Annotated in this window: 52 protein-coding genes (2 of these 52 only partly in view); 4 read left to right on the plus strand and 48 right to left on the minus strand. The window is 47.7% G+C overall.

All coding sequences use genetic code 11. The annotated features are described in order from the left end of the window. The 28 genes from HYT76_03825 to HYT76_03960 form a co-directional block, all read right to left on the minus strand. Positions 1-648, minus strand: partial view of a class I SAM-dependent methyltransferase gene (locus HYT76_03825; GenBank protein ID MBI2082677.1) — the 5' portion only. The gene continues 102 nt to the left of window position 1, outside the view; only the first 648 of its 750 coding nucleotides appear in the window; it begins with the start codon at positions 646-648; its stop codon lies off the left edge, out of view. A gap of 197 nt (positions 649-845) precedes the next feature. Continuing rightward, positions 846-1,592, minus strand: coding sequence for a polyprenol monophosphomannose synthase (locus tag HYT76_03830; protein ID MBI2082678.1), 747 nt, complete (start codon positions 1,590-1,592; stop codon positions 846-848). A 4-nt stretch (positions 1,593-1,596) separates the two neighbouring features. Further along, complete coding sequence (locus HYT76_03835; GenBank protein MBI2082679.1) at positions 1,597-2,874, minus strand: aminotransferase class I/II-fold pyridoxal phosphate-dependent enzyme; 1,278 nt, start codon at positions 2,872-2,874, stop codon at positions 1,597-1,599. Continuing rightward, positions 2,871-3,755, minus strand: coding sequence for an NAD(P)-dependent oxidoreductase (locus tag HYT76_03840; protein MBI2082680.1), 885 nt, complete (start codon positions 3,753-3,755; stop codon positions 2,871-2,873). Before HYT76_03840 ends, HYT76_03835 begins: the two co-directional genes overlap by 4 nt. Continuing rightward, the gene (locus HYT76_03845; GenBank protein ID MBI2082681.1) at positions 3,752-4,732 is read right to left on the minus strand and encodes an NAD-dependent epimerase/dehydratase family protein; all 981 of its coding nucleotides are present in this window, start codon (positions 4,730-4,732) and stop codon (positions 3,752-3,754) included. The genes HYT76_03840 and HYT76_03845 overlap by 4 nt, the downstream gene beginning before the upstream one ends. After that, positions 4,729-6,051: a nucleotide sugar dehydrogenase gene (locus HYT76_03850; protein MBI2082682.1), complete on the minus strand. Its 1,323-nt coding sequence runs from the start codon at positions 6,049-6,051 to the stop codon at positions 4,729-4,731. The genes HYT76_03845 and HYT76_03850 overlap by 4 nt, the downstream gene beginning before the upstream one ends. After that, positions 6,044-6,913: a dTDP-4-dehydrorhamnose reductase gene (gene rfbD / locus HYT76_03855; protein ID MBI2082683.1), complete on the minus strand. Its 870-nt coding sequence runs from the start codon at positions 6,911-6,913 to the stop codon at positions 6,044-6,046. The genes HYT76_03850 and rfbD overlap by 8 nt, the downstream gene beginning before the upstream one ends. Next, the gene (locus HYT76_03860; GenBank protein MBI2082684.1) at positions 6,910-8,472 is read right to left on the minus strand and encodes a glycosyltransferase family 39 protein; all 1,563 of its coding nucleotides are present in this window, start codon (positions 8,470-8,472) and stop codon (positions 6,910-6,912) included. Before HYT76_03860 ends, rfbD begins: the two co-directional genes overlap by 4 nt. A 21-nt stretch (positions 8,473-8,493) precedes the next feature. Continuing rightward, positions 8,494-9,270: a glycosyltransferase family 2 protein gene (locus HYT76_03865; protein MBI2082685.1), complete on the minus strand. Its 777-nt coding sequence runs from the start codon at positions 9,268-9,270 to the stop codon at positions 8,494-8,496. Continuing rightward, positions 9,263-10,804 (minus strand): N-acetylneuraminate synthase family protein, encoded by a 1,542-nt coding sequence (locus HYT76_03870; protein MBI2082686.1) that lies wholly within the window; start codon positions 10,802-10,804, stop codon positions 9,263-9,265. Before HYT76_03870 ends, HYT76_03865 begins: the two co-directional genes overlap by 8 nt. 43 nt (positions 10,805-10,847) lie before the next feature. Beyond that, the gene (locus HYT76_03875; protein MBI2082687.1) at positions 10,848-11,726 is read right to left on the minus strand and encodes a class I SAM-dependent methyltransferase; all 879 of its coding nucleotides are present in this window, start codon (positions 11,724-11,726) and stop codon (positions 10,848-10,850) included. Between the two features lie 41 nt (positions 11,727-11,767). Beyond that, the gene (gene rfaE1 / locus HYT76_03880) at positions 11,768-13,264 is read right to left on the minus strand and encodes a D-glycero-beta-D-manno-heptose-7-phosphate kinase (protein ID MBI2082688.1); all 1,497 of its coding nucleotides are present in this window, start codon (positions 13,262-13,264) and stop codon (positions 11,768-11,770) included. Positions 13,265-13,273: 9 nt separating this feature from the next. After that, positions 13,274-15,118 (minus strand): hypothetical protein, encoded by a 1,845-nt coding sequence (locus tag HYT76_03885; protein ID MBI2082689.1) that lies wholly within the window; start codon positions 15,116-15,118, stop codon positions 13,274-13,276. A 23-nt stretch (positions 15,119-15,141) separates the two neighbouring features. Continuing rightward, complete coding sequence (locus tag HYT76_03890) at positions 15,142-15,999, minus strand: NAD(P)-dependent oxidoreductase (GenBank protein ID MBI2082690.1); 858 nt, start codon at positions 15,997-15,999, stop codon at positions 15,142-15,144. Between the two features lie 36 nt (positions 16,000-16,035). Beyond that, positions 16,036-17,478 carry a B12-binding domain-containing radical SAM protein gene (locus tag HYT76_03895; GenBank protein ID MBI2082691.1) on the minus strand — a complete coding sequence of 481 codons (1,443 nt, stop codon included), beginning with the start codon at positions 17,476-17,478 and terminating at the stop codon, positions 16,036-16,038. A gap of 53 nt (positions 17,479-17,531) precedes the next feature. Continuing rightward, positions 17,532-17,939: a hypothetical protein gene (locus HYT76_03900; GenBank protein MBI2082692.1), complete on the minus strand. Its 408-nt coding sequence runs from the start codon at positions 17,937-17,939 to the stop codon at positions 17,532-17,534. A 27-nt stretch (positions 17,940-17,966) separates the two neighbouring features. Next, positions 17,967-19,496 carry a hypothetical protein gene (locus HYT76_03905; GenBank protein MBI2082693.1) on the minus strand — a complete coding sequence of 510 codons (1,530 nt, stop codon included), beginning with the start codon at positions 19,494-19,496 and terminating at the stop codon, positions 17,967-17,969. A 72-nt stretch (positions 19,497-19,568) separates the two neighbouring features. Next, positions 19,569-21,227 carry a B12-binding domain-containing radical SAM protein gene (locus HYT76_03910; GenBank protein ID MBI2082694.1) on the minus strand — a complete coding sequence of 553 codons (1,659 nt, stop codon included), beginning with the start codon at positions 21,225-21,227 and terminating at the stop codon, positions 19,569-19,571. 12 nt (positions 21,228-21,239) lie between these two features. Beyond that, positions 21,240-23,579, minus strand: a complete 2,340-nt coding sequence (locus HYT76_03915; GenBank protein ID MBI2082695.1) for an alkaline phosphatase family protein — start codon at positions 23,577-23,579, stop codon at positions 21,240-21,242. After that, positions 23,576-24,772, minus strand: a complete 1,197-nt coding sequence (locus HYT76_03920; protein MBI2082696.1) for a glycosyltransferase family 9 protein — start codon at positions 24,770-24,772, stop codon at positions 23,576-23,578. Before HYT76_03920 ends, HYT76_03915 begins: the two co-directional genes overlap by 4 nt. A 9-nt stretch (positions 24,773-24,781) precedes the next feature. Beyond that, the gene (locus HYT76_03925; GenBank protein MBI2082697.1) at positions 24,782-26,623 is read right to left on the minus strand and encodes a Gfo/Idh/MocA family oxidoreductase; all 1,842 of its coding nucleotides are present in this window, start codon (positions 26,621-26,623) and stop codon (positions 24,782-24,784) included. Next, positions 26,620-27,204, minus strand: coding sequence for an SIS domain-containing protein (locus HYT76_03930; GenBank protein ID MBI2082698.1), 585 nt, complete (start codon positions 27,202-27,204; stop codon positions 26,620-26,622). The genes HYT76_03925 and HYT76_03930 overlap by 4 nt, the downstream gene beginning before the upstream one ends. Further along, a complete protein-coding gene (gene wecB / locus HYT76_03935; protein ID MBI2082699.1) occupies positions 27,201-28,322 on the minus strand; it encodes a UDP-N-acetylglucosamine 2-epimerase (non-hydrolyzing) in 1,122 nt (373 codons plus the stop codon). Before wecB ends, HYT76_03930 begins: the two co-directional genes overlap by 4 nt. A gap of 6 nt (positions 28,323-28,328) precedes the next feature. After that, complete coding sequence (gene rfaD / locus HYT76_03940; protein ID MBI2082700.1) at positions 28,329-29,267, minus strand: ADP-glyceromanno-heptose 6-epimerase; 939 nt, start codon at positions 29,265-29,267, stop codon at positions 28,329-28,331. 17 nt (positions 29,268-29,284) lie between these two features. After that, the gene (locus tag HYT76_03945) at positions 29,285-30,154 is read right to left on the minus strand and encodes an SDR family oxidoreductase (protein ID MBI2082701.1); all 870 of its coding nucleotides are present in this window, start codon (positions 30,152-30,154) and stop codon (positions 29,285-29,287) included. Between the two features lie 10 nt (positions 30,155-30,164). Further along, complete coding sequence (locus tag HYT76_03950; GenBank protein MBI2082702.1) at positions 30,165-30,548, minus strand: phosphoheptose isomerase; 384 nt, start codon at positions 30,546-30,548, stop codon at positions 30,165-30,167. Positions 30,549-30,621: 73 nt separating this feature from the next. Further along, on the minus strand, positions 30,622-31,101 hold the full coding sequence (locus tag HYT76_03955; protein ID MBI2082703.1) for a hypothetical protein: 480 nt from the start codon (positions 31,099-31,101) through the stop codon (positions 30,622-30,624). Then, positions 31,098-31,625: a winged helix-turn-helix transcriptional regulator gene (locus HYT76_03960; protein ID MBI2082704.1), complete on the minus strand. Its 528-nt coding sequence runs from the start codon at positions 31,623-31,625 to the stop codon at positions 31,098-31,100. Before HYT76_03960 ends, HYT76_03955 begins: the two co-directional genes overlap by 4 nt. Positions 31,626-31,900: 275 nt before the next feature. Here HYT76_03960 and HYT76_03965 point away from each other — a divergent pair, with 275 nt between their 5' ends. Together HYT76_03965 and HYT76_03970 are read left to right on the plus strand one after the other, a co-directional pair. Then, complete coding sequence (locus tag HYT76_03965; protein MBI2082705.1) at positions 31,901-32,935, plus strand: SLBB domain-containing protein; 1,035 nt, start codon at positions 31,901-31,903, stop codon at positions 32,933-32,935. Between the two features lie 28 nt (positions 32,936-32,963). Continuing rightward, positions 32,964-34,151 (plus strand): hypothetical protein, encoded by a 1,188-nt coding sequence (locus tag HYT76_03970; GenBank protein MBI2082706.1) that lies wholly within the window; start codon positions 32,964-32,966, stop codon positions 34,149-34,151. On the opposite strand, the gene HYT76_03975 is transcribed toward HYT76_03970, so the two are convergent. Genes HYT76_03975 through HYT76_04050 form a run of 16 tightly spaced genes read right to left on the minus strand, consistent with a single transcriptional unit; the run spans position 34,087 to position 51,617 of the window. Then, positions 34,087-35,763 carry a hypothetical protein gene (locus HYT76_03975; GenBank protein ID MBI2082707.1) on the minus strand — a complete coding sequence of 559 codons (1,677 nt, stop codon included), beginning with the start codon at positions 35,761-35,763 and terminating at the stop codon, positions 34,087-34,089. The two genes, HYT76_03970 and HYT76_03975, sit on opposite strands and share 65 nt — an antisense overlap. A gap of 4 nt (positions 35,764-35,767) precedes the next feature. Then, a complete protein-coding gene (locus HYT76_03980; protein MBI2082708.1) occupies positions 35,768-38,230 on the minus strand; it encodes an MMPL family transporter in 2,463 nt (820 codons plus the stop codon). Between the two features lie 46 nt (positions 38,231-38,276). Then, positions 38,277-39,191 carry a diacylglycerol kinase family lipid kinase gene (locus tag HYT76_03985; protein ID MBI2082709.1) on the minus strand — a complete coding sequence of 305 codons (915 nt, stop codon included), beginning with the start codon at positions 39,189-39,191 and terminating at the stop codon, positions 38,277-38,279. Positions 39,192-39,193: 2 nt separating this feature from the next. Then, complete coding sequence (locus HYT76_03990) at positions 39,194-40,363, minus strand: (Fe-S)-binding protein (protein MBI2082710.1); 1,170 nt, start codon at positions 40,361-40,363, stop codon at positions 39,194-39,196. Continuing rightward, on the minus strand, positions 40,353-40,931 hold the full coding sequence (locus HYT76_03995; protein MBI2082711.1) for an FAD-binding oxidoreductase: 579 nt from the start codon (positions 40,929-40,931) through the stop codon (positions 40,353-40,355). The genes HYT76_03990 and HYT76_03995 overlap by 11 nt, the downstream gene beginning before the upstream one ends. Further along, the gene (locus HYT76_04000; GenBank protein ID MBI2082712.1) at positions 40,928-42,451 is read right to left on the minus strand and encodes an FAD-binding oxidoreductase; all 1,524 of its coding nucleotides are present in this window, start codon (positions 42,449-42,451) and stop codon (positions 40,928-40,930) included. The genes HYT76_03995 and HYT76_04000 overlap by 4 nt, the downstream gene beginning before the upstream one ends. Beyond that, positions 42,448-42,867 (minus strand): hypothetical protein, encoded by a 420-nt coding sequence (locus HYT76_04005; GenBank protein ID MBI2082713.1) that lies wholly within the window; start codon positions 42,865-42,867, stop codon positions 42,448-42,450. The genes HYT76_04000 and HYT76_04005 overlap by 4 nt, the downstream gene beginning before the upstream one ends. Further along, positions 42,860-44,143: an anaerobic glycerol-3-phosphate dehydrogenase subunit B gene (locus HYT76_04010; GenBank protein MBI2082714.1), complete on the minus strand. Its 1,284-nt coding sequence runs from the start codon at positions 44,141-44,143 to the stop codon at positions 42,860-42,862. Before HYT76_04010 ends, HYT76_04005 begins: the two co-directional genes overlap by 8 nt. Further along, a complete protein-coding gene (locus HYT76_04015; protein ID MBI2082715.1) occupies positions 44,140-45,786 on the minus strand; it encodes a glycerol-3-phosphate dehydrogenase/oxidase in 1,647 nt (548 codons plus the stop codon). Before HYT76_04015 ends, HYT76_04010 begins: the two co-directional genes overlap by 4 nt. Beyond that, positions 45,770-46,741, minus strand: coding sequence for a Ppx/GppA family phosphatase (locus tag HYT76_04020; GenBank protein MBI2082716.1), 972 nt, complete (start codon positions 46,739-46,741; stop codon positions 45,770-45,772). The genes HYT76_04015 and HYT76_04020 overlap by 17 nt, the downstream gene beginning before the upstream one ends. Further along, positions 46,741-48,033: a Tol-Pal system beta propeller repeat protein TolB gene (gene tolB, locus HYT76_04025; GenBank protein ID MBI2082717.1), complete on the minus strand. Its 1,293-nt coding sequence runs from the start codon at positions 48,031-48,033 to the stop codon at positions 46,741-46,743. The genes HYT76_04020 and tolB overlap by 1 nt, the downstream gene beginning before the upstream one ends. Continuing rightward, positions 47,981-48,730 (minus strand): TonB C-terminal domain-containing protein, encoded by a 750-nt coding sequence (locus HYT76_04030; GenBank protein MBI2082718.1) that lies wholly within the window; start codon positions 48,728-48,730, stop codon positions 47,981-47,983. The genes tolB and HYT76_04030 overlap by 53 nt, the downstream gene beginning before the upstream one ends. Before the next feature lie 43 nt (positions 48,731-48,773). Beyond that, a complete protein-coding gene (locus HYT76_04035) occupies positions 48,774-49,196 on the minus strand; it encodes an ExbD/TolR family protein (GenBank protein ID MBI2082719.1) in 423 nt (140 codons plus the stop codon). Continuing rightward, a complete protein-coding gene (locus HYT76_04040; protein ID MBI2082720.1) occupies positions 49,196-49,855 on the minus strand; it encodes a MotA/TolQ/ExbB proton channel family protein in 660 nt (219 codons plus the stop codon). The genes HYT76_04035 and HYT76_04040 overlap by 1 nt, the downstream gene beginning before the upstream one ends. Positions 49,856-49,868: 13 nt before the next feature. Further along, positions 49,869-51,035, minus strand: a complete 1,167-nt coding sequence (sat, locus tag HYT76_04045; GenBank protein ID MBI2082721.1) for a sulfate adenylyltransferase — start codon at positions 51,033-51,035, stop codon at positions 49,869-49,871. Next, the gene (locus tag HYT76_04050; GenBank protein ID MBI2082722.1) at positions 51,036-51,617 is read right to left on the minus strand and encodes a pyridoxamine 5'-phosphate oxidase family protein; all 582 of its coding nucleotides are present in this window, start codon (positions 51,615-51,617) and stop codon (positions 51,036-51,038) included. Between the two features lie 96 nt (positions 51,618-51,713). On the opposite strand from HYT76_04050, the gene HYT76_04055 reads away from it, so the two are divergent. Both HYT76_04055 and HYT76_04060 read left to right on the plus strand, forming a co-directional pair. Beyond that, on the plus strand, positions 51,714-52,052 hold the full coding sequence (locus HYT76_04055; protein MBI2082723.1) for a 4a-hydroxytetrahydrobiopterin dehydratase: 339 nt from the start codon (positions 51,714-51,716) through the stop codon (positions 52,050-52,052). Continuing rightward, entirely contained in the window at positions 52,003-53,685 is a 1,683-nt protein-coding gene (locus HYT76_04060) for an O-antigen ligase family protein (GenBank protein ID MBI2082724.1), read from the plus strand. The genes HYT76_04055 and HYT76_04060 overlap by 50 nt, the downstream gene beginning before the upstream one ends. A gap of 31 nt (positions 53,686-53,716) precedes the next feature. Here HYT76_04060 and HYT76_04065 read toward each other — a convergent pair whose 3' ends face one another. The 4 genes from HYT76_04065 to HYT76_04080 form a co-directional block, all read right to left on the minus strand. Then, entirely contained in the window at positions 53,717-54,481 is a 765-nt protein-coding gene (locus HYT76_04065; protein ID MBI2082725.1) for a hypothetical protein, read from the minus strand. A 165-nt stretch (positions 54,482-54,646) separates the two neighbouring features. Beyond that, positions 54,647-55,120, minus strand: a complete 474-nt coding sequence (locus HYT76_04070; GenBank protein MBI2082726.1) for a universal stress protein — start codon at positions 55,118-55,120, stop codon at positions 54,647-54,649. Between the two features lie 10 nt (positions 55,121-55,130). Then, positions 55,131-56,573, minus strand: coding sequence for a DASS family sodium-coupled anion symporter (locus HYT76_04075; protein ID MBI2082727.1), 1,443 nt, complete (start codon positions 56,571-56,573; stop codon positions 55,131-55,133). After that, positions 56,574-57,671 carry the 3' portion of a hypothetical protein gene (locus tag HYT76_04080; GenBank protein MBI2082728.1) on the minus strand. The gene runs 33 nt beyond the window's last position, so the window shows 1,098 of its 1,131 coding nt (coding positions 34-1,131); the start codon falls outside the window, past its right edge; the stop codon is at positions 56,574-56,576.

The following is a 57,671-nucleotide window of genomic DNA, read 5'->3' on the forward strand; positions in this document are numbered from 1 at the left end:
CAAGAGAATTGGAAGGAGAGCGAAAGTTGGAATCAATTTCCAGGAAAATTTGGCCCGCAGTCTTTTTGTCTTGAGCGTGTCATAGAGCGCATTGTGTCCCATATGCGACCAGTTCAGAAGGCTCTGGAGAAATCCGAACGGATTCTGCTCCAGAGAAAAATGTTCAACCTCACCAACCCTAAATGAATTTTCCTCAAGGAAGTTTTGGAGTGTTTTAGCCGAAAAGTGATGCAGATGATGCGGAACATCCAGATGGAACCAGTGCTTTCTCGTCCATCGTGATTGCCAGCTGTTAAAATTCGGAACCGCAATGACTAGAAGCCCTCCTGGTTTCAGAATCCGATAGCACTCACGCAGTGTCACTATCGGGTCCTGAATATGCTCAAGAACATGAAAGAGAGTAATCACATCGAATGTGTTCTCGCTAAAGCCAGCTTCCTGAAGGTCACCTGTTTTAATATTCAGATTTAGAGATTCCCGGCCATAAGTTGCCATCTCTTCATTGACTTCAATTCCCGCCACTTGCCATCCATTCTCCCGGAGAAAGACGAGGAATTGACCACCGCCACAACCGATGTCCAGAAGGGTCCCTTGCGTCGCATAGCGTCTTATTTTTTCGAGCCGTTTTTGGCGGAAGTAACGGATCATCCACTCCATTGGCTTGATAAATCTTTTGCCATTCGCCCGATAGGTATCCGTCGAGTATAGTTTTTGAAAGTTTTCGGAAGAAGGAAATGGAACGGTCCTCCCCTGGCCGCAGACATCGCAAATAAGAAGAGAATAAGAGTCAAGCGGGGTTAGCTGCCTTTGAAAGGAAGAACCCCGGCAGACAAAACAAGGATTAGTTATCGGAGGCATTGTTGACGGCGTTCGTTACGGTACTTGCAATAGATTTTTGGAACGGCAAAAAACGCCTCGGAAATCTCTGCGAGGTCCAGGTTCGATCCCCCCCGAGTTCGGTTCACAAAGATCGACGGGATTGTCCCGATTTTCGCTCCTCGGAGGTAAAATTGATAGGCCAACTCGCTCATCACGATATATCCCTTGGCGTGAACCTTTGAAAAATCGAGTTTGCGAAGAAGGCCAAGTTTGTAGCATCGGTAACCATTGGTGTAATCACTCAAAGGGATCCGGAGGACTGAGCGTGCATAAAAATTGGCCATGGCGCTGAAAAGTTTTCTTTTGATTCCCCAGCCGAGAATCTTGCTCCCCGGCTGATAGCGGGACGCAACGGTCAAGTCGTTTGAACTTCCCGCTTTGACCAGAGAGATTAGCTCCTTGGGATCATGCGAAAAGTCAGAATCCATTTCGATCACGAAATCATAGCCTTCCTTGTTAAGGGCATAACGAAACCCCTCGAGGACAGCCCCGCCTCGGCCGTCTTTTACCTTTCTGACAGCGAGCCAGACCTTTTGACCCAGTTGTGGATGCTTGGTGACGAGGTCCGCAGTGCCGTCAGGGGAGGAATCATCCACCACCAGGACGTCAAATTTAAAGTCACCCGTTTCCTCTGCCAGAATGGAGTCGATCAGGCGGGTGATATTCAGTGATTCGTTATAGGTTGGGATAATAACAAGGGTTTTTTTTGGCATGGTTTTACCTTGAGTGTTTTTCTAAAAATTGGCTTAACGTTTTTGTAATATGACTGACCCCTTCTTCCTGAATACCGGAGTGACATCCGATGAAGAAGGCATGATCCCGCAGTCGACGGGACCTTTCGAGTTTCCCCACAATTCGATGAGAGAGATTCCGGAAGCCTGGTTGGTCTGGGAGACAGCCGCCCATCATGGCACGGGTTTCAATTCCATGAGCTTCCAGGTGCTCACAAAGCTCTCGTCGAGTGAAGGAAGAATTTTCCTTAACGATCAAAGGGAATCCATAATAGGCAGCAAGGGTTCCAGGGGTAGGTGTGAGAGAACGTATTGATTCACCAAAGGGCTCGATTTCTCTCAAGAGCCTTCCAGCGATCTCACGCCGCCGTTTATTAAGAGATTCTAGTTTATTGAGTTGCACCAAACCGAGGGCTGCTACCATTTCCGTCATCCGAACGTTAAACCCAAGTCGGGTAAAGACATAACGGTGATCGTAGTCTTTCAGGATCTCATCAGAATAAAAGCGGGTTGGGTGTCCTCGAAGACGACCAAACTCTCGCAGGGAACGGAGTGCGGCCTCCAGTTGTGGATCTCGAGTAAAGATCATTCCTCCCTCGCCCGTGGTGATGTTGTGTGCCACAAAAAAACTCAAGGTGCTCACGAGTCCGAAAGAACCAACTTTTTTCCCTTGCCATTCGGCGCCGTGGGATTCACAGCAGTCTTCGAGAACAAGAAGACTGTGTCGATTCGCAATTTTCATGATCCTTTCCATATTTGCCGGGAAACCGAGATTGTGAACCGGCATGATCAGTTTTGTTTTCTTCGTGAGAGCCGCTTCAATTTCCAGAGGATCGAGACACCAAGAGCTTTCGTCAACATCCAGATAAACCGGAACGAGTCCCAGCTGATAAATGGGGGAAGAAACCGTGGCGAAGGTGGCCGCTGGAACAATGACCTCATCGCCTCGTTTCAGATAGCCGCAATCGATCAGGGCATTCAGAGCGAGAAGGTTGGCCGATGAACCGGAATTCACGGCAATCGAGGATGGCATTCCCACATAAGCGGCGAATTGTCTTTCAAACGCCTCGGTTTTTTCCCCTTGTGAGAGTCTCAAGTCTAACAGCGTTTCCAAGGCAGCCATAACTTCCTCGACACCGTAGACAGGATAACCGACGCTAATCCGGGTCTTCCCTTCCATCTGATTGGACTTGTTATCCCTTCTCTTGGAAAACTCTTCCTGGAGAAGCGGTTGAATCTCTTCCTGAAACTTTATCATCGTCATGGGAGCTCCCTTTCTATCTCCAAAGTTCTTTCTATACCCTCTCGTAAGCCAACTTGAGGGTGCCAATCCAATATTTTTTTTGCTTTGTCATAGGAAATGTTTCCCCCCACCTGATCTTTTTCTGGTCTAAAGAGGGAGGGATGACTCTCAATTTCAATTGAATGCCCCCATATTTTTTTTGACAATTCTTGAATCAGCCGGACGATTTCGGTCATTTCGCACTCCTCCCCCGAGAGATTCCAAACCTGGAAAGTTTCCCCTTGAGGAGAACCGTGCTGAATAATTCGCAAGACCCCTTCCATAAGATCATCGATATAGAGAAAATTTCTCCTGACAGAGAGATTCCCTACCTTCGTCTTTTTTGTTCCTTTTTTAAGTTCATTGATCAGAGAAGGAATCAGCTGGATAGGCCTTTGACGAGGTCCGTAAAGATTTGAGGCCCGGATAACAACCACCGGAATTCCATAGCATTGGGAATAAGCCCTGAGAATCTCCTCGGAAATCAATTTGCTGGCTCCATAGGGATCGATCGGGGAGGGGAGGGTTTCCTCGGTGACTCTTTCCCGAGAGGAGCCGTAAATACGGTCAGAGGAGAGATAACAAACAGGCAGTTTTCTTTCATTCTTTCTCAGGCACCGGACAATCTTGAGAGTCACTTCCGTATTTTCTCGTATAAAAGATTCAGGATCTTCCAGTGATTTCTGGACAGCAATGTTAGCGGCAAGATGAAAGACAAGATTGGCCTCGTGAAGAACTGTTTCAAGTTCCTTTTCATCTGAAGACCGGCCTAATGAAACGACTCTCCATCCGAGTTTCTCCAGCCGCCCTCCTAGATGGCGACCCACAAAGCCGGTCCCGCCGCAAAGAACTGCTGTGTTCATGCAGCTTGACCTTCGATAAATCGTTTTTGATACCAGAGTCTCATTTCTTCGAGCCCCTCTTTCAGAGTCACGATGGATTGATGGCCCAGCTTTTTCAGCTTTTCCGTATTAGGGCAACGACGCTTGACCGACCCTTCAGGAGCTTTTTCAATGATGATATCAGTTGGTTTGTTACATATCTCCAACACGAGTTTGGCCAGATCTCGTATCTTTAATTCATCTGAATTGCCGATATGAACTATCTGACCATTAGCCGATTCGCTCATCATAACACGCTCTGTCGCAGCAACGGCATCTGAAACATAACAAAAAGAACGTGTTTCTTGCCCTCCAAAAACCTTGAGCGGCAATTCTCCCTTGAAGATCCTTTCGAAAAATTGTGGCAGGACATGATCAAATCCCATTCTTGGTCCATAAATGTTGTGATAACGAACAATTGAGAAACGGAGTGGTTGAACTCTGGCAAAGGAGAAAAGGGCGGATTCGGCCAGAAGCTTGCTGGCCCCATAAGACCAACGAACATTCGTAATATCTTCAATGCAGAGTGGAATATCCTCTCGTGAAGGGATCAGCCCCTCGACGAGCTCAGTGGTGCCGGCATAAGTTTCGGAGGACGAAGAGTAGAGGATTTTTGCTTTACTGTTTTTACGCATCCAATCGAGGAGATAGAGTGTGGAGAGGACGTTGACCTTTATCACCTGATCCGGAATCGTATAAAAGTTTTTGGTTCCGTTGATTGCGGCCAGGTGATAAATAAAATCATATTCCCCTTCTAACTTTTTAAAAGATTCCTTTTCCGTGAGGTCGAGTGCCAGAAACTTGATTTTCGGTTGGTTCAGAAGCGATTCAAAATCCTGATCCCTTTGTCCCCGTTTCAGGTTATCGACGAGTGTCAGTGAATGTCCCTGCCTTACAAGCGAGGAGGCGAGATGGTATCCAATGAATCCCGCCGCTCCCGTAATCAAGATTTTGCTCATATTCCGGTTCCCAAGTAGGTAATTCCCTCTAAACGACTCACCACCTGTTTGTTCAACATCCGCCAGCTATCATAAACGATGGCAGGCTTCCGCAACCGCTTCGCAATTTCATGCATATCCCAATTGCGATAGGAGCGGTGATTATTGGCAATGAGGAGCAGATCGACTTGATCAGCGCCTTCCGGCATATTGACCGGTGTTATACCTAATTTTTGAATCTCTTTGTGCGAGACGACGGGATCATACCCTTTGATATGAGGTGTGTGTTTTCCCACTTCCTCCAGGAGCCACAGGGATGTTGAATCTCTCAGGTCAGCGGTTTCCGGGTCCCCTTTGAAAGCAAATCCTGCCAACAGGACGGTTGCATTATTCAAGTTTTTACCGATTTTTCTCATCTCTTGATCAAGTCGAGTGATGATCCGTCGGGGCATCTCTTCATTGATCTTTCTTGCGGATGAAATCAGTTCGGGAGAATATCCGGCTTCCTTGGAAAAATGGATCAGGATGTGAGGATCTTTCGACAGGCAGGCGCCCCCCACACCGGGTGATGGAACAGGGATATTGTTTCGTGGATAATGAACGTTGGCAGAGCGGATGACCTCAGTGGCATCTAAATTAAGTTTTTCTGCGATGGAGGCTATTTCGTTTGCGTAGGCAAACCGCACATCCCGATAGCTGTTATCAATGATCTTTACAAACTCCGAGGCCTCTAGGGAAGAACTGGTAATAAGAGTTGGTGTCAAGCGATGAAAAAAGGCACTCGCCATATCCACGCACTTGGGGGACAGACCGCCAACGATTTGAGGATTTTCTCTCAGCTCAACGAGTGCCTTGCCCTCAATGGTGCGTTCAGGTGTAAAGGCCACATGGAAATCAATGCCTGCTTTGAGTGAGGAATGGTATTCAAGAGCTGGTATGACTTTTGCGCGGGTTGTTCCAACCGGAATTGTGGATCGGAGACAGACAAGGCTCCCTTTTTTCAGATGTCGACCCACATCCGCCACAACATGATCAATATACTGGAGATTAGGAATCTTTTGACCCTTAAGGAGTGGTGTCCCTACCGAAATAATATAAATAGTAAAAGAGGTCGCTGGCATTTGGTTAACAATTTTGAGTCTCTTTTCCTTGAGTTGTTCTTTCAGGCGTGACTGGAGGTTTTCTTCATGAAAGTGGGGAATTCCATCGTTAAGAGAACGCACAACATCCTCATTTGTTTCCACGCCGGTCACATCATAACCGACATCTGCAAGAGCTACGGCGAGGGTCAAACCGACGTAACCCATTCCCATGACACAAACTTTGGTTTCGTCATTCATTGGGGCTCTCCTTTAGGTAGGCTTGTAGGGCCTCTTTCCACGGTCTCAGGTTCGGGAGACCTAAGGAATTGAGGCGTTTGCTTTCCAGAACAGAATAGGGAGGTCGGACAGCCGGGCGACGATAGTCCTGATAGCTGATAGGCTGGACCTGCACCTCCATTTTTCTTTGGCGAAAGATCTCCTCGGCAAAATCCATCCAGGAGCATAAGCCACTATTGGTCAAATGGTAGAGGCCAAAGGCCTCTGTTTGAAGGAGAGGAAAGATACCTGTCGCAAGATCTTTCGTATACGTTGGATTGACAATTTGGTCTGTGACGACAGAAACTTTTCCTTCCCGTCCTTTTTTAAGGAAAAGTTCTACAATGTTTGTGCCTTTCACACTGCTTTTTGAGAGACCATAGAGACCGGAAGAGCGGACAATAAAATGACGTGGGGCTATCATCTGGACAAAGTATTCACCCAACAGTTTTGACAAGCCGTAATTGTTCAAGGGGTTTGGTAAATCCTCTTCTGTATAGGGAAGTCCTTTCTTGCCATCAAAGACATAGTCCGTGCTGATGGATACCAATACGGCATTCTGATCTCGACAGGTCTCTGCCAGATTTTTGACTGCAAAGGCATTTACTTCAAACGCCTCGCGCCATTCTTCTTCACACTTATCGACATTCAAGAACGCAGCTGTGTTGATCACGAAATCCGGTTTGAGTTCACGGACAGCTTTCTGGACGGCGCTGTAATCCTTCAGCTCAAGATCGGCATGGGTCATTGGAATCATTTTAAAAGAGGCAGGTGCTACTTTTAAGAGATCTTGTCCCAGTTGACCGTTGGCACCGAGCAGGAGAATTTTCTTCTGGGCATTCATGATTTGTTGAGGGATTGAGATAACCGATAAAGCGAGACTGAGAGAGGTTTTTTGTCAAAGTTGCCCAATGGCAACTCCATCATCAGTGAACAGTGAAATTGGGTCTGGCAGATCTTTTCGAAGACTTGTGATTCTAAACGGGGATTGCCCCATTTTTCCAAGAGAAGAAAATCAGGGTTCCACTGAGCAACAATGGTGGGGAGAGTATCCGTATGAAAGCTTCTTATGTAGGTCGATTTGATTTCAGGTTGTCGCAACAAGAGGAAAGCCGAATCAACAGTGAGTATGACAGGCCCGTTTGGGCTCTTTTCAGATTTTACCGCTTCTGCAATGCGCGATGATGTCTCATGAAGACGACCTATTTCTTCCGCAAAGAGCCACCGTTGGTGTTTGAAGAGATCCGCGCTGATCATCAGGAGGAGAAGCAGTAACGCAAGGGTCCTAGGTGCCTTTTTTTGTTGTTGAGCAAGAAGAAGAGACAGAGACAGGGTAGCAAAATAAATGACAGGAAGGAGGAATAATATAACTGATTGGACACCCACGCCCCCAACACAGTTAACCGTTCCCAAAAGAAATGGCATCAGGATGAACCAACTCCCCATCACAATGGAAAAGGGTAAAATCTGTTTCGAGGGGAAGGACGACCTACGCAAGAGGCGAACAAAATAGCCCCAGCCACAAAAAGCGGTTGCCCAGATGAGCAGTAGACCTCCGCCCTTAATGGCATAACGGGCATACGATTTGGGAAGTTCAATAGCCCATTTTAAAGAAGGATGGAAATAACCTTGAATGGCCGACTGGGCATCATAGGCAGAAATATTCCACCAGACCCCTTTCGCGGGTGCCAGATATACAGCGTTGTAAATCTCATAAGGGATAATAAATCCTGCAGTAAAACTAATCAGGAGAGGGTTCCAGAGCACCCTGGGCCAGTTCAATTTGTAATGCCACCGGTGAGTTGCCAGACAGGCTAAAATGCCGATCGGGAAGAAAAAAAGAGAAGTTTCTTTCACGGTTCCAATGACGGCAACAAACAGGCCTGCCAACAAGCTCCAGAAGATGCTTTGTCGTTCCAGGGCATAAGATAAGGAGAGACAAAAAAGGGCTGCTGGCAGAAGGACGACCGGATAAGGTGAAGCGAATTTTGACCACATGACAAACGGGTAATTGATGGCAGCCAAGAGGCCGAACAAAAGAATAAAAGTTGCAGAGGTCCTTTTCCAGAGAAAGGCGAGGAGAAGAAAGAAAGAAATCATGACCGCTGTGACCGAGGCAAGACGTGCCGAAAAAAGGTTGGGATCAAAAAGATTAAAAAATGCAGCAACCCACTGTTGGTACCCTCTAATGGTCCAGCCGAGATAATAGGTTCCGGGAAGCTGCCATTCTCCAAGGCGAACCTTGTGAAAGGCGCTTAACTGATACCCACCCTCATCGAGGAGAAAGGCGCCTGTTGGGCCCAAATCATTATAAGGGAGATCGTCTGAGAGTCGGTAAATTCTGAGGCCGAAAGCCAACAAGACGATGCCGGCCAAAACAATGATCTGTAGTTTTTTAGACACGATATTCTTTAAAAATAGAAATTATTCGAAAAGAGAAAAGTGAAGCCAACCACGTTTATGGAGGAAATATTTCAGTGTGACCATCAATATGTTCAAACCATAGACAACGCTTCTCTTGAAGCTAACGGAAGAGGAATCCTTTGCATAGCGGGTGATGACCGGGATCTCATGGATCTTGAATCCCTTCATCATCAGTTGGGCAATGATCTCGTTATCAAAAATAAAGTCATCTGAATTGGCCTGAAAATTGATCGCCTCAAGGGCCTTCCGATGAAACGCACGGTACCCCGTGTGAAATTCCGAGTAATGGGTTCCGAAGACAAAATTCTGTATAGCGGTCAGGGATTTATTAAAAATAAATTTATAGAGAGGCATTCCTCCCTTGAGAGGGTCACCCAACATACGGGAGGCGAACACGACCTTCGCCTTCCCTTCGGCAATAGGACGGACTAATTCCGGAACAATAGCCGGATCATACTGGTAATCCGGATGAAGCATCACAATAATGTCCATCCCCTGTCTTAGGGCGTCGGTGTAACAAGTTTTCTGGTTTCCCCCGTAACCTTTATTTTTTTCATGAACAATTGTTCTGATCCCGAGAAGTTTGGCTATTTCAACGGTGTCATCGTAACTCGCATCGTCGACAAGAAGCATTTCATCAACAGATCCTGGTGGGATCGCACGATAGGTGCGAACGAGTGTGCTCGCGGCATTGTAAGCGGGCATGACGACGCAGACCTTTGACTTCTTTTGGGGAATCGGTTCAGGAAAAATTTGTTTTTTCAATGCCTCACTCATGGAGGGTTCCGTTCTCCTGATAGAAGTAATATCTCCCCCAGTTTTCAAGCTGTGTCTTCCTCTCCTCCCGTTTCATGGAGGCGATGGTTTTGTCCTCGTAAAAGGAGTCGTCGTTAAAGGCTGTCGTTGAGATTTCCTCAAAAATCACGCCTGTTCTTGTACTGAAACTATGCCAAACACCGGCTTGAACAAGGTAGAGATCCCCTGGATATAGAGTTTTCTTAACCCCCTCCGCTTCGATCTCTAGCTCTCCCCAGAGGACCTGAAAGGTTTCCTCTTTCCTTTTATGGAAATGATTCGGATGTGCCTGATGAGGAAGTTGAATAACCAATTTCTTGCAATAACTTCTATTGATCACAGTGATCAGAATGGCTCCAAATTCTCGAAATCGCTCGACACCATAATGATGTGACATCTCAATGTAGAACTCACGCCCAATCGGTATCTTCGCCTCATTGAGCATCCCCTTGATCTCATGAATCATTGAATAAATGATTTCCTTCCGTGTGGGCGTTTCACTAACAAGATGGGTTGCAAGGGGCTGGTTTTTTTCATAGTCGGCATCTGCAATAATTCCCTCACGCCACACCTCACTCTTGAGCTGCTTTTCCTGCAAGGGCATGGCAAAGAAGACATCCTCTGCTTTGACCGATTGTCCTTTTCTTATCGGGGTCCGAGCATAGACCCCTCTCTTTAAGGTATTCAGGTCAGCTTCCTCTTCACGCGTGATCGGTCTTCGGGTACGTGCGCCACAGATTTCAACAGCCTTGCGATAGGCCTCAAGCCATTTCCTTATCTGTTCGGGAGTTGCTGAGTAGGAATTGATCTTATGTTTATCCGTGGGAATCGCGACATGTTTTTCAAAAAGTCTAGCCCCTTTTGCATAAGCAACAACGACTGGAGTGGGATCATCTGGGGCTTCATGTGTCGAGAAACCGATAGGGACCCCAGAATATCTATTTTTCATTGTCTCGATCTGGTTCAGATAGAGGTCTTTATGGGGTGTTGGATAACTGCTGACACAGTGCATGAGAGCGAAGTTGACACCTCGATGGTTAAAAAAACTAACAAGCTTATCAATATCAGCGATTTCCAGACCGCCTGTGGAGCAGATTACTGGCTTTCCTGTTTGCGAAACTTTTTCAAGAAGTGGCCAGTCTTTTGCTGAACAACTTCCAATTTTGATGATCTCTATACCTTGTCTGACAATATGATCGACTGAGGTCTCGTCAAAGGGGGTACAGATCGTGACGAGTCCTCGTTTACGGACTTCATCGAAGAGGGTCTTGAATTGATCTTGAGAGAGCCGGGTCGAGAGGAAACGAGGAATATGCTTATTCGTGGAACCTGACTGGTGATCTGGATGAATGAAGGTATCCAGGTCACGAAACTGAAACTTAAAGGCCCCCCGAACATCGGCATGATAGGCCTCCTTTGCCACTTCATTGATGATCCTCAATCCATGCTCAAGATCACCTTGGTGATTATTAGCCATTTCGAAGATGAAAAGGCCGTCGAAATTGTATTTGCTCATCGTCTACCTCCTCTTTGGTTCTCCAACGGGCTAGCAGCTTAGCTCACTGAGAGTCAATATAAGTCTGCATTTCCTTGGATGATTTTTTCTCAAGTTTTTTAGCAATGGCGAGAATCGAATAACCAATTAAAACCTTGCCGGTTGTCAGGTAATTAATCGTATTGGAGAGCGGAACAAGCAATCTCTTGAGTAAATCCTTTACAACAAAGCCTAATTTCCCTGAGAAAACGGCCGGGGCATGTCTCATAAGAGTTGTTTGATAACCTGCCTTAGCAAGCATTTTTTTCAAAGTTCCTGGAGAAAAGGCGGTTAAGTGCAGTGGGGCATCAAAGGCAACAAGGGGCGGGGGTTTTTTCTCAATAAGAAACGGATCACTTTTCCCAAGCCACTGGCGAAGGCGTCCCACAAGAAGATGTAAAAAGAGATTTGGGACGATGATCACGAGCAAGCCGTCGTCTTTTAATTGACGATGAATCTCCTCGAGAACCACAAAAGGGTTTTTTAAATGTTCCAGAACGTTCGACAAGATACAAATGTCGAAATTTTGTTGAGAACCATACTGTTTTCTGAATTCATCTTGTGTCCCAACAAATATTTCCAAACCGTAAACTTTTTCGGCATGTTCAACTCCCTTCCCACGGCTGATTTCCCACCCCACTGTGCGGTGACCCTTTTGCTTGAAGAAAGATAAAAGCTGTCCATTTCCACAACCAATATCAAGAACAGAACCGTTCGACTTAAGAGAAGAAACAATTTTGAGAATTTTCCGGTTAAAATCTGCTTCGCCATTTTGCCATTGATGATCCAAATAATACTCAGCATAACGATGTTCCAATTCTTCAGTAGACGGTTGTGGGTTGACATAGTAAAGGTTACATTCAAGGCAACGGACAAAGGTGTAGCCAGAGACTTCAACAGCCACTTTGGACCGCTCTGAACGGCAAATTTGGCAAGGAATTGATTCTATTTGGTTGACACCCATTTGTTTTTCTCTTCTTGTATCGACTGAATTCTTCCTAATATTTCTGATGTTGAGTGGTTATCAATAAAAGGGACTGTTTCAACGCTCCCACCAATCGAGCGGACAAAATCGCTACCGACGATCTTCTTTGGATCGTAATCCCCCCCTTTCACTAAAAGATCCGGACGGAGGTTCCGAATAAGAAGATCCGGCGTGAGTTCATCAAAAATAGTTACGTAATCGACATAGGCCAATGCCGAAAGAACTTGAGCCCGGTCCTGTTGCTTTTGGATAGGCCGTCCATTTCCTTTGAGTTTTTTTACAGATTGGTCGCTATTGAGCCCGACGATCAAAACATCCCCTTTCCCCTTTGCCTTTTCGAGGACGGAGAGATGACCCGGATGAATAAGATCAAAGCAGCCATTGGTAAAGACGACCCTTTTCCCTTTCTTTTGCAACTCTTGGACAAGAGTTGACAATTCTTCTTTCAGTTTAATCTTCTGATGGAAGAGGTTTGGCCCAGTTGTTGATTCAATAAGCTCATTGGGGGTCGCTGTAGCGGCCCCAAGTTTCCCGACGACAATCCCGGCTGCGGTGTTTGCAAGTTCTGCCGTCTTGCGGAGAGGGAATCCCATTCCGATTCCGAGTCCCAAGAAGGCCAGGACAGTATCTCCCGCTCCAGTGACATCAAAGACCTCCTTTGCCATGGCGGGAACATAACAGGATTTAGTATTTCTCTCAAAGAGGGTCATGCCCTCTTTACCTCGGGTTATCAGAATAGCATTGGCTCCCGTTTCTCTGAGGAGTTTGCGACCCGCCTTTTCTACATCAGATTCATTTCGGATAGGAAAACCAACTGCCTGTTCTGCTTCCCTGGTATTAGGGGTTATGAGAAAGCAGCCTCTATAGATCTTGTAATCATATCCTTTAGGATCAATGAGAAGTGGGACTTCATGTTTTGCAGCGGATTTAATGAGATGAGAGAGAACCTTCGGGGTTAAAATTCCTTTTCCATAATCAGAGGCAAGGACAACATCGCACTGATCAATCATCTGATCCACTTTCTTCAAGATTTGGTTTTCCCACTGAGGTGAGATGGCTTCAGCTTTTTCTCGGTCAATTCGGAGGAGATGCTGTGAACCGGCAAGAACTCTGGTTTTGATTCCAACAGGGCGGTCCGGATCCGTTAAGATTCCATCAAGGGGGACCCCTAACCTCGTGAGCTCCTTGCGGGCAAAATCATCGTAAGCACCCTTGCCAAATATCGTGACAACAACAATTTTCGGTTCATAGGGGATTAGATTTTTTAGGACGTTTCCAGCACCGCCAAATGTTCGTTCTTCCTTTGAGACAGAGACGACGGGGACAGGTGCCTCCGGAGAAATCCGATTTGTTTCCCCCCAAAGGTAACAATCGACCATAAAGTCGCCAATGAGCAGCAGCTTCAGTTTTCGTGCTCGTTCGATAAATCGAATAAGTTCATCTGATGTAAAGCTCATATTAAATCTTCACCTGTTAATTTTATAAAGGCTCACTGACTTATTTTTAAAAAGCTTCTCCCACCCTTTTTTAAATACACTCTCTTCGGTAACATATTCCCTCTCAAGATGAGTGAACATCACATAATCCGCGCGGAAGGTTCCCGGACTCGGTACTTGCGTTGTTTCTAAAAGCTGGCGCATGGCATCAGCTCCAATAAGAACATTGGGAGTGGTGTCATACACATGTGCTTTTTCCCAAAGGGACCGTGTTAATAGGTCCCGGCGGAATTTTTCTGCAACAAAGAATCTTTTATGAACTTCATTGTAAAGATCAAGGTTCATAAAGTGTTTCTCCAGAAAATACTCTCGATTGATTCCATAGAGAGAGAGCGCGTACATTAATCTTCGGGTATTTTCTTGAATAGAAATATCAGAGAGAATGGCACTGGCATGAGCGATAAGAGTTTTGTTGTGGGTGAAAAGAGGGATATCGATGATCATTTCAGAGCTCAGAGTGACCACAACCGAATCCTCTTCTGTATGATCGTTCAGAAAATCAAAGGCCTCTTCGTAATCCCTTGGCAATGCCGAGAAGGTGTAGCGATCCTTTGCCAGCATGATGCCACGGCTTAACATCAGAACAGCTAAAATAACGATGGAGTAACGAAAAGCGGCATAGCATGACTGCATTGATATTCGTTTGAGAAGCCAACGATACACGACAATCAATAGGAGCATAACAAGAAAGACATTTCCGAAGATTTGCCAATGTGAGAGAGAAAATTCGTAACCGGTAATTAATTGTATGTTGCTAAAGGGAAAGGCAGAGCCAATGATGGCGGCTATCCATAGAACTGTGGGATCGTCGATCTTTCTGTTTCGGAAGACCACAATAAGATAAACAGCGAGAAATAGAAAGGAGGGCAAGAAAAAATATCTCCCCGGTTCGTGCTCTGCGATTCGAGCAATTCTGATGATGTCAGGATCGGAATCTGAATGAAAGAAGAAGGAACCGCGCATGAGAATGACTGGAATGGCAAGGAGGAGAGTGATCGCATAAGAGAGGATAACTGAACGTTGAATTTTTCTTGTTCTTATCCATTGCCCGAAAGAGTAAAGGGGTACGGCAGCAAGATAATGTCCTAATTCGATCCAGTGAGTGATGGCAAGTAATCCGCCAAGGAATCCCGATGCTAGTGCGAGTCGGTTCCCGCATTTTTGCTTGCTGATGACTTTCAAGAAGAGATAAATCGCCAAAAAGAACATGGCCCTTGTAAACACATAGAGGGTTTTGTCTGGACCCACACTGTCTGAGATATTGGGGAAAACAGGAAAAAGATAGTTCAGGGTTCGGAGAGCCATCTTCAGGGGTGACTGGAAAAAGAGATCGTAGTCAAAATAATACCAAATGATAAAAAGATTCACCCAGAAGCTGGAGAAAAGACTAAAAAGTTCATCTGAGGTCGCCTGCATCATAATTTTGTAGATCAAGATGGTTGAGATAAACATAAGGAGAAAAGTGTAAACGATGACCGTCAGATCGAGGTTGTTGAGGCATTTGTTTAAAAACCCAAGAACTGTAAATGGCAGGGCATCGGAAAGGGTGTTACCAAAATTTTTCATGTTTTCAAAAATGAAAGGATCATAGGGGAGACCATGCTCGGAGACCTCTTTGATTTTTGCCAAATAAGGCAAGGCGCCAGTAAAATGATCAAAAGGTGCAATGTTGGTTGGACGACCATTATTTGACCAGACGTCTACGGCGCTGGGATCGTGGCTTAAATGATAGGAGCGAAGACAGGGGGCAAGGATATTGGGGAGGATCACCAGCGCTCCCACAAGAGCGGCCATATAGAAGATTTTTCTTTTCAAGAAGTATGGGAATCGATTGCTCATTAAGTGAAAGCTCTAAATTGAGTCCCAGCAGGATGAAGGGAAGTAAAGTCAGGGTTTGAAAGTGTAGAGGTCAAACTCACAACATTATCGCTCTTTAAACGAAGTCGAAGACCTATTTTTTCGAGGGTCTTGAGCAGTAGCCAAGGGATCCAGGCGGGGCAAGGGATCGTTGCCACCTTTTTCTGGCGCCTATTCGCAAGGATCTCAAACATTTGCTGAAACGTCTTCCCGCTAGGATGGGCTGCAATAATTGGTTTCACAGGTCTTGGAATACGCCCTTCGGCAATTTCTAAAACCAGGTGTGCCAGGTCTTCTACATGGCAAAAGAAAAGAGGTTGATCCCCCTTTCCAATAAGGGGGATCAATGGCAATGAATGGACAATTTTATCCATAATCCCGACAATCCCCTTGGGGCTTTCATCATAAATCATGCCGGGGCGTATGCTGATCACTCCTAAAGGGGCCGATTTTTTCTCCACTTCAAGCTTTCCCTGTCCATAAAGTGATAGGCAACCGGGGAAGGCACTCATGGAGGATATGAAAACAATTTTGGGAACACCGGCCTGTGAAGCCTCGTTGAAGAGCTTGATAGAGCCCCCTACATTAGACTTAAAAATTTCTTCCTTTGTTACTGCCGAAAAGTCGTAGGCGCAATGTATCAGGGTATCGATCTCTCTCAGGAAATCAGGGGAGACCGTCTCTCCGAGGTGATAAGGGTACACCTCTTTCTCATTGGGCGACAGGTTTCGGCCAAGTTTTATGACTCGGTGTCCCTTGTCTCTTAAAAATTTAACGAGAAAGGTCCCTAGATAACCGTTGGCCCCAGTGATAGCAAAAGATTGCCTGGTGGTGGTCATTTGATTTAAGTTGTTTAGAGAGTCTAGTTTAGATTGTTACACATGCCGCAAGGATGTGATCGATATTTGCTGCCGATGATATTTCATTGTCAAGAAGTCCCACGCCACCCTGATATTGTTGGGCAGTTTTTTGTAAAAATCCCACTCCTTCATCTGGCGTAGCACGTATTTTGGTGAAAAATAAAAGCTTCTGTAAGCCTTTGCTGCCCAATCCCCAGCGTTTGGGTAGACAAAAGGAAGTGGCTCCAGAGTTTTCCCGAGCACGAAGTTTCTCCAATAATCCTTTGGCACTAAGCCACGGGCCTCGCTTTCGTATAAGAGCGCCGTATTCGGCATAGGTGTTGCCGGGAAAAAGGCCGCATAACTCAGCTTCAATGCCTTTGCAAATCGGATGGTCTCCTGTATCGTTTCAGGTGTTTCATCTAAATACCCGACAATGAAATAGCCAACCGTCTTGATCCCATATTGCCTGCAAAGCTTTACCGCCCTTCTTGTCGCCTCCAGATTAATATGCTTGTCAATTTTCTCCAAAATCCTTGGGGAGCCTGATTCAAGACCAAATCGGAACGTATGACAACCCGCCTTTTTTGCCGCCTTCACAATTTCTTCATCAATGCTTGTGACCCGGGTTGGCGATTGCCACTTTAAATCCCAATTTTTTGCGGCAAGTTTCTCGCAGAACTCGAGGAACCATTTTTTCTTGATCGAGATTGTCTCATCCACAAAATTAATTGATTTGATTCCATATTTTTCAACAAGCAGACCGATCTCTTCCAGGGCTCGATCGACACTCTTGAACCGGACCTGGAGCAGTTGTGGATTTCTGTAGCAAAACCCACATTTATAGGGGCAGCCACGTGACAGATACAACGAGATGAGGCGTTTGTCTGAATTAGGCATTTGATAAAAATCCAAATCCAAAAGGTCATAAGCTGGCAGAGGGAGAACATCCAAATTTTCGTTCATTGCCTCGTCAGAATTTGCAATAATCTCATCTCCTTTTCTCCAGACGAAGCCGGGTATTTCAGCCTCATTTAAAGAATCGAGATTGTCTAGAAATTGAACTAATGGCCCTTCTCCTTCGCCGGAGAAGGCGTAATCGAATTCAGAATATTCCAATGTCTCTTTTGGGAAAATGGTTAAATGGGTTCCACCACAAATAATTTTTGCATTGGGGACCGCCTTCCGGGCTAATTTTGCTGAATGATGCGCACCATGAAAATTAGGGGTCATAATGCTGATCCCAATGACATCCGGATTATGTTCCTTTAAGAATTTTTGATATCCTGCCTCAGTTGAATCTGATCGTTCACAATCGTAGATGAGGACCTCATGACCCGCTTCTCGTACCGCTCCAGACAAGCAAACGATGTTCAGCGGAGGAACTAAGCCAATGTTTGACTCAAAACTCTCTGACGATTGGCTATTGACATACTCACGAATGAAGGGTCGAACCAGAACTATCTTACGTTTTGTCATAAAAATTTATTCCTCAATCTATCATCAGGCCGAAAAGAATCAAGCAGAATGTCTCATGACCTCCAAAACTGCCACCATGCCTTTTTATCTGACATCAGGCCTCCCCAGTCCGTAGTGCCGTCTTTGCCATAAATTTCACATTCATTGCCTTGAACTTTAGCCTTGAGGGCCTCGGCGATTCGAAACATCTTTTTTAATATCTCCTGGTCCGGCTTGAAGACCGTGATGTTTCCGCTGAGATATTTAAAGATCACCGGCTCATCGCTATTTGAAGAGTTTGGATGTGCGATCCAGGTGGCACGCCCATCACCCTTAAAAAGGGCCGCGGGCAGTTTTTTATCCTGATCGATCAATTGCATTTCCGGATCCTTTTCCAGATATTCCACCCATTCCTGTAAGGAAATGTTATTGGTCTTGTCGAACCAATCATCTTTTCTTGTAATATGAACATCAAATCCCACAGCTTACCTCCCTTGGTTTCCTCATGTTTAATTCGGAGACTCCATGCCGATACGATAAGCATTTGCCATTGTGGTGAGTGTCATTGTCGTACCAGGAATCGATGGAAAGATGGATGAGTCGACGGCATGTACCCTCGAGTATCCCTTCAAGCGTCCCAAGCGATCTGTTTCAAATGTCCTTTGCGGCTTCTCCCTCATGGGGAAGGTTCCCCCAATATGGTTGCTTGCCCCCGGGGCAAAAATTTGAGTCTTTGGAATCACGGGGACCCCTCCAAGCAGTTTCCATTGTCGGAGGAGAAATTTTGAGATCCGCCGAATTGTTATTTTTACCTCTTCGTTTACATTTTTTTTAAGGGACAATTGATCGAGACCTTCATCCCCCTTTTCAAGACTCACATCGATGGTAGAAGAAAAGTCTGAATGAAGATAGCCCTGTACGAGATAAACGCGCCCCATGAACCGTCGTATTGGTTTTTCAAAGAGTGAATAGAAACGACCTAACATCGACTGAAATGCCTTGGGATAGGCGTTATTATAGGAATAAAACTGCAAATGCACAGTTCGGGAGCAGATCTCCTTGTTAACAACCTCCATAAAAATCTGCGAAAGGGTGTGGAGCCTTTCTTGTTCAACATCCTTTTGCCCCTTTAAAGAGATAAATGGGAAAAGAAAGTACTGACTATCCAGCATCTTGAAGGTTCTGCCGTAGGCATTCATCGACTTGAGCAGGATCTTCGTTGTTGAAATCGGACCAGCAGCCAAAAAAAGGCGCTCACCCTTGAATTCAAGCTTTTCTCCTTGTGTTGAATGAGCTTCAATCAGCACTGAGTTCTCACTTTCCGAGACGCGTTCGACGATGACTCCTGGGGTGTAAGTCAGCCGCTTGTCCTGCAATAAATCCTGGAGACTGTGACGGCTCGTATAGATCAGTTCATTGGGACAACCATAAAGGCACATGCCGCAAAATTCGCAGGGGAGGCCTCTTTTTTTATTGAGATCGACGGCTAATCGGGAGGAGCCGAAGATGAACCCTTTTTTCAGGAGTTCATCACGTTTTGAGGACAGTTGTCGGTGAAGATGCTCACCCTGTCGGCTTCGACGAAAGGCTTGGGCCTGTGTGGTATGTAATGGGAACTGGGACTCCAGATGATCATGCTCACCTGTTGTCGGGACAAACTGAAGAACAGATTCATAGTGAGGGGCCATTTCCTTTGATTTAATAGGCCATTTGTCGTCAATATCATTGGAGCAGTAAGGGAGCATGTTGGCGCCCCAGACATTGCTGAAACCTCCTTGCGCAAAAGAAACGTGGGTTTGGACACCCACTTCGTCACGGGGGCAGTATTTTTCATGGTCGCGGTAGGGAAAATCCGAACCGTAAACCAGTTTTTTTTCGAATCCTTTCTGACTGATTGATGATTTCGCTTGAAAAGCCTTGAGTGTATCCCAATTCCATTCTTCAAAAGGTCTCTTTTGGTTGCTGTTAAGGAACTCTTGTATGGAGGTCTCTAGTGTATTTCCTGCATCCAAAAGGGTGACCGCTTTGCCACGACTCAATAAGGATTTTGTGCAAGCTATTCCAGCAGGTCCTGAGCCGATTACGTAATTCATGGGAATGATGATGAGTTACTATTCGCCGATCTGACTGAGGCCGATTTGGAGCGACGGCAATTGGGTCAAGCCCCCAACGCCTTGTTCACTGGTAGTCACCTTGCCTTTGATTCTGAAAGGCGCTAGCCAATCAATCTGGAAATGGATGAGCCGCTTCCAGGCATCCTTGAGAACCGATCGAACAGCCATCTTGGCGTAATGGTCATTTTTAATGTAGGAAACCACCACGTCAATTGCTGCAATGATCAAGGTCTGCATCGGGACATATTTAAAGACCCTCTGAAACTTGTGTTTGAGGATAAACTCAAGCAACCGGTAGGGCATCACGGGAGCAAGTCGGAAAAGAATGTGATACATCTTCAGAAAGTGAATCCTTTCACTCTCCAACACGGAGCCGGTTGACATGTAATGATCTTGAAGACCTCGATTAATAGCACTGAGATCTATCGATTGATTAATAAAGCCCTTTTCAAGGGCATGTTTCGTAATTCCAGCTCCTGGAAGATACTGGAGCCAGAAAACAGAGGCCCGTCGAAGCTTCTTTGCCTTTGTGACCATCCGGAGGGCCCTAACGATATCCTCCTCAGTCTCTCCTGGGAGTCCCAGGATAAAGTCGCACGAATACTCGAGCCCGACCTCATCCATGTTGGCGACCGACTGGTAAACATGTTCATTGGTCTCATCCCGATCAAGCAACTTTCGGACATCCGAATTCATTGTCTCAACACCCATCTGAACGTGCCAGCAATGCGCGTCTTTTAATAGTTGGCAGTATTCTTTATCGGCCATCTGCAGGGGATGACCCATGATGCGAAATGGAACAGCAACTTCATCCTTGTATCGGGTCAAAAATTCTCTCCGCCATGTTTTTGAACCTGAGAGGATATTGTTTTTGATATCAGCAATCTTGATATCATATCTCGCTTTCATCTTTTTGAATTCAGAAAGGACTGTTTCAACCGGCTTTTCTCTCAAGAATTTCCCTAATTTATTGTCGGTGTTTTCATGGTCCCAGAGGAAGCTTTCTCCGCAAAAGGTGCATTTTTGAATGCAACCCTTTAGGGTGACCGTGAGGTAATAGTTTTTGATGTCGATAAAAGACTCAAAGATTTCTTTGTCAGGCTCGGGCCATGTATTGGGATCTGCATTTGGTAAGAGGCTATTTTTGACAGCTTGGCCATACCGTTTGTAGTAGATATTCCCAACGGGGTATTCTTCATCTTGATACCAGCCAGGCACCCCTTGTTTTTCTTCCTTCTTCTTCTCAAGAATTTTGAGAAGTTGCACAAGAGCGACTTCTCCTTCTCCGACGCAAACAAAGTCGAATGGCCCTTCCTCTAAACAGGTATCCGGTGCACTCGTGGGATGATAACCACCAATGATGACCGGGATGTCGAGGGCCTTCTTAACCTCTCGCGCAATGCTTGCATTCCATTGATAGTTATCCGTAAAGCAGGAGAGGGCTAAAACGTCAGGTTGTTTTTGAATAATATTTCGGATCACCCTTTTTTTGTCTGAAAACATCTTGGCCAGGAAATTTACGGAGAAATACTGTTTGTCATTGAAAAGGGCACGATCGAATTCCAGCATCACTGTATGACCCTGTTGTTTGAGGACTGTTGAGAGATACTCGATCGAGACATTCTCGGCCCCCATCGCTATAAACATGACTTTCATATTATTCTCCTCTTAGACACTTCTTACTACATAAGAGAGCAGGTTGCCAGACTTAAATAGGGAATGGAACAGTCTCTCAAGTATTTTTTGAACAACAGGAAACTTCTTTAAGTTCTTTCTGTGGAAAAACGATGTGTAACTTTTCAACTCAAGCACCTCGAAATCTTTATAAAACTCATTTTCTAGCACATTAGAGTCGAAGCCGATTTCCCTGTCAACACCATATTGAGATTGTTCTATCGGACTATGAAATTCGGCAATCTGAAAGATTTCTTCTTTTGAATAATGAAGCTTTTGCCCATATAAATTTGATAGATAGTGATTCATTGTCTCCAATTTTTGATCGTCGAACGTCTTCCCCCCTCCCAGGCGCTTAAAAAGGCTTGCCAGGAGGGCAGCGATTCTGTTCCTAAAAAAACGTTTGTTTGGTTCATGCGCCCCGATGAAAATCCCACCTGGTTTTAGTAGCTTTTTCAATCGCTCAAGAATTGTCTTGGGATCGTAAAAATGATGAAGAACACTATTGATGGCGATAATATCAAAATACTTTTCGTTTTTCTCAATGGTTTCGAAGCTGGATTCAAACCTAAAATAGCCTTTTTTAAGGTATGATTTCGCTGTTTCAAGAATTTCCTTATTAGAATCGTAAACCACGAAATCCTGAACACGATCCTGGAGCTGATGCAGCCCCTGGAATGTCTGCCCGACAAATCCTGCTCCCGCACCGAAATCGAGGATATTGATTTTTTTGTCTTTTAGGGGACCCGAGAGGAGCCGATGAAACTGGTGACTCCACCATTGGCCATCGCCTTCATAGATCTCCGGGTGTTCCTCGATGTAGTCGTTTGAGAAGGCGGAATAAAAAGCATTGTTCATATCGGCGACCCATTTTGTCTTTTCTGCCTCGGCATCGATATTCGCAAAGGCCTCGAGGAAGACCCGACCTCGAGCCTTATTGGGATAAGGGATCCCCAAAAGGTAAGCAATATTACACGGGATATCCATAATGCTGTAGCGTTCTTCATACACGTATCCCTTTTTGAGATGTTTGCCCCATAGGATACAGGGGACATATTTTTCCCCCGGCCGAATTTTGTAAGAGTGGTCGATCTCGCTCGTGCCATGATCCGAGGTGACAATCAATGCGGTGTCCTCTGCCAGATTGTTTAATTTGAGCCACTCCACAAACTCACCAATTCGCCGGTCGATTCGGATAATAGCGTTTTTGTAGTCCTCTGAAGTCGATCCATAGGCATGTCCGAGAAAGTCGGCCTCACTGAAATCGGTGACAAATAATCGTGTTTTTGAATCTCGTAAGAGATCTTCTTTAAGAAGCTTCATCATCTCATCGTCAGAATGATAAATTGAATGGGTTGGTAGCGAGATAACCTTTACCTCCCATTCCTTTTTGGCAAAGTGCTTCATGTGCATCGAACCATAAATCTTCGTGGGGGTAATGTCTGGAAGCCCTTCGACGCGGATCTCCTGTCCGAAATTGTTGTCTCGAATCCCATGAACCTCGGGGGGACAACCGGTCATCAAGCTGGCAAAGCCGGGGTTTGTCAAGGCACGATAGATTGTCTCCAGACCGTTTTTGAAACGAGCCCCTTCCGAGGCAAGTTTTTCCAGATTCGGGAGTTTTAGGGTCCGAAAGACATCATAACGACATCCATCAATAGCAAGAAGGATAACCCGTTTGTATTGAGCTCCGTGGTGAGGAACCCTGAAGTTTTTTGAGTATTTGTTTCGGGGACGGACAGCGTAAGTCAAAAGGCCGGCGAGGAGGATCAGGCCCCAGAGGGCGAGGTTTATTGTTGGTGATTTGGGAATTTGAGATACGTAGAGGAGGAGAGTCAAATGAAGAGAAAAATAAACGCTGATCAAAAATGAGACTGTTGTTGGCGCAATAGTGATTAATGACCACAGGAATTTCTTCGGGATGATGCCCAAATTTCGCCCCACGATGGAGTCAGGAACTCCCATAAAAATCGCCTGAATGAGAGCAAAAATAATGATATTTGGGATAAGAGATTGAAGGGCGATACTTCCTCCAGCGTAAGAAATGAGAAGAATGAAAGCTGGGAGATTAAACAAGATGAAAGTAGGGTAGAAGTCGGCAATTCTAAGAATGATGAAAAAGGCGATCAAGGAGACGAACATCGTCAAGAGGGCAATCGGGTTCAAGTAAACATCCGTTAATTTCAAGTACCAAACAAGAAACGTCAGAGAGGCGAGTCCGGAAAAGATGAAGAACGAGTTTAAGGTATTGAAGAAGTAAAGGAGGCGTGTACAGGCATCCTCCACTTTTTCGTTATAGAATAAGCGGACTAATTTGAGAATTATTGTTGTCATCTCACGGCTGTCTGGAATGTTGTTGAAGCCTCGTTCGGTTGTCTAAGCATTTCATAAACTTTGGTCAGGACAGCTTGAGGGGGGATCTGCTTCAGGCACTGATTGTCTCTGCAGGTCGTTATTTTATTATAAAGGATATTCATGCAAGGGCTGCAATAGATTCCTTTATAAAAACTAAAATGCTTTTCTCCGGAGTGACCATAAAGTTCGGGTGTCTCAGGGCCAAAAAGGCCCACCGTTTTTGTTCCCAGAGCGGCTGCCCAATGAAGCGGTCCTGAATCATTGGTGACAAGCAAATCAGCGATACTGAGGAGAGCAAAAGTTTCGTTGAGAGAAAGCTTGCCAGAGAGATTCTCAACGTTGACTCCTTCAATTCCACTCAAAATATCCTCCCCCGTGTCAAAATCTTCCTTACCGCCGATAAGAAGAACTTTTCGATCTGGTTTTGTCAGGAGATGTTGAATGACATATTTAAAATATTCACCAGGCCATTTTCGTAAGTCTGAAAGCTCAGAGGCGTTCGGATTCACCAGGACAATTTCATTGAAGTTGTCTGCAAGCGATTCGGCTTTTTTAAGGTCATTCGTGTTAAATTTGAGCTGGCTATAATCATCAAGAGGAAATTTTGGTGCGCCTAGATAAATTGCGTAGTTGGCGAATATCTCTGTAATGTGTCTTCGGTAATTAAAGTAGACGGGGATCGTCGTATAGAGTCTTCTCATCAATTGTTTTTCAACAAAGGCCATTCGAAGCTTGGCCAGAGAGAGAATGATGATGATCAATGGAAAGTTGCAGTAAAATTCAAGATCCATGAAGATATCTGGTTTGTGAAACGAGAAGAAAAACCGAAAAACATCCCGTGTGAATTTGAAAAAGTTGCTTCGGTCAAAAGTGATAATTCGATCAACCTCGCTTATGTTTTGGCAGAAGGACCGATTTTGATCAAAGGTGACAAAGGTAATTCTCGCATTTTTGAAATGAGATTTAAGGCCTCTGATCATCGGTGTTGCGAGGAGGATACTTCCCATTCCAAAATATTTGGAGATAAAGATGTTTCGCACCTCCAGAGGTTTTGTCACCGGATTGCTATTTCTACGGCCGACAAGACATTGTATCAGATGAAGGGGAAGCAGAAGTGTAAGAACAATAGTTCCAAAATAGTGATCAATCTTGCTCATGAGGCCAAATTTCATGGAGGGACCTTAGGAAATAGCTTCGGTGCAATACCCTTTACTATAGTCGATTTTTACCATGCGTCGCTCGCGATGCGAACGATGTGCCGCAGAAATGACGAGGGCTGTGTCGAGACCTCTTTGGAGAGAAATCGGAGATGACTCTGGTTTAAGCTCGCCGGTCAGAAGGCGTTCAAAATGGAGCATTTCTCGAAAAAAATCATCCGGTCGTTTTTTGGGGATGAGGATTTCGCTTTTATCTCCTGTTTCACTGTAACAAAAAACAGCATCCTCGGAGGGTTTCCAACCACATACCCATTCGATGGCCGCCTTGTTGCCTTGGATTCGTGCCCACTTCCGGGGTGGACGTGTCACAACATCCTGGATGATTCTTCCTAAGAGTCCCTTTTCCGTTTTGACAGAGAGGCTTGCAAGCCGATCATAATCGGCCCCATCTTTTTGAGAGAAATCGATTACCGCGGTTACTTCAGAGATCCTTCCTGCACCCAAGCAATGTGCAAAGTGTTGCCAGAGATTGGTTGCATGGGAATGCTCGCCGCTAGCCCCGCCCCCTTTCTTCCAGAAGCCCAGGTAACTACTCGAAATACTTGGCAGCCAGGGATGCGCAGCGAAGATTCCTCCCCAATATTCTCGAAATTCGACATCCAATGTTTCGATTTTACCGATGATCTCTTCTGACAGAAGTTTTTCCACCTGAAGCGTATTTTCCCCCAGGACATGGTCAAATCCAACGCAGACGGCAACGCCTTTCTTTTTGGCCTTTTCAAAAAAAGCTTGTGCTCCTTCCAAGGAAGGTGGGCAAACTGGCTTCTCCAGCTGGATCAGTCGTGGTGACTCCTCAAGACAATCGATGGCAATTTTCATTCGAATGTCGGGAGGGGTTCCAAGAAAAATCATGTCGAATCCGCCACGAGGGGCTTCGGCGACCGTACACAGTTGGATACCTTTATCCCACTGACCATAGCGACTTGGGTAGATGGATGCTTGAGTTCTTCGAAGCGCTTCTGGATCGACATCACAAAGAGTGACATCCCATCCCATTCGTCGGGCTGCCTGAGCAAGATGGTTACCGATCGATCCGGCACCAAGAATCTTCACCTTGCGTATTGGGCGGTTTCCCAAGGTCATCGCTTCGTTTCGCTTTTTGAGGAGCAATTCTGCAAGCTCAAAGTCAAGCGGGCTGTCGATGTTTACGGAAACCTCTTCTGGCATGACATAACCAAGAATCCTGTCCCCAGATAATGACTTCTTTTCGAGAATCGATTTTGCGCGAATAATTTCTACCGAACCATTTTGAGTGTAGGCACCGGGTAGCTTTTGGCGTGGGTAGTTGTAAGACTCCCGAATTCCATAAGCATTTTCCGGTGTAAATGGGATTAAAGAGCAGTCTTCGAGACGCCACATTTTTAGTGGATGTTCACTGGCTAAGGTCACGGATCGAACGCAGTCAGCCTTTTGATTTTTCAGGAAGATCTTGAGGGCCTCCTGAATGTGAGTCGCTTGACGAAGGGGGGATGTTGGTCTCAGTTGAATGACAATGTCGGGAATGTAATTCTCATTTTCTTGAAGCCATTGAAGACAGTGAAGGAAAACAGGAAGATCCTGAACATGATCTTCTGCAAGTTCTTTTGGCCGGAGAAAGGGGACCTCGGCTCCATACTGTTTGGCAACCTTGGCGATTTCTTCATCATCAGTACTCACGATCACCCTCTCAACTTCAGGGCATTTTCTGGCCTCCTCAATCGAATAAGCGATCATCGGCTTTCCAGCCAACATCTTGATGTTCTTTCGGGGGATCGATTTGGATCCTCCACGAGCCGGGATCAGCACAATAATTTTTGTATTTGTCATACGATTGGCCTCCACGAAACTGTGTCAATAATTTCACAGAAGGTGTGAAGAATCATCATGTGACCTTCCTGAATTCTGGCTGTTTCATCTGAATCAACCTGCAAGAGAAGACAACGCCCCTTCATTTCGCCCCCCGATCTTCCAGTGAGTCCAATTACGTTAGTTTTCTTGCTCTTAGCTGCCTCAATGGCGTTAAGGATATTACGCGAATTCCCGCTAGTACTTAACGCGATCAGGGTATCTTCCTCCTGACCTAAAGCCAGAACTTGGCGGGAAAAGACGTCGTTGAAGTGGTAGTCGTTCGAGATTGAAGTCAAGATCGAACTGTCTGTTGTCAAGGCAACGCAAGGGAGCGGAGAGCGATCTTCCTTGTATTTGCAGACAAACTCTGCCGCAAAGTGCTGTGCATCAGCGGAACTGCCACCATTTCCTGCAATAAGGATTTTTCTCCCTTTTTTTAGAGTCTCAAGGATCAAATGTGAAGCCTGTTCGAAAGAGGCCATGAAACCATCACTTTCAAGTGACTCAATGGTCGCTTGATGACGTCTCAATGAATTTTTTAGCGTAGAACGAAAAGTCATGCTTGAAACGACTCCAGAGTCAAAGCAATGCGATCACTCGCGGTTCCGTCTCCATAAGGGTTTCTAACCCGAGACATTTTTTTGTAAAGGGTTTCGTTTTGTAGAAGATGCCTCGTTTCCCGCACAATGTCTTGGGTGGAACGACCGATGACCTTAGCCGCTCCTGCTTCAACTCCTTCCGGCCTTTCTGTTTTATTTCGAATGACAAGGACCGGTTTGCCCAGGGAGGGGGCCTCCTCTTGAATGCCTCCAGAATCGGTTAAGATGATGTAGGATTGGTCCATTAAGTAGACAAAAGGTTCATATTCCAGAGGTTCTAGGAGATGGATTCGAGGATGTTGCCCCAGGATTTGATGAGCAGGGATTCGGATATTCGGATTCAGATGAACGGGGTAGACGATTTCAACATCAGGCTCTTGTTCGGCAATCTGGTATAGCGAGTTACAAATATTTTCAAAATGTTCCCCAAAACTCTCCCGGCGATGGCCTGTCACCAGAATGAGTTTCTTGCTTGAATCCAGCATAGAGAAGCGCTCTTGAAAGATTTTTCTTCGGCCATCGCGGACTTTATGGACAACAGACAGCAAGGCATCGATCACCGTATTTCCTGTGACGACAATTTTCTCGCTGGCAACCCCCTCCCGGATCAAATTTTCACGGGCCTTTTCTGTCGCCGCAAAATGAAAATCAGTTAACACCCCTGTCAAACGACGATTAATTTCTTCCGGATAAGGATGGTACTTATCATCGGTCCTCAAGCCTGCTTCGACGTGGGCGACGCGTATCTTCGAATAGAACCCGGCGAGACTGGCTGCAAATGTCGTTGTTGTGTCTCCTTGGACAATTAGCCAGTCCGGTTTGACCTCTTCAAAAACCTTTTTCAAAGCGACTAGGATTTCTGACGTGAGTTGCATCAAGTTCTGATTGGGTTTCATGACATTGAGATCGATATCGGGTTGAATGTTAAAGAGAGACAGGACTTGATCCAGCATTTCCCGATGTTGAGAGGTGACACAGACAACGACCTCAAATCCTTTCCGGTTTTTCAAGGCATGAATCACCGGAGCCAGTTTAATGGCTTCCGGACGGGTACCAAAAGTGACAAGAACTTTGATCATTAGTGACTATGAACGAATGAGAAGATGGTGGGCGCAATAGTCGCGAATTCCATCTTCGATTTGATAAGAGGCAGTAAAGTTCAATTCCCGTTTTGCCCGACTCATGTCGGCCTCGGTATGAGGTTGAAAAAAAGAATAGGGGTTTTCAAAGTACTCCGGAGAAAAATCTGTCTTTAGGACATCGTTCAGAATGGCGATGATCCTGTTAAAAGAGGTCGGGTTTCCTGTCCCAACATTATAAACGGCATTGGAAGGAATCGAAGAGGTCTCCGCTGCCCTGAGAGTCATCTCAACGACGTCCTTGACATGGATGAAGTCCCTTTTTTGTTCACCGTCCCGATAGATCCTTGGCCGGCGATTCGCGAGCATTTGCTGGCTCAGTTGATAGATCATGCTCGCATAATCTTTTTTGTGAGTTTCTCCAGGCCCATAAACGTTAAAATACCTCAATCCGACAATCCGCAGTGAAGGAGATTCGTTGACGGCGAGCGCTGCAAGATTTTCGAGCAGCAGCTTTGAAAAACCATACACATTAGCTGGTTGACGTTGTTTTTCCTCGCTTAATCGACCTTGGGTGACACCGTAAACAGCGGCGGAGGAGGCATAGACAACGCGGCATCCGGTCTGACGGGCAACCTCGATGACATGCCGAAATCCTTCAACATTTTTCTGCAGCATCCTCGTCTGATCAATGACACGCGTGTCAGAAATCGACGCGAGATGAAAAATAACGTCAGGATTTCGTTCGGTCAGTTTTGGGGTCATAAGGGGATCAGAAATATCCTGACAGAGGAGGTCTCCCTTGAAGCCGATCAGGTTTTTGAAATCGCCTGACTCAAGGGTGTCGACCACCGTGATGGAAGCGGCATTATATTTCTCTTGGAGTTTTAGAGTTAGGTTGGATCCAATGAATCCTGCCCCGCCTGTTACAATGATTTTCTTCATGTCTAACCTCCGCTGGCCTATTGCCAATCAAATCCCCTGTCACGAGGCACAATGCGTCTCATGGTAAAAATATCCGTCGTGCCGATTTCCTTCGCATGTTCTGTATGACGATGCCACTCATCATATTTGGCACTGATGACCCGTCCGTTCACCACCTCGGCATTGGAACCACTCACGAGGAAAAGGGCAAGAGAGGCTGCTGCCTCTATAGAGTCTCCACCGGTTTTTTTTCTTGCCTCAAGTAAATCCCATATTTCTTTTGGCAATTTGTTCTTTCCTCCCGCGAGAGTCTCTTCAAACATCTTTGTATTGATAGCGCCAGGGGATATCGCACAGACCGTAACGCCGGTTTGTTTCAATTCTAATGAGAGGTTTTCGGTTAGTCTGACAATAGCTGCCTTGGAGACGCTATAGGCGTCAATGAAAGGATTTGGAAGCAGCGCCCCACCACCCGAAAAGTTCAGGATGCGCCCAAAGCGCCTTTTGAGCATCTCCGGCAAAACGGCCTTGATGCAATAAAAAGTGCCGTTGAGGTTTGTGTCGAGAGTTCTTTGCCACTCATCGCTCTTAATCTCAGACAGGGGCCCTATCGGACCGATCATTCCAGCTCCATTGATGAGGATGTCAATTTTTCCAAAGGCTTCTCGTGTTGAAGAGATCGCTTTCTGAACTTGTTGTTCGTTGCTGATATCGATTGGCAGGGTCATGACAGATGCCTTCCAGCTTTTTTTGATTTCGTCCGCCGAGGCCTCTAATTCATTTTGACTTCGGGCAATGAGCGCTAGCGAACATCCCTCGGCTGCAAGTTTATTGGCGATTGCGAACCCGATTCCGCGATTTCCCCCGGTGATGACAGCTACTTTTTCTTTAAGAACAAGACCTGACATGATCGACCTTTTAATAGATATCCAGATTTTCCTTTTTTTTGATTTCTCGATAGATCTTCGTCCATGAGGGGTTAAAAAAAAGCGCCTTATCGTCAACCATGATGTGGTGAGGTGGTTTTCCCAGGTGAAGTTCGTGGAATTTAAACCCCCATTTTTTCAACTGTCGGTAGGTCATCTGATATCCCATTTGATAGGTTTTTTCTCTGTCTCCGTTATAGCGTCCCATATAGCGGGCCGTAAAAAAGATAATTTTAAATCCTTCCTCGTAGAGCTTATTGACGATTTTTTTTGCCTCAGGGAAGGGGCGGGCAAATTCGTATTCACCGCGTGTCTGCTCACAAATAGTGCCGTCAATGTCGAAACAGATTGTTTTTTTTGTAGAAATTCTACGCAAGCTACCGCCCGTGAATCATTTAAGATTCTTTAAATATTTCATCAACTTAGCGGCTTTTTGAGCCATCAAACCTTTAGGCAACCTTTTCCAACTCGGTATATTTCAGATCGGCACGCATACAGTTATTGAACCATTTAAAAAGGACACGAACCCGACCCGAGGCAGAGATATTTTTCTCAATAATTCCAATTAAATCCATCAGCATCCCCCGCTTGACCCGGACCTCGATCCCTTCCTTGAAGAGGAGGTCCTGTTCAATGAGCGAACCATCTCGAGTTTTTTCACGGAGGGTATCAACAATAGTTTCGGGAATAGGTACCGGTCCATCTGCACTCCCGAGAATTCTCGAAACTCCGCGGGTGAAGCGGATATTTTGAAAGGTCCTCGCATTACTAAAATCCGTCTTGATGAAAAGGTAGGAGGGGAACAACGGTTTTTGCGACGCCATCACCTTAATCTTCGGGGAAAAAAGCTCAAAGGAGGAGAGACAGAGTCTCTTGAGGACCTGGTCTTCCTTCTTTGGCTTCGTTTGGAGAACATACCAACGACTCATACCTCACTCCCCAACCTTTCCAATACGTTGATGACGCCCCCCTTGAACCCTTGATCGATCGGATCGGCCGATATCTTCAGGACAACTGCACGAGGTTGGACAGAATGTTCAGTACCTAAGGTGACAGGGGCCTCCACCAGGCAATTCTTGAAGGTCGTCTCGACAAACTCACGCAAATCCCCATTCCCATGGATCGAGAAGTAATTGAAGCCGGCCTGATAAAGATCGAGGAGAAGCTTCACCAACTCTTTTTCAATTTCTTTGTAATTCCGTATAGTTGTATTCAATTTCTGATAAGATCTCTTGGTCGTAATTTCAACCCCTTCCGGAGTCAGGAGGTACTTGATTTTTCGCTTATTAACGCGAGCTGTATTAATATATCCATCTTCTACGAATTTCTTAATGGTGACATTGATAAGCCCAAGGGAAATCCCTGATTTTCTAGCAAGTTCCCGTTGAGAAATGGTCGGTTGCCTGGAAATATCATTAAGAATTGCTAAATCTCTGTTACTCAAGTCTGCCATATGGATGTTTTTAAGTTATGAACGTTCTATGAACGTTCGAGGGGCGAACCTATATTCAATATCTTTTGGGTCCGCAAGCGAAAATACAGTTAAAATGGAGAAAAATGTTTAGTGACCGAACATTATTCGTTTGACAAAAAAAAGAATGGTTAGTAGAGATCGCCACCAATTTTTTAAGGGAAACTTCTATGAGGACACGCTCGGCGTATTTAAAAAAAACTATTTTACTTCTGATAGTTAGCTTGATTTCTTGGAATCAACCTCTCTATACACAGATGAGCCACAGCGCCGCTAAGGCAGCCACACAGAACGCGCAGAACGATTCCCGTATAGAAGGAAGCAGTTTTGGTAGTAAAGAGGATAAAGGGAGTTCTTCACTCCCCGGCTTTGGTGGCTATCCTGTGTTTCAGGAGTCGACCTACGGTGGTTTGACCTATCAGGTTCATGTCTTGGGGGAGGTTAGTAAACCGGGGACCTATCGGGTTCCAGCCTCAACCCGCCTCGCGGAGGTCCTTCAAAAAGCCGAATCGATAACGGAACGTGGTTCACAACGCCGTATTCAGATACGCCGCAAAGAAGGGGGAACCCGGGAAGTCGATTTCCTATCCTTTACGATGTTTGGCAATCTCGATGCAAACCCCTATCTACTTGACAACGATGTTGTTTTTATCCCTTTAAGACAAAAGGTAGTTCAAATAGCGGGCCCTGTCAAAAGACCCGGTAGCTATGAGATAAAAAATGAAAAGACATTGAAGGATCTTGTTGACCTTGGTGGAGGATTCACTCCAGGGGTTGGGAATCCGGCGATGGTGAAGATTATTCGTTTTAATCACGGCGTCAAGGAAGTGCTTGAGGTGGAGAATGTTCCAGAGAACCGGGAGAAGTTTGAGATTGAGAATGCGGACGTTGTCGTCATTCCTCACATCCTGACCGAGGACAAGAAGTTTGATTACAACCTTGCCAACCTGCCGGGTGACAACGCCCTCTTCTACCCCTCTTATGAGGAGAGGATCTTTGTCTTGGGCGCTGTGGGTGTGCCGGGGCCTTATCCCTATAGCCCCTACTATGGTACTCGACAATATCTGACCCTGGCGGGGGGGCTGACGAAGCTTGCTAAGAGGAGGAAGATAGTTGTCTTGACAACGGATGGCAGACGGATAAAGGCAAAGGATGACACGTCAATCAATCCGGGTGATTCGATTATCGTCCCCGAAAAATATATGGCACCGGAGAGTTTGTTGTCTCTAGTCCTTGGTATTTCTACTTCTGCCCTTGGGATTACAACAACGGTTTTGACCCTTACGAGATAAATATATTATGGAAAGTGGGAGAGAATCAATGGAACAAGAAATCAGTTTATCTGGTTATGTACGAATTGCCTTACGCTACAAGAAAATAATTTTTGGTTGTGTTGGTTTTGTGACAGCTGCATCGATTATCATCAGCCTCATGTTACCCAAGTCATTTAAGGCCCTGGGGACGATCTATCCTGTCGGTGGAAAGTCGGTGGGAAGTTTCATGTCAAGTGCTCAGATGGGCTTATTGGGATTTCTTGCTGGGGCTGGTGGGGCCAATACCTCTGTGAACCAGATCTTGGCTGTCCTGAAGAGTCGCGCCCTCGCTGAAAAAGTTATTAAAAAGCATGACCTTTTGAAGATTCTCTATCCACAATATTGGAACAAAAAAGAACTTCGTTGGAAGGTTGCGGAAAATGAATTGCCGGGGACAGAAGTGGCTATTAATCTTCTTTTGACAAAAGTCTCCTTTAAGGAGGACAGGAAGAGCCAGTTGGTCGAGATCGAATCTGAAGTGGAGAACCCTGAGTTGGCAGCCAAGTTGGTTAATATTTATATTGAAGAACTCGCGGATCATATTCGTGAGAGTGTATTTTCGTCTGCAAAGCGAAACCGTATTTTCATTGAAACCCAGTTAGCACGGAACAACCGAGATCTCTTGGAGTCAGGTAAAGAATTGTCCGATTTTTATGGAGCCAAGAAGATTTCGAATGTTGATGCTAAAGTAGATGTGGATATCTCCACACAGGAAGACTTTGCCCTGCTTAAAGAGATAGGTGCTCCTGAAATAAAGGAGAGGGAGGAGAAAGCCGACAACTCGACTATTCCTTCTCTTTTGGCTGGTGTTTCCAATGCCTATGCAGGCATAGAAAAGGCAGATGAATTACAACAAGAAGTAAAAAAAATAGATGAGAAAATCAAAAATGCCCGAATTGTTTCTGATGTTCCCCAGCAGGTTTATTTGCAGTACCTCACATACAAGAGAGAACTTTTGGGCCAAGTGAATTCACTTCTGACACAACAGTATGAGATGGCGAAAATTGATGAAACAAAAGAAGAGTTAAATTTTCAGATCATTGACTGGGCAAGGATTCCTACGAAAAAGGATAAGCCCAATCGAATGCAGTTTGTTATCGTTTTCTTTTTTCTCTCCCTCATCCTCTCACTCACCTACGTCTTCCTGAAGGACTATGCTGAATCAAAGATGGGAAAAGTTTCAGTGAGAAGCTAAGTTTGAGATTGTTTCTGTCATCTCCAGCGACAAAGCCGAAATCATTGACCCTTTCATAACCAAATCCAATTTTTGCTTCTAATCCATTTCTTATTTCTTTGGAAATATTGTTTTGAATTCGCCATCTTTGTTCTGATGGATTGTCCTGTCTTTTTAAAATATCCAGAATGCTGCTTCCCTCAGTTATCGTTGTAAAGAGATCACTATCTCTCCACTCATAGGCAACGCTCAGGTTATAGGAATAATAGTCGGGGAGGTCGATTTGGAGCAGGGCTGTGGCGCTATCACTATCTGGGCCTGTATTGGCACCCAACATCTTTTGGTTGAGGGTAAAACCGGACAGATACTGAGTATGCCGATAGGTTAGGGCAGGGATATGCCGATATTCCAGCCTTAGGTCTGTGGAACCGGAGGAGGAGAGCCTCGGGATGTAAAATCCGGTTAAGTAGGTAGCATCATCCTGCAAAAGGACGTCGATTTCGGTATTGGTATCATCGAATCCAGCTTCTACATAAAAAGCAGAATTTCGAAGAGGTGGAATAACAACCCTCGCTTCTCCACTGAAAAGGCGATTTGTGAACGCTCCCTGGTGTCGATTGCCAGTGGCGGTGCTCAGAATCCCCGTGTATTCTCCGATCGCTTCCATCGGTGTTGGATCATCTGCGCCGTTGCCTCCCATCATCACCACATGGTTGAGGGAGATCTCGAAAAAAGTGACGGGTAGAAGCGAAACTCTATATCCCGACAGGATGGCGTGCGGAAATTCACGCTCCGGTCCCATATCCGCAAAAAAAAGCTGAAAGGTCGTCGGACCGACATATTTCAAAAAACCTGGTAAATAAAAAGGAGAGATCGTTCCCGCCTTAAGCATGTCGAGGGGTCGTGCGTTATCGGAAAGAATCAGTCCTCCATGGGGACTCTGCCCCCAGATCAGCTCATCACGACCGACTTCAAGCTCCAGATTTTTATAGGCAACCTTCCCATAGAGTTTTTGTGCGAGCAGATTCAGGTCTGATGACCCTGTGTTGGGGGCCAAGGCCTCAACTTGAGGTTCCGCATAGAGTGAGAAATATTTTGACAATTTTACCCAATGGGTTGTTTCAAGTCTCAAGCTGTTTCCATCAACAAAGTGTTTTCCATTCTGATTCTCGACGAATGGATTTATAGTGGCATCAATCTGCCCCAAGCCGTTGGATGTTGGAACCAACCGGGAGGGACTATCAAGAAGCGTGTAATCGAACTGAGCCGTTTCTAGAGGACGAATAATAATCTTGGGGGATTCTCCTTCTAGGGTTCCGAGGTCGATGAGTTCCTGTCGAAACCTGCTTTGTAATTTGGTCAATAGGCGATCGATCGTTATCCAAACAGTTTGTCTTGCCTCTTCACTGGGGATCTCCTTTCGGTTTTCTATCGCCCTTGCTAAAATCCTCGCAATCTCGCTCCGACTCCAAGGACGTTGAGACAGAATAACTTCTTTGACGAGTCCAACGGCCATTAGCTTATCGATCTCCCGGTAAACAGGATCTTCGATCGGGACATTTGGTGTGCTGTCACTCAAGAGGGGTGGTGAAATAAAGACCAAGGCGACCAGGATAAAGAGGCGTTTAAGCAAGGGATTAAGAAGTGGGGGATTCATCAAAAGTTTCAATGAGAGCGGGCGCTCTTTTTTCTTCTCTCTTTTTCATGAGAGTCAAAAGGGCAGGGAACCAAAGCAGGGTTGATACCGCACAAAAAAAGATTCCGATGACACAAACGTAACCAAAGGATCGAACCGCTCCCATATTGGCTGCCCCAAGTGATACAAATCCAATGAGTGTCGTGAGGACGGAGCCGATAATAGGACGGAAACAGTTGTTAAGAATCTCTCGTGGGGCAAGATCAGGATTTTCATGCACCCGCTGGAAAAGATGGACATTATAATCGTCGGCAATGCCAAAAAGGATAGGAATGGCGGCGAGATTAATGATGTTAAAGGGGATATTCAGGAGCCCCATCCAGCCAAGCGTCGCTGCCATGCCGACTCCCAGGGGCATGAAGACAAGGAGAGTTTTTTGCAGGGACCGATAATGGATCCCGAAAGAGATCAGGATCGCCAGCAGAGAAAAACCGATAACAAACTTTCCTTCACGAAAGAGCATCTTAACGATTTCATGAAAGAGGGTCCATTCACCTGCGGTGTCAAAGGAAGCCTGGCAGGCCTCACAATGTGTCTCTCGAATCTCCTCATAGAACTGCATGAACTTTTCCCCCTCATGCATATCAAAATTAGGAAAAACAAAGACCATTCTGCCCAACTCTCCATTTTGGTCCGTAAATTTGTCCAGAATTTGAGGGGGGAGGATCTCCAGCGTCACGTCGCCGGGGGTTAGTAGTGATTTGAATTCATCAAAGATCTCCTTTTTCTTTAGGGGGAGCTTATGGAGGAGTTCTGGCGTGAAGAGGGAGGCTATTTTAGAGATTTTTTTCCTTTTTTGGTCTTGGTCTTTCGGGATGAAGTCATTTAAGGAGAGTGCCTCTGCAATCATTGACCGATCTTTTGGCTTTGAGCGTTGATTCGATCGGAGGGCCTCTGCAATATGCCCTGCCTCTGTCCTGTCACGTGACAGGATAATTTCAGGGTTCACGGTGTGGTTGAAGATCCCATCTATTTCCTGATCCAGGCTTTTTGTCTCTTGAGTGCCAAAGAGGTTGTTCAGATTGTAATCAAATCTTAATTTACCAAAGCCGAGTGTGAGGAGGGGGAGAAAGAGCAAAGCGCTTATCAGGGCAAACCCTTTTATTGAGAGGATTTTTCCTGAGAGTTTGGAGAGGTTGTTGAATTCGAAACGGAAAAGGTTTTTGAAGGCGCGAATCGGAGCTTTCCCCGGTCTCATTTTATTTGCAGTGAGGACAAGGGGTGGGAAGATGAATAAGAAGGCGAGGGCACAAAGAATGATTCCCACCCCTGCAATGACTCCCATTTCAAAAAGGGCCTTGAACCGACTTAAGGAAAGGGCAAAAAAAGAGGCGGCTGTTGTTGAGCAGGCAACGACAAAGGTTCTCCCCAGGTATTTTGCCGAGCGCTTTAGAGCCATTGGAGGTGGTTCTCCCTCAGAACAGTATCTTCCGTATTCAGTATAAAAATGAATCCCATACTCGACGCCTATTCCCAGAAGGATGGCGGCAGCAGCGGAACTGAAGAAATTCAAACTACCGAAGATGAGGTAGGTCACCCCCAGCGACCAGGAGACACTGATGACAAGCGGGATTGAGATCAGGAGGACCGCTCTCAACTCGCCGAAGTGGAGGAGGAGATAAAGAAGGGCCCCTGCAAAGGCAATGAGCGAGACAAGGAAGGCATCTTTTAAAAGGATCTTCTGTTGGGTCAGTGTTTTGACATAAGGTCCCGTGAATCGGACAGAGAGGGAAGGGGCGTAAGATTTCGGGTTCAGGTCTGCGATCACCTGTTCCAACTTCCCAAGGAAGGCCTTCGTCGAGGAGACATCTGTAGCCCTCCAGGCTGGTTTTATCAGCGAAACGAAAAGGTTCCCTTTTTGATTTTGATATCGAGGCAGGATCTGGAATTGTCCACGATACTGATCCGGAAACTTCTCTATTTCAGCGGCGAGTCCGTCCCCCTCTTCGAGGTCGATAAAGAGCCGCGTCTTTTTTAATTTTTCTTTTTCAATCCCTTTTTGGATTTTCTCATGAAGCTGGTCGAGCTCTTCGAGGGAGAGATAAAGAAGGCCATTTTTTCTGAAAAATTCATGGGGAGGGTGATCGTCGATCGTTCGGATCTCTTCCCATCCGTCAATCTTATGGCGCAAGTCGGTCAGGAAGCGGTCTGCCGCCTCCGGTCGATCGGTCTGGACAGCCACCACAACAAAACTGGCCCCCCCAACAATTTTTTCGAGTTCTTTTGCCCGAATGACAGCAGGATGATCCTGAGGCAGGAGGTCGGCGAAGTTGCTTATAAGCCGGATTTTTTGGGAACCGTAAATCGATGCGATCGTTACCAGTGCGGTTGCAATCAGAATGAGGGTCGGGTGTTGGATAGTCCAATTCAGGAGTCTTCCAAGCGATCGGTATAAAAAGCCCATAGAGGGGCTCAGAAATACAGGGGGGCTCTCGTAAAATCAAGCGATGTTAGGGGACCCTGACAGACAGGGCCTGCGGGCGAATTTTGAAGGAGACAGGGAGAGACCCGACAAGCTCCCCATCAATATCAAGAAAAACCTCCTCTTTGGATGAGATCTCAATCTGTTTGGCCTTTTTTATTTCGACCTGTGGCAACAGGTTAATCTTCTTGAGATAGAGACAGGGGAGGGCGAAGGGGAGCCACCAGGGAGGGAGGTCGCGGACCACAACCAGATCGAGGAGGCCGTCTCGAAGATCTGCGTGAGGGGCGATCTGCATCCCTCCACCGAAAGATTTTCCATTGGCAACGGCAATCAAGAGCGCCTTTTCGGACCATGATTCATCTCCATCAATCAGGATCTTCATCTCAGCCGGTTTTCGGTTTCGGTAGGAATGTAACGTTGAAAAGAGGTAGGCGAGTCGCCGTCCCAAGAGGGTACGAGAGTGCCCCAGCCGTCTCAGGACATCGGCCCCCATCCCGGCGTCGGCAATATTTAAGAAAAAACTTTTACCCCTTCCGTTGGGTGTCGCATAGTCAATCTCACCGACATCGATTTGCGTCTCCCGTTTTCTTCCGAGGATTTCAATCTGCTGAAATGGATCTGACGGGATGCCGAGACTTTTGATCAGATCACTTCCTGTTCCTAATGAAATGATGCCGAGTGATGGCAATTTTCCAGACTCTGCCTGTTGTAACATTCCATTGGCTACCTCGTGGATTGTGCCGTCTCCTCCACAGGCGAGGACCAGATCGGCCTCCCCGGAATGGGATTTCGCAAGTTGGCAGGCATCCCCCCTGGCGACTGTCCAGAAAATCTCCAGATCGGGAAAGAGCTTGCGAAGAGGTTTTTCAAGCTGCGGCCAGAGCCTTTTGGTGCGATACCCGCCGGCGGTAGGATTGATGATGGCGATGGTTTTTCCCATAACTATATTGCTATGAAATCAATCAAACTCACCACATCCAGTTTCGGATCCACCTTCTTAAACTGATGCACGCATCCTGGACAAGCTGTTACCAATGTTGTTGCCCCGGTCGCCCGAAACTCCTCAAGGCGATTTTCAGTAATTTTACGCGATGTCTCCGGAGATGTGATCGGCAAGAGCCCCCCAGCGCCACAGCAGTAACTATTTTCGCGGTTTCGAAAAAATTCGAGGGGGGGTTGACCGGTCACAGACTCAATGATTTTGCGCGGCGCCTCATAAACTCCGCGATAGCGACCGAGGAAACAGGGGTCGTGGTAGGCAACTGAGGCGGGTCCTGTCTGGGGGTTCCGCCCACCCGTGCTCACCCGTTGCGCGCGGGCGGGCGCCCGACCCCCAGCCACCCGCCTCAGATCCAATTTCTCACTCACATGAAAAAACTGCGTCGAAATCTTATACCCCATCTCCCGATACAGCGTCTCCATTGTGTAGAGGCATTCGGCGCAGCTGCTCCAGACCTCGCGGTATCTTTTTAAAGCCGGGATATTGATCTCGGCCAACTCTCGAAAAGACTCGAGATCGCCGGCAGCATAAAGGGGGTAGCCACAGCAGAGGATCGGTTCTTGGTAAAGGCTGATTTTGATCTTGAGTCCCCTCAATAACTTTAGCGTCTTCCCGATTGTCTCCGGAAAATAACGGATTTCCGTGCAGCCGGGGAAATAGGTGATCTTAGAATCCCCCCCCAGCCCCCTCTTTGTCAAAGAGGGGGAGTGGGGGAGATTTGAAATGATCTCCTCCGGGAAGTTCGTTTTTAATTTATCAAACAGATCGATCGGATACGGGTTGTTATGATTCTGAAAAATTTTCACATTTTCATAGACAGGGGCCGGGGCGATCCCGGTTCGAAACGCCTTGATACGGTACTGTTCCAGGGTTTCCGGAACAGGATTGCCAAGCTCGCAGACGGTTTCCGATGCGCGGCACTGAAGACACTTGTAGGCGAGGGAGGCTGTTTCAGGGTTCCAGGTCAGTTTACCCTCATCAACAAGTTTCATGGTGCTCATCTTGCCCCATGGGGTCGTCGCCTCATCCCGATCGGCATCGGAAACAGGACAGCTGAAACGACAGAGCTTGGGACAGGAGTTGCAGAGTGAAGTGGTCTGTTTAGGATCCAAGACGAGCCCCCATGTTTTTCACAATTTTTTTCAATGTTGCCTCCTCGGCGTGAACGATTGAGGAAGGGCCGTGGAGATTGAAGGAAAACCGGAGTCCTTTTTCTTGAATCTCCGCCGGTCGGAGACCACTCTCGAGGACCTTCAAGAGGAAGGGTTTTTTGTGCTGTTTCTGTTTGAGCACAATTCTGACCATTTTCTGTTTTTCTGGAAGAGGGGAGATTCGAAAGGTCGCCTCGAGGATCTTCCCGTAGCTACCTCGTGATCCAATAAAAATCTTCTTGAGATCGGGCCCGGTCGCCGCTCGAGGAACTTTTTTGGTCTGGATCTTCCCCATTTTGCTTTCAACGAGCAGGGCCATGCAGATGTCACCGATTTCCCCATATCGGGCAGCCCAATGATTCAGAATCGCCTGGTCGAGGAGTTGGCGGAGGGTCGCGTTGTTTCCGCTGATCGGTTCATAGCCGAGCGTGTACCCCCTCTGCTCAAGTTTCTTCTCGAGTTCAGCGAGCCTCAGAGTGACATCACAAGTGACGGTGAGCGAGATATCATCAATGGAAAATTCTTTCATAACCCCATTTTCCCCGGATTCATGATTCCATTCGGGTCCAATTTTTTCTTCATTGCCTGGAAAAATTTCAGACCCTCTCCTAACTCCCTCGGCATCCATTTTGATTTTAGAAGACCGATCCCGTGATGATGGCTGATCGTCCCGCCAGCCTCGAGGCAATTCTCCATCGCCCGATTCCAGATTGTTTGATAAGTCTCGTAATCTTTTTCGCGGGACGCTGTTTGGCCGACGACGGTAAAGTAAATAGAACATCCCTCCGGGTAGGCGTGGGAGAAGTGGGCGAGGACGAGACAGTATTTCTCAAGTGTTGCACGGACCTTGTGATAAAGTGTCAGAAGCTTGTCCCATGTCGCTGCGACCTCAATCGTATCGACGAAACAGCCCTTTTCGATCAGATCCGGCATTTTGAAGGAGACGCTATATCTGTGTTTTAACCAATGACGTCCCGGCCCCTCTCCTTCATCCTTGGCGAGTTGGTGGTTGCAAATCTCGATCGCCTTCTTCTCCTGCTCCTCGATCAGGTTGGCATCTCCTTCGAAGCCGAGGATCAAGAGGGCATCAGAGGGGATCAGGGAGAATATTTTTTGAGGCAGGAGGGGGTTGCGGATCAGGAGGTGAAAGAGATTATTTTTCAGGGGGCCCAACAATTTCCCGATTTTTTTTGGAAAAGTGCGATTGCCCGTCTCATATCCGAATTGCAGGAGAAGGGTATCCAAAGGGTCGTAGAGGCGGATCACAGAAGGACGAAGACCTGACTGCATGATCTCGCGGATGGCGGTCAAGGCGTGGGGAATCTGATTGAAGGAGATGCCACGGTATCGTGCCGCAGGGGCCTTGGGATAGATTTTCAACCGGGCTCGCGTGATAATACCGAGGGTCCCCTCGGTTCCGACGAGAAGATCCCGCGGCAGGGCGGATTTGTAATCCCTTATCCGGCCATCAAACGAGATGATCTGGCCGGAGGGGAGCACCGCCTCGATCGCCTCGACCATATCCTCGATTTTTCCATAGCGGGAGGAGAGTTGACCTGCCGATCGGGCTGCCAAGTAACCACCAAGGGTTGCGCAGAGGATCGAGGAGGGGAAGTGCCCCAGCGTAAATCCTTTTCGATTGAGTTGTGATTCCAGATGTTCGCCGAGGATTCCGGATTGGGCAGTCGCGCGGTAGTGAGGGATCCCTTTCAGGAAGGGGCCGTCGATTTTCTCGATCCGATTCATCCGCTTGAGGTCAATGATCAGTCCGCCATGGAGGGGTAGAGTTCCTCCAGAGACACCAGATCCTCCCCCGAAGGGGATCACAGGGATCCGAAATCGATTGGCTGTTTTTAAAACCTGGGAGATCTCTCGGACGTTTTCCGGCCAACAGATGATGTCCGGAAGGTGGGGTTGATGCCCTGCCTTGAGCTCCAGAAGGGAGCCTGTCATCATGTCTCGACAGTAAAGGTGACGATTCGTCTGATCGACTGTTACCCGCTCGGATCCCATGATTTTCTGTAAGGCCTTGAGGAACTCGGTTTTCACAGGCTCCCCTTTTCTTTCTTGTTTTTTATAAATGCAATGACCTTTCTGATCGGGACCTTCTCCGGACAGATCGCCTCACATCCGCGACATTCTTGGCAGGCCTCATCGAAGTCTTCGGGGAGGGAAGGGACAAAATCAGGAACCGACCGGGCGATCATCGGGAAAAAAGAGGGGCCGAGGATCTTCTTGCCAGAATTCGTTTTGAGGGCCGGGCAGAGTGAGTCACAGAGGCCACAGAGAATACATCGAGCGAGGCTGGGGTCTTTGTCCTCAAGGGAATAGGGGAGGATGAAGTCATCCTTATAGAAAGACAAAAATTGCTTAAGGGCGGGGGGCTGGAAACTGACAGCCCTTTTCATCATCATTGTGGTCAGGTGAAAGCCGAGGTTCAGATAGGCATGGAGTGATTTAAGCATGTACGGCAAGCCTCCCGGCAAGGGTCCCTGTCGCTACAGCGACTCCCATCCCGCACCCTTCGGTAGTTGCCTGGTATCCCCCGATGACTGAACCGGCCGCCCAGAGATTTTCATAAGCAAGCCGTCCTTTCTCATCGACCGGTTGCAACAGCGGTCCTACACGCAGCCCGGCAGACAAGAGCCTGTGATCACCAAAAAAATGAGGGGCAAGAAGGGGCGAAGGGGAAGGGACGGGGAGATCAAAGAGGGACTCTCGAAGGGGAGAGGGGTTCAATCCCCCTCCGATGAACTTTCCTGTGGCTAAAACGAGCCTGTCAATCAGGAGCTCCTCTTCTTGACCTTGAGCATTGCGTGTTTTGACAGCGAGGACGCGTCGTTTCTCTGTCCTCGTTTGGGAAACCTCGGCTTCGATGAAATGAACCTTCCCGTTTTTCAAAAAGGCTTCGAGGCGGTGATGAAGTCGCAGGCCGGGGATAGAGGGGGGGATCGCAAGCGATTCAAACCAGACGATTTCCTTCGACTCACGCAGTCGCGAAAAAATATGAGAGGTTCTTTGAAGGCCGATGACAGGGGGGAGGAGGACGTGGGTCGCCTGGGCCTGTTCGGTCTCTCGAAGGAGTGTTTCATGAAAAGAATCGATCAGCGGATCCTCATCCAATTTCATTGCCAGTTCCATGGAGGTAGTTGTTGGCAAATGTTTTATCGAAATTTCGCGGACCATGATGTCAGAACAATAAGGGTTCGGCTGTCGGGTGGTCTGATCTTTTAAGGTGGCGGCGAGTTGCTGGGCGGGGAACGAGAGGCCTTTGATCCCAATGATCAGGAGCCGTCCTCCCTGCATCTCAAGCAGATTCCCACCCTGAGTCGGTCCCACAAAGGCGGTAGTTTTCACTGTCCCGAGAGGGGTTGGGATGAGAAAGTTTTTTTCGAGAGAACCATGAAGAGGGTACGAGAGTTCCTTTTCCAGCCGTTTAAGAGTTTGAACAAGAAAAGAAGCGAGATTGGGGATCTGTCCGTTCTGGGCAATCAGATGATAGAGATGATTTGGTTGGCGTTTCTTCAACTCCTCTAACGAATGAAGTGGCGAGAGGATTTCGTTCCAGGGCTGATGAGGGTAGCGTGTCGGGTCAGAGGCGATATCCCAGGCGCCCGAATGAAGGGCGGTCGCTCCAGGACGCCCTCCGATAACGGTGACCGTGGCCCCTTGTGACACCACTTCGATGGCCGCCGAGATCGCGGCAATCCCTGACCCAATGATGGCAACATGAGTCGTCATTGATTTCCCAAATCCAGCACACCTTTATATATCATCTGAAGCATCTCCTCCTGCGCGAGCAGCGGTTGTGAGGCGGTGCTCTTGCAGCAGAGCAGTGTCGACCGCGCCTTCCACGATTCCTCCAGAAAATTTTTCAGTTCACGTATCGGATCATGAGGATTCAGAATTTCGAGGGAAGGGAGCAGGCATTGAGATCCCTGACAGGGGCCTTTTGCGAGGGAAGTGCGTCTCTGAAGATCACCCAAAGTCTTCGCCATCTCCTCTTCCACCGCATAGCGGATCTCGGCTGCCGTGATCGGTTCACACGGACAGAGGATCCTTTTCTCTTCCGGTCTTTCTTTTGTTGGCGTGAGAACGGTTGAGGTGAGGGCTCCATGTCGTGTCAAGAGGCGCTCGGCGACGTAAGGATGGAGGTCAAATTCCTTCGAGATGGTATCGGGTGTCGGAAGGTTCTCGCCCCCTGGCAAGGGAACGAGATGGGTGGAGCAGGCGGACCAATGATTTAATTTTTCGCAAATCTTGTCCGTCGCCTCCTCGGCCATCTGTCGGTAGGCCGCCAATTTCCCGCCAGCCATCGAGAGGATCCCTTTGACCCCGTCCTCTTTTTCGTGATCAAAAATCCGGTGATCTCGTGACAGCGCACTCTCATAGACCCCATCTCCAAAAAGGGTGGGACGGACTCCGCGTGTCGTGCTGATCACGCGGGCCTTCCGGATTTCGGGATAGGTCTTCTCCATCCCTTGCAAGAGATACTCTACTTCATCCTCGGTGACAGAAATATTATCCGGATCTCCATAAAAATCGTCGTCAGTGGTTCCAAGCAGCGTGAAATTTTCATGTGGGTTGATAAAAATCTCTCGACCATCGATGCACTGGGAGACGACGGCGACATTTGTGATCCTTCGATCCAGGATCAGGTGAATTCCTTTTGAGGGGCGGAGCTTTATCTGAAGATCGGCCATGGCAGCAAACCGTGGAGTCCAGGGGCCAGTGGCATTGAAGAGAATCGACGAGCGGTATTCGGATTCGTCTCCAAGCATACAGTCTCGAGCGGTAAGGCCGATGACGACATCCCCCTCGCGGATAATTTTAGTGACTTCTGTATGATTTCTTATCGTTGCCCCATGCTTTTGGGCATCGAGGGCATTCAGGAGGCAGAGCCTTTCCGTATCAATTCCCCATTCGTCGAAGGTGACCGAACCGACGATCTCTTTTGAGACACAAGGTTCAAGCTCCCAGGTTTCCTCTTTGGAGAGACGGGTGTGTGGCTTGCCCCCTTTCAGTTTCGAGTAGGAGTCGTACGCCTGGAAGAAGGTTTCGACGAGACTCAGTCGGATCCGTTGTTTGATGAAGTTCTTTTTCCCTTTTGTCACTGGATAGAGGAAAGGGATCCGGAAGCAGAGGTGCGGGGCGATCTTTCGGATATAGCCGGCATCTTGCGAAGAGAGCTTTGTGGTCTTCGGGTCGCTCAGGAGGTAGCGGGGACCGCCGTGGATCATCCCCGACGAGGCGCCGGTCGTGCCGGCGGCGAAGTCATTTTTTTCGAGGAGCAGCGTTTTGAAACCGCGCATCGCACAATCACGCGCAATACCGGTGCCGTTGCAACCACCGCCGACGACAATGACGTCAAAGGATTCTGGCATTCAAAAACTCCTGATAAAACAGTCCGTAACGCAACCCCCGGTCACTCACAATGACAAAATGAGCACCCAGTTTTTCCATCACCGCCTTCAGGATCAGGGCGCCAGCCAAGAGCGTGTCTTCGCGTCCCGGGACCATTCCGGGCGTCATGCGTAATGCATCATGTGTCATGCGACGGAACATTGAGATCATTTGATCAAGTTCTTTCATTGAAATTTGGGATCCTTGGATTTTTGAGGGATCCCAGATCGCAAGTTTCTGATTTATGGAGGAGAGGGTGGTGGCTGTTCCAGCCAAGGCGACGAGGGTGACAGAGGAGGGGCGGGTGACCCGCCCCAATTGGGACAGAATTATTTCATCAATTTCCAAAATCTCACTTTCAGTCGGGGGGGCATGCCTCAAATGCCTCTCCGTCAACACCACCGTTCCCAGCTCCAGGCTGACTCCGCCCTCTTTTGAAATGATCTCCGTACTTCCACCGCCGATGTCGAGTGTCACCAAGTTTTGATAGCGATCCCCTCCGCCGAAGGCGGATCCGCCTTCGGCGGAAAAATCATGTTCAACCGATAGATACGAGAGCCCCGCCTCTTCCTCTCCCGAGATGATCCTCGTCTCCCACCCGAATCTTTTTTGGATCTCGGAGATAAATTCTTGTCCGTTTTGTGCCTTTCGAAACGCAGCGGTCCCGACACAGATAATTTTTTTTACATGATGTTTCTCACAGAGGGTGTTGTATTCCTCGAGCGCTTGTAAGGTCCGTTTCATCGCGGATGGCAGAAAGGATTCGGATTGATGGAGCCCCTCGCCGAGGCGGGTGATTCGGGCCTGATCGGTCACGATACACACCCCACTTTGAAAAAGGGGGGCCGGGGGGGATTTCTTTATCGAGGGAGGTGAGGGCAAATCAGCAATCAGCAAGAGAACAGAATTTGTCCCGATATCAATCGTTGCAAACATCACTTAAACCAGGGAGACCAATCAGGCTGTCTCGATTCAATGCGCGGCCCGACATGGATCTGATTCGACCCATCCTCGCGCATGATGAAGATTTGGGAGGGGCCGTTGCGGGTGGAGGCAAATGTAATATACCGGCCGTTGGGGGCCCAGGAGGGGCTTTCATTATTTCCCGATTCACTTGTGAGACGCTGGATCATCGAGCCGTCGCTATTCATGATGAAAAGGTCCCAGACCCCCTGATCCCTTCCTTGAAAGACAATCTTATCTCCGCGAGGGGACCAGTCCGGGTTGTCATTGTGATAGCCGACGAAGGTCAGCCGGCGGACCTGCCTCCCTGAAGAATCGGCTCGAAAGATGTGGAGTCGCCCCGCGCGCTCTGAGGCGAAGACAAAGGCCCGCCCGTCAGGAGAGAGCGAAGGATTGATATCAATCCCAAAACTATCGGTGAGTTGCTGAAGGACCTTCCCCTTAAGATTCAGGAGGAAGAGATCGGCGTCTCCCGACATTCCCATTGCAACAGCCAGCTGTCCCTTCGGTGTCCAGGTCGGTGAGAGATTGATCCCTCCGGTTGCTGTGACCTGTTCCGGTTCTCCCCCTGCCGTAAGCACAAAGATCTCCGGATTTTCTCCGGACTTAAAAGTGGTGTAGGCGATCTGTTTTCCAGAGGGAGACCAGGCCGGCGAAATGGCGATCGATCGATGACGTGTCAACTGTCGCTGGTTCCCCCCGTCCATATCCATGGAACAGATCTCCTTTTTCTTTCCGATCAGACAAACGAATGCGATCTGTGTGGAAAAAACCCCTCGCTCTCCGGTCAGGGCCTGTAAGATTTCATCAGAGAAATGATGGGCAATAATGCCGATTTCGCTCTCCTTTGCATTGTAGTTTCGACCGACGAGATGCTGGCCCAGAAACGGATCATAAAGGTGGAGAGAGATCTTCGCCCCTTCTTCTGTCAGGCTGTAACTTCCGGTCACGAGCGCTTGGGCCCCAATAAGAGTCCAGGGACCAAATTGGATTGTTGCCGGGTTGGGGGATAGCGCCTCTGGATTGGAAGGATAACTGGACGAGTCGATCAAATCAAAGAGTCCCGAGAGCTCAAGATCATCCCTGATTTTTTTGGTGAGCTGTTGGGACCACGGTTTTGATTTCTTCCCTTCTTCAGGAACAAGATCCGTTACAGCGATCGGAAACCTGTTTTCGGATGGTTGGTCAACAACAATATAAAGACGGGCCTCGCTAGGTTTGGCCGTTAAGAAGAGCAGGATGAAACTCAAAAATAAAACCTTCATGAATCGCTTCCATTTTAAGCCTCTCGGGCGGCGGTTTTAGAGGAGAGGCCTTCATGATAGCCCGCAGGGCAGAGAGATCAAAAGATTCATTTCCCGATCTCTGATCCCAGCGGGTTTCGATCACCTCGCCCCGTTCGTTAATACGGACTATAACCTTACAAATCAATCCTAAACTCGGGCTTCGTGTGTTTAAGGGAGGTATCCACTCCTTCACAATCAGATTGCGCACTTCGAGCGTGTATTGAGCCCTTTCAAGATCATTGGGAGAAGAAAAGGGACCTTGTGTAGAACCATACGGGACACCGCCCTGTGTTCCTTTTACGATCTGGGCTGCCTCAGGTTCGGCCACTTTACGCTTGGTGACCTCTTGCTTGGCGCGTGAAAGGATCTCCTCCATTTTTTTCTCTTCTTCGGTTTTTTCTTTTAGCTTCTTGACCCCCTTCTCCTTTGGTTTTTCATTGGTCTTATAAGTCATCGAAGGGGTCTTTTTTTGTGGTTCTTCTTTTTCCAAAAGAGGTTTTTTTTGCTCCTGGATTGTTGATTTCGGAAGCCACTCTGACTTCTTCATGCTGGTTGCAGGAAGTCCCGTGGCACCCTTTGGGAGATTGATCCAGGTGACTTTTTCATTGCGTCGCGAATAAGGTTTGAATGGCAGGAAAGGGGAGGCGATCAGGAAGATAAAAATTCCTGCATGCAAAATAGCTGACCAAGAGAGGGCTTTGTTGAACGAATAGACCACATTAAGAACCTTTTTTCTCTTTTTCCTCTTCCGTAATCATGCCGACACGTTCAATACCCGATGCCTTGAAGAGGGCGATCGCCTTAACGACGGTACCGTACGGGGTGATCTTATCTGCCCTCAGCAGGAGTTCCTTTTTTTCTCGATGCGAAAAGATCGTCTTCAATTTCTCCTCGATCGTCTTGAGAGTATACGCCTCCGGATCGTCCATAATGAACATCTCCCCCTGCTTGTTCATCGTAATGATAATGTCTTGCTCGCTGATCTGCAAGGCGGGCGCGGTCGCCTCAGGGAGATCGACATCGAGTCCCTGAGAAAGAAGGGGAGCGGTGATCATGAAGATGATGAGCAGGACCAGAACAACATCAACAAATGGAGTGACGTTGATCTCAGAGAGTGTTTGGCCATGCGTATGCGCTTTCATCAGGTGCCGTATTCCCTCTCAAGTCGTAGGACAAGATCTTCCCCGAAGCTTTCGATATCGCGGGAAAAAAGCCGGATTTTGTTCACGAAATGATTATAAAAAATAACGGCGGGGATCGCCGCGGCGAGACCAAAGGCGGTAGCGATCAGTGCCTCAGCAATGAAAGGACCGACAACGGCAAGGCTCGTGGAACCGGCGCGACCGATCTGCCAGAAGGCAGCGAGGATCCCCCAGACGGTCCCGAAAAGTCCGATGAAGGGGGCCGAGCTCCCGGTGGTTGCAAGGAAAGGTATGTAACGTTCGATCCGTTCGATCTCTTCATCGACTGCCCTCTCCACCTTCCGTCGAATTTGAGCAAGCGGGGTCTTGCGGTTCATGTCCCCCAAGACCATCCGGAAGATATTGGAGAGGGGGCTTTCTGCACGGGCCTGTTTTTTCAAAAGCTCATCGAGATTCGTGGAACGCAAGAACGACTCGAAAAAGTGCAGTGAGGATTCCTTGAGTCGATTAATCTCCTTATGTTTGTAGACAATGATCGCCCAGCAGACAATTGACATCGAGATCAGGATCAGCAAGGTCAGTTTGACAACAGGATCTGATCCCCAGAAGATTTGGAAGAGGTGGCCGTTACCGTTTGCAGCGTGTGCGGTGGAAAACATGGGGCAAAAGGTATCAAGGTCGTTTCATAGATTCAATTAAAATTCTGGCCACCTCGGGGCGTGAGAATTCCTGAGGGGGCAATTCCCCCTTCGCGAGCATCTCCCGGACCTTGGTGCCTGACAAGATCACACGACTTTCAGCGCCATGCGGGCAGGTCTTGTTTGAGGCCATCTCTTCGCATTTATGACAGAAGAAGGAATGGTCGAAAAAGAGTGGGGTGATCCCGATCTCTTCGGGCTTGAATTCATCGAAGATAAAATGGGCATCAAAAGTTCCGTAATAGTTTCCGACGCCGGCATGATCGCGGCCAACGATAAAATGGGTGCAGCCATAGTTTTTCCGGATCAGGGCATGAAAAATCGCCTCGCGAGGACCGGCATAGCGCATCGCCGCCGGGTTGACCGAGAGAACGACCCGATCTTTCGGGTAATAATTTTCGATCAATACCTCGTAGCATCGCATCCGGACATCGGCGGGGATGTCATCTCCCTTCGTTTCGCCGACGATCGGATGGATCAAGAGTCCGTCGCAAATCTCAAGGGCCGATTTGGTGAGATATTCGTGGGCGCGGTGGATCGGATTTCGGGTCTGAAACGCGACGATCCGCCGCCATTTCTTTCCGGCAAATAGAGTGCGGAGTTCCGCCGGGTCTTTTCGGGAGTCAAGGAAATCGGAATAAGAAACCCGGTTTAGGACCTCGACCTTTCCCCCCAGACAGATCTCCCCTTCCTTCTTAATAGCAGCGACACCGGGGTGGGCCGTGTCGGTCGTTTTGTAGACCTTTTCCGCTTCGAGGTCGCGCTGGGCATTATATTTTTCTTCGAGGTGGAGGATGGCGAGTAGGGGCGACCGGCCGGTCGCCCCTACAAGCGCCACACCATTTCCAATTTTAATTTTTTTTGCCTCTTCCTCCGTTACCGCCAGCGTAATCGGAATTGTCCACGGCAGTCCGTTTGTCAGCCTCATTGTGTTGATCACGGAGAGATAATCTTTCTCCCCCATAAATCCTTCGAGAGGGGAGAGGGCACCGCAGGCGATCATGTCGAGGTCGCTCTGTTGACGGGCGGAAAGGGTGATTTTTGGAAGGGAGCGGGCCAGTTCCAGTTTTTTCTCTTGTTCGGAAGCGCCAAGGAGACGGTTGATCAGTTTTCCGCCATGAGGGGTAATAGAACTTGTCATTTAGTAGAGCTCCTTTCCGTGCAGGACCGAAACCTGTTTGGACTCCCATTGCTTTCCGTTCCATTGATGAACCGTCCTTCGATCGAGACGGTAGTCATCCGGATTGACCTCCATGATATCCCACACTTTAGGAGTACAGATTACAATGCCAAAGTTTGGGCAACAGGAGTCAACATCCATCTCCGGCCACGGTTTTTTTGTGAGCGAGATTTTTTTAGAGTCAAGCCAGTAGGCCGATCGGACATCGGGGCGGACAAGACCCCACATTTTTTGAACAATATCTCCCTCGTTTTCGTCTTTACGATCGACGAGCCTTGCGTCTCCTTCCCACCGAAACTGGATCAAACGATGGGAATCAAAATAACAGCCGGCGATACGGTGGCTCTTCGCAATCTGCGACCATTTTGAGGATTTTATGTTTGCCGCAAAGGAAATCTTGTCCTGATCCTCGAGGTAGCGGAAATGGACGGTGCGAACTTGTGGGTGTCCCTTTTCATCCACAGTGGCCGCCTGACCGTAGGCGGGATGGTCGTCATCCGAGAAGGATTTGACGATCATCGGGTGGAAGAGCTCATTAAACATTTCTTCTTCTTAAATTGAACTGTTTCGATGCATCAAGGGCAATCTTTGACGTTCTTCTTGATCTTTTTGGAGGAGGAGAGCAGCATTTAGCCCACTATGAGTGGGCTTTCGCAAAAAAAATGCATCCCCTGTCGTGGCGATGTTTCACCATTATCAATGGAACAGATTGAGCCTCTTTTGCCACAGGTGCCGAATTGGGTTTTGGTCCGCCGGGAGCCGATGAAGCTCCAGCGCGAGTTCAAGTTCAAGGACTTCAAAGAGGCGCTTTCCTTTGTGAACCGTGTCGGGGATCTCGCCGAGGCGGAGGGGCATCATCCGAATATCCTGATTCATAACTGGAACCGTGTGAATCTGGAACTCTACACACACAAGATCAATGGACTCCATGAAAACGATTTCATCCTCGCTGCGAAAATTGAGAGGCTTCTCACCTAGTTTTGTCCTCCTCTTAATCTGGTGGCAGGCGCTCTACTGGACCTATTCGACCGCCTGGCCACGGCCTTTTGATGATTGGAAGAATACTTTATTCTATGTTGGTTCCGGCCTCTTTGCACTTTGGTTCCTCTGGCGCGATCGGGCCTCTCTCCAGTTTCGTTTGAACGCGCCGTTTCTTTTTTTCATCGGTTATCTTTTGGCCTGTCTGATCTCTCTCAATAAACCGGTCTACGAGGAGTGGCTCGCAATCGCGCGTCTGATCTTATGGGGAGGAACGGTCTGGCTTTTGACCCGAACAAGCAATGCTGAGTGGAAGTTCCTGATCAAAATGGCTGTTCTCTCAGCCGCCCTGATCGCACTTTTGAATTGGCTCAGCCTGCATGGGATCGATCCATGGCCCCATTTTCCGAGGGAGATCTACCCACCGATTGGGCATATGACCTACTACGGGGATTTTATCGGGCTTCACCTGCCGTTTGCCCTCTATCTCATTTGGGTTTCTGGGAAATGGAGGGAGAGGCTTCTTTGGTTGAGTGCATTGGCTTTGCTTGTTGCTGGCCTCTGGATCTCGGGGACCCGTGCAAGTCTCGTCGGTATTTTCTCAGCCTTTGTTCTGGGCGGGATTCTTTCGGTTACTTCAGGGATTATTTCTTGGAAGAGGCTCTCACTTATCGGGATGGTTTTGATGGCGCTTTTCGGGGTTGTCCATCAACTCCAGCCGCAGGGGAGACGGGATCAACCGACATTCGAGAGGTTAAGGCTGATCTTCCAGGGGGGGAAGGACCCGAACATTTCAGATCGTCTTTTGGAATATGGTGCGACCTTAAAGATGATCGAGCAAAAGCCCCTGAAGGGGTGGGGGATTGGGAGTTTTCGGTTTGTTTATCCTGAGTTTGGCCAGCCCTCCATTTTTAGCTGGTTTTATCACCCCCACAACGAGGTTTTGCACCAAGCCTCTGAGGTTGGATTCGTTGGTTTGTTTTTCTTCTTATTTTTTTGGGGCTGGTTTTTTGTTTGGGGAGCAAAGAAAGTGGCACACCCGATTGATCGATCCAATAAAATTGAATTAATCGTTCCCCTCATGGGGATCACGGTTGGTTTGATGAGTTGGCAGTTCAGTACAACATTTCTGTCTCCCTTGATCCGGTCCTTGACCGCTCTTTATTTGGCGATTTTTTTAAAGGGAATCTTGCCAGTCGACAAAGTAAAATCTCACAAGGCGTTTGGTTTTTTTTTCGGAGTCGTTTTGTTTTTAGCTACTTTGTTTTTGGCAGCTTATCAGGCAAGTCTCTATGCCGTTGCGAAGAGTTATTATCAACAAGATGCCGTTCAAGGGAAGAGATGGGTAGATTTGGCCTACCGATTGGCGCCGGGTGCGTTTGATCCTCTTCTTCGTATTGTGGAGACCGAAACCGGACAGGAAGATTATCTTTATGCTGAACAAAAGATAAGGCTCCTTTATCAAGAGTATCCTCATGTATCTTGGGCCCTTTTTTATCAGGCAATGTTGGAAAGGGAGAGGAACCATACTGAAAGTGCTATCGGTTTGCTACAGCATGCCCTAGAGAACGCCGCTTTCTTTGAAAGAGCTAGGAGCGAACTTGAGCTTTTGAAGAAAAGGAGACACCATTGAAAACAGCAGTGTCTCCTTTTAATTTTCAACCTTAGGGGGTATCTGAGGGAGGAGGGAAGAGAGAGCTCGCATCAATACAGACGGAAACTTTCTTTATCGCGGTAGCTGTTGGAAAATTGAGATAGACTCCGGGATACCCAACCAATTGTCTGCTAGCAGGAGGTGTTGATACAGTGCTCAGGCTAACTCCTACAGGCGATCGATCAGATTCACGAAAATAGTAATACTGAGGACCAGCATATGTTATGGCAAGGTAACTAGTGCCACAAACTCCACCTGATACGGTTGTCAATGTCCTACAGGAAGGTAGAGAGGGTGGTGCGTAGGGAGGAATCGGTCTCGTACCACCATAGGTATCGACAACAGTGCCAGAGGCATCCGAGTAAAAGGCTGTAATTTCCCCTGTCTCGATATTTCTATCGCAATAGACGGTGACGGGGTCACTGCTTGCAAATACTGGAAGTGTGGTTAGCGCTGTGCAAGAGGGATCGCCCACCATACACCCCGCCGGTCCTGGATCCCCACGTGCTCCCGGGGCTCCATCTGTCCCCGCCGGTCCTCTCACATCGGAACTCGTTGCCCCAGCACCTGTGCCACAGGTGACAATGCCTTCCGAGATACTACAACTAGCCCCTGCTGCCCCGGGTAGTCCTCTTGGGCCAGCAATGACAGGTATCTTATCCCCCCTCGTTGTGGTACATTCATTCTCGACGCATCGGGGTGGTGCCCCGACATCCTGACTATAGAAAAATAGTCCGACAGTCAGAAGAGCAATCAATAGAAGAGAGAACCTCATGAGACCTCCTTTTCTGAATTCGAGTTCAACTAAAGCATAAAGCAATTCTGATGCCAAGATGATTTTTGGAATCGAGCGATGATTTATCTTGATTTTTCAACAAGTTTATTTTTTGAACGTTCTTTTTTGTGATTATCAAATTGAGAATTTTATCAATATGAGAAATCAGATCTTGTCTTCTTCGACAACCTCGACCGGGCATCGCGCGTTCGATTCGATCTGTTTGATCGGGGAGCCGAAGATAAATTGAGACAGTTTCGATATCTTTTTCTTCCCGATGATCACGACGTACGCCTTTTCTTCCTCAATTGCATTCAGGCATTCCTTGATAAAATCTCCCTCCCGCAAGATCCCTTTTGTTGGGATAGAAAGTTTCTCTGCCGCTTGGCAAATCTCCTGAAGCTTCCTTTCGCCGCGTTGACGATACTCCTCCATGACATCTTTAAAAAAGCCCTCGCCCGGTTTGTCTCCGACAAAACCGGAGTCCGCGAGCTTTTCCTGGATTGCCTGGGGGAGCTTTGTATCGATCACGCAGAGGGTCACGAGACGGGCGTTGAGTTCCTTCACTCGCTTCAAGGCATATTCAACTGTCTTGGGGGATTCGCGGGTGGTGGAGACAACTAAAAGGACAGTAAGCATAAATTTCTCCTTAGAATATTTTGATCCCTAAAACGGGCCACCAATAGTGGCCGACCAACAGTAACGCCAAAAGAGAGACAAGACTCATCACAAGGGCTGGGGTGATCGTGTCTCGCATCCGAAAATAGCCGGAAGAAAAGGCGATCGCCATCGCGGGGGTGCTCATCGGCAGGGCATTTCCCAATCCGGAGGCGAGCGCGATCAGGAGGGCCATCCCTTTTGGATCGAGTCCCAAGGGAGAACAGAGACTGATCGCGACAGGGGTCATGACGGCGACGACGGCGGAATTGCTGATCGCCTCCGTCAGGATCAGGGCGCCCGTCGTGAAAAGGATTGTCGCCCAGAAGGGATCTCCTCCAATCCCCTGAATGACAGAATCGGCCATCCACTTCCCTGCGCCTGTTTTGTCCAGGACGGAGGAGAGACAGATCGCCCCTCCATACATCAGAAAAACACCCCAGTTCACATACTCTTCCAGATCCTTCCAGCTCACGATCCGGAAGACGAAGAGGACGACAACGGCAAGGATCGAAATAACCGCCATGCCGGTTTTCATTCCATAAAAAATCCAGAAAAAGATCGTGATGAAAAAGGTAAGTGAGATAAACCATTCCGTCGGAGACGGTTTCCCTTGGGCACGGATTTTGGAGGTGAGGATCCGGTCGGCCTCCTCGACGGTCGTGACATCGATCTTGAAATAACGGGTCATCATCAGATAGGCGGCGGCGAACATTATCAGAACGACAGGAAAACTGGCCAAGGTCCATTGAATAAAAGAAAGGCTTTCTCCTGTCAGCTCAGAAAGGATTCCGACGGAAAGAATCGCGCGTCCACTCCCGAGAAAGGTAGCGATCCCACCGACGATACATCCCCATGCCATGGCAAAGAAAAGCAGTCGTCCATAGCTCCCGCCGTAGGGGATAAACTCCAAGGCGCGCGCGATCTCCAGGATAATAGGAAACATCATCGCGGCGACCGCATGCTCGCTCATGACAAAGGAGAGGAGGGCCGCGGTCAGCAGGATCTGGAAAAGGAGTTTTTTGGGTCTCATCCCGGCCCGTCGCAGGAGTTTTAGCGCGATACGCGTGGAGAGACCGGATTTCATCATCGCCGCCGCGAGGATAAAGACGCCCAGGATAAAGAAGACCGTTTCGTTGCCGAAGAGGGCGAAGGACTCACGCGGGCTTAAGATCTGAAGGAGCGGAGGGACAGCGACAGCCAATAACCCGGTGATTGCGAGTGGGAGGAGTTGCGTGACCCAGAGAAAGACACAATCTCCAAAGACGATGATCGCCTTCCATCCTTCGGAGGAGAGCCCTTCAGGGGGTACCTGGACGAGGAGGAATTGGTTGACCAAAATCAAAAGGGCGAAGAGGAGATAGCGATAGCTTTTGGAGAGAAGAATGACCGGGATCGATCGGCTATCAATAATGATTCGTGATGATTCTGGCATTTAACCTTTGACCTCGCGAACTTTCAGTTTTCTTCGAATTGCCGAGAGACCAAAGGCTGCCTTTCGACCGATCGATGTGTGATAGAAATTCTTCATCGCAACCGTCAGACCCGATTTTCCACCGACGAAATGGCGTCCTTCGAGGGGGGTCAGGACAACGTCTATCTGCCGGATCCAGTTCGTTGAGAGCTTCTTCTCCTGGGTCCTTTGGTACAGATACGAAAAGATCGGGATAATCTCTTTCAGATTGGGCTGCCAACGCATCGCGAGCGAGCTTTCTGGTTGAGGAGGGAAGAAGGTGATCAGCGGGACGACTCCAAGGTCTGTCAGGGCATCAATCCCTTTTTGGGTCGATTCGAGTGGTTCCAGCCCGAGGACGAGGTGCGAGGTGACCGCCCCTTTTGGAAATATTTTCACAGCGTACTCGAGTGCCTCAAGATATCTTTTTTGACGGATTGTTTTGTCCTTTTCCGGGTAGAGCGCGGCAAAAAGTGTCGGATCAAAGACATCGAGGTCATAATAAACCATATCAACACCCGCGGCGTAGGTTCGATCGATCCATTGATTTGTCGCCGGCGGCATCACGTCGACGGAGATGAGAATATTCAAGTGCTTCCGGATCTCGCGGACGAGAGGCTCGATCATCGCGATGCCTCCATCCTCCGTTTCGACAAAACCGGATGAGAGATGGATGATCTCTGCCGGTGTTTCTTTTAAGAGGATTTGCATCGCCTCCACGAAATCTTCATTTGAATAATCAGTCCGACGTGGTGTCTCTTTCGTCCCGCAGTATTTGCAGGCAAATCCGGACTTGGCGAATCGGCACGGACCCCGAGGCGCAGCGGCGAGGAAGCCTCCATGGACATGGATCAGGTCTCCGACCCGGTATCCCCTCGATGTTTTTTCCCTTGAAGCCGAGGGGGGGAAGAGGGCCTGGACATCAAGATTCCCCTCTCGTGATTTTAGCAGAAGGCCTTCTCCCTTCTTCTCAAGCGAATAGGGAGAATGTGGATTCGACGTGACAGTAACGTGGGTGTTCTCAGGGAGGATCAGAATAAAATCTTCAGGAAAATCGTGAGGCGGATTTAAACCGCGGAG

Source organism: Deltaproteobacteria bacterium (assembly GCA_016180845.1).
Lineage (GTDB): Bacteria > UBA10199 > UBA10199 > JACPAL01 > JACPAL01 > JACPAK01.

Excerpts from the sequence above, each read along its gene's own strand:
- HYT76_03985 (MBI2082709.1), bottom strand. The coding sequence starts at position 39,191 with ATGGGAAAAACCATCGCCATCATCAATCCTACCGCCGGCGGGTATCGC.
- HYT76_03945 (MBI2082701.1), bottom strand. The coding sequence starts at position 30,154 with ATGTCAGGTCTTGTTCTTAAAGAAAAAGTAGCTGTCATCACCGGGGGA.
- HYT76_03890 (MBI2082690.1), bottom strand. The coding sequence starts at position 15,999 with ATGACCACCACCAGGCAATCTTTTGCTATCACTGGGGCCAACGGTTAT.
- sat (MBI2082721.1), bottom strand. The coding sequence starts at position 51,035 with ATGACAAGTTCTATTACCCCTCATGGCGGAAAACTGATCAACCGTCTC.
- tolB (MBI2082717.1), bottom strand. The coding sequence starts at position 48,033 with ATGAAGGTTTTATTTTTGAGTTTCATCCTGCTCTTCTTAACGGCCAAA.
- HYT76_03960 (MBI2082704.1), bottom strand. The coding sequence starts at position 31,625 with ATGGCAGACTTGAGTAACAGAGATTTAGCAATTCTTAATGATATTTCC.
- HYT76_04060 (MBI2082724.1), top strand. The coding sequence starts at position 52,003 with ATGAAAACGATTTCATCCTCGCTGCGAAAATTGAGAGGCTTCTCACCT.
- HYT76_04020 (MBI2082716.1), bottom strand. The coding sequence starts at position 46,741 with ATGTTTGCAACGATTGATATCGGGACAAATTCTGTTCTCTTGCTGATT.
- HYT76_03835 (MBI2082679.1), bottom strand. The coding sequence starts at position 2,874 with ATGACGATGATAAAGTTTCAGGAAGAGATTCAACCGCTTCTCCAGGAA.
- rfaE1 (MBI2082688.1), bottom strand. The coding sequence starts at position 13,264 with ATGAGCTTTACATCAGATGAACTTATTCGATTTATCGAACGAGCACGA.
- HYT76_03955 (MBI2082703.1), bottom strand. The coding sequence starts at position 31,101 with ATGAGTCGTTGGTATGTTCTCCAAACGAAGCCAAAGAAGGAAGACCAG.
- HYT76_03925 (MBI2082697.1), bottom strand. The coding sequence starts at position 26,623 with ATGACAAATACAAAAATTATTGTGCTGATCCCGGCTCGTGGAGGATCC.
- HYT76_03980 (MBI2082708.1), bottom strand. The coding sequence starts at position 38,230 with ATGGGCTTTTTATACCGATCGCTTGGAAGACTCCTGAATTGGACTATC.
- HYT76_04065 (MBI2082725.1), bottom strand. The coding sequence starts at position 54,481 with ATGAGGTTCTCTCTTCTATTGATTGCTCTTCTGACTGTCGGACTATTT.
- HYT76_04075 (MBI2082727.1), bottom strand. The coding sequence starts at position 56,573 with ATGCCAGAATCATCACGAATCATTATTGATAGCCGATCGATCCCGGTC.
- HYT76_03870 (MBI2082686.1), bottom strand. The coding sequence starts at position 10,804 with ATGAGCAAATACAATTTCGACGGCCTTTTCATCTTCGAAATGGCTAAT.
- HYT76_04055 (MBI2082723.1), top strand. The coding sequence starts at position 51,714 with ATGAGTGGGCTTTCGCAAAAAAAATGCATCCCCTGTCGTGGCGATGTT.
- rfaD (MBI2082700.1), bottom strand. The coding sequence starts at position 29,267 with ATGAAGAAAATCATTGTAACAGGCGGGGCAGGATTCATTGGATCCAAC.
- HYT76_03920 (MBI2082696.1), bottom strand. The coding sequence starts at position 24,772 with ATGAAATTTGGCCTCATGAGCAAGATTGATCACTATTTTGGAACTATT.
- HYT76_03840 (MBI2082680.1), bottom strand. The coding sequence starts at position 3,755 with ATGAACACAGCAGTTCTTTGCGGCGGGACCGGCTTTGTGGGTCGCCAT.
- HYT76_03850 (MBI2082682.1), bottom strand. The coding sequence starts at position 6,051 with ATGAATGACGAAACCAAAGTTTGTGTCATGGGAATGGGTTACGTCGGT.
- HYT76_03915 (MBI2082695.1), bottom strand. The coding sequence starts at position 23,579 with ATGACAACAATAATTCTCAAATTAGTCCGCTTATTCTATAACGAAAAA.
- wecB (MBI2082699.1), bottom strand. The coding sequence starts at position 28,322 with ATGATCAAAGTTCTTGTCACTTTTGGTACCCGTCCGGAAGCCATTAAA.
- HYT76_03845 (MBI2082681.1), bottom strand. The coding sequence starts at position 4,732 with ATGAGCAAAATCTTGATTACGGGAGCGGCGGGATTCATTGGATACCAT.
- HYT76_03910 (MBI2082694.1), bottom strand. The coding sequence starts at position 21,227 with ATGAAAGTCATGTTTATAGCGATGGGGGCCGAGAATGTCTCGATCGAG.
- HYT76_03930 (MBI2082698.1), bottom strand. The coding sequence starts at position 27,204 with ATGACTTTTCGTTCTACGCTAAAAAATTCATTGAGACGTCATCAAGCG.
- HYT76_03995 (MBI2082711.1), bottom strand. The coding sequence starts at position 40,931 with ATGAAAGAATTTTCCATTGATGATATCTCGCTCACCGTCACTTGTGAT.
- HYT76_04050 (MBI2082722.1), bottom strand. The coding sequence starts at position 51,617 with ATGTTTAATGAGCTCTTCCACCCGATGATCGTCAAATCCTTCTCGGAT.
- HYT76_03865 (MBI2082685.1), bottom strand. The coding sequence starts at position 9,270 with ATGAGTGAGGCATTGAAAAAACAAATTTTTCCTGAACCGATTCCCCAA.
- HYT76_04015 (MBI2082715.1), bottom strand. The coding sequence starts at position 45,786 with ATGCCAGAATCCTTTGACGTCATTGTCGTCGGCGGTGGTTGCAACGGC.
- HYT76_04005 (MBI2082713.1), bottom strand. The coding sequence starts at position 42,867 with ATGCTTAAATCACTCCATGCCTATCTGAACCTCGGCTTTCACCTGACC.
- HYT76_04010 (MBI2082714.1), bottom strand. The coding sequence starts at position 44,143 with ATGACGACTCATGTTGCCATCATTGGGTCAGGGATTGCCGCGATCTCG.
- HYT76_04040 (MBI2082720.1), bottom strand. The coding sequence starts at position 49,855 with ATGTTTTCCACCGCACACGCTGCAAACGGTAACGGCCACCTCTTCCAA.
- HYT76_04035 (MBI2082719.1), bottom strand. The coding sequence starts at position 49,196 with ATGAAAGCGCATACGCATGGCCAAACACTCTCTGAGATCAACGTCACT.
- HYT76_03830 (MBI2082678.1), bottom strand. The coding sequence starts at position 1,592 with ATGCCAAAAAAAACCCTTGTTATTATCCCAACCTATAACGAATCACTG.
- HYT76_03965 (MBI2082705.1), top strand. The coding sequence starts at position 31,901 with ATGAGCCACAGCGCCGCTAAGGCAGCCACACAGAACGCGCAGAACGAT.
- HYT76_03895 (MBI2082691.1), bottom strand. The coding sequence starts at position 17,478 with ATGACAAAACGTAAGATAGTTCTGGTTCGACCCTTCATTCGTGAGTAT.
- HYT76_03970 (MBI2082706.1), top strand. The coding sequence starts at position 32,964 with ATGGAACAAGAAATCAGTTTATCTGGTTATGTACGAATTGCCTTACGC.
- rfbD (MBI2082683.1), bottom strand. The coding sequence starts at position 6,913 with ATGAATGCCCAGAAGAAAATTCTCCTGCTCGGTGCCAACGGTCAACTG.
- HYT76_04070 (MBI2082726.1), bottom strand. The coding sequence starts at position 55,120 with ATGCTTACTGTCCTTTTAGTTGTCTCCACCACCCGCGAATCCCCCAAG.